The organism is Flavobacterium sp. UBA6135, assembly GCF_002428305.1.
Classification (GTDB): domain Bacteria; phylum Bacteroidota; class Bacteroidia; order Flavobacteriales; family Flavobacteriaceae; genus Flavobacterium.
In genome coordinates, this window is the sequence record NZ_DIVJ01000010.1 from 115,344 (window position 1) to 173,014 (window position 57,671).

Sequence of the window (57,671 nt, forward strand, 5' to 3'; positions counted from 1 at the left end):
GGGTTAAAATCCAATTTAATAGGTAGTTTTTCTAATTGTTCTTTGGCTTCTTTTTCTAAATAACCATTTTTCACCATCTGGCCTAAAACCGTATTCCTTCTATTAAAAACCAATTCTTTTCTTCGTTCTCTTGTAGGATTATAGAGCGAAGGATTTTTTAGCATTCCAACTAAAAGAGCACTTTCTTCAATAGTTAAATCACGAGGTTCTTTTCCAAAATATACTTTTGCAGCAGATCGAATTCCAACGGCTGTATTGACAAAATCGGCACGATTTAAATACATCGCAATAATTTCGTTTTTAGTATATTGACGTTCTAATTTGGTTGCAATAATCCATTCTTTTACTTTTTGAGTAACTGCTACAATAATATTTCTTGAACGTTCACCATGAAATAAAAGTTTGGCTAATTGTTGTGTAATAGTACTTGCTCCACCGCTTGAACCTAGTTTAAAAACGGCTCTCATGGTTCCTCTAGCGTCTATTCCGGAATGGTTGTAAAAGCGTTCATCTTCAGTGGCAACTAACGCATCAACTAAATGTTGAGGTAAATCTTCATAGGAAATAGGAGTTCTGTTTTCGCGATAAAATTTACCTATGGTAACTCCATCTGATGAAATTACTTCAGTAGCTAGATTGGAATCTGGATTTTCTAATTCATCAAATGATGGCATCGAACCAAAAACACCCAAAGAGGCTAAGAAGAAAAACAGAAAAATACCACCTAGTCCATAAGCAAAAAATTTCCAAAACTTTTTGGTGTATGTTGAAAAATCAGCAGTTCCTACATTCTTTTTTTGAGCCATAATTATTCAGTTAATTCAATTCTAAAGCCAACATCCAAAATTCCTTCTAAGGTTTCTACGCCATTTATTTTTCCGGAGTTTCTAACAGCGTGTTGTATTCTAACAGTATAGTTTCCTGGTTTTTTGAACTGGTACTTTTCTTTGTAATACAGTTTATTTTCTTTGGTATCAGAAAAACCGGAACCTAATAAAGTTCCGTCAGGATTTGCCATTATATATTCTAAAGTATCCACCACAGTTTTTTGATTCGGGTCTTCCAATTCAACAATTAAAAACAAATTGCTATACGGATAGTTTTTATTATTTCTTAAATTCAAAAAAAGATTATGCAACGCTACTGTGTCTTTTTGTTCAAAAGAAAATGTAATGATACTGTCTTTATGCCATTTCTTTCCAACGGAGTCATAGCGATCAAAAACACGTTTTTTATCACAAGATGCTACCAGAATAAATAGTAATATTAAAGCAAAACTACTTTTTAGATTCATTTGAATTTGGCTTTATTCTTCTGTTGTTGTTTCTGCTTTTCTTTTTCTTTGGTTGATCAAAACGAGTTAAACTCTCTTGTCCCATAGCATTGTTGAAATCTTGTTTAGGCTCCGCCACAATTTCCAAAGCAAAATCTTCTAAAGAAGAGATTCTTCTTCGTTGTTTGTTTTCAGCCACAATTTCCTTTACTTGATCAATGTGAATCACATGCCAGTTGGCAATATTATCAGCGTAAGCAAACCACATTAGCCCCTTAAAAATATCTTGTTTTTGACAATAAGCAACACCTCTTTCGGTCTCAATTTTAGTGTCAAAATCGGGAAAACCTTTTAAAGCATCCATATAAGTATCCAACTCATAATTTAAACAACATTTTAACTTTCCGCATTGTCCGGCAAGTTTTTGCGGATTTAATGAAAGCTGTTGGTATCGAGCAGCAGAGGTATTTACACTTCTAAAATCGGTCAACCAAGTGGAGCAACATAATTCTCTTCCACATGAACCGATTCCGCCTAAACGAGCCGCTTCCTGACGGAAACCTACTTGTTTCATCTCGATTCGGGTTTTGAAAGATTGGGCATATTCTTTAATCAATTGACGAAAATCTACGCGGTCTTCTGCGGTATAATAAAAAGTAGCTTTTGAACCATCTCCTTGAAATTCAATATCAGAAATTTTCATTTGCAATTGCAAACGAATCGCAATTTCTCGAGCGGTTACCTTCATAGGTTCTTCTTTTGCTCGGGCGTCTGACCAAATGTCAATATCTTTTTGAGACGCTTTTCGGTAGATTTTGGTAATTTCTGGACTAGTAGGATTCACGCCTTTTTTCTTCATTTGAACCTTAACCAATTCTCCGGTTAGGGTAACAATTCCGATATCATGTCCCGGTGAAGCTTCAGTTGCCACAATATCACCAATAGAAAGTGACAATTTTTCGGGATTGCGGTAAAATTCTTTTCTTCCGTTTTTAAAACGCACTTCAACACAATCAAACGGTTCTTGACCGCTTGGCAAACTCATATTGGAAAGCCAATCGAAAACCGTTAATTTGTTGCAGCTATCGGTGCCGCAAGTCCCTTTATTTTGACATCCTTTGGGAGCTCCTCCATCTTTACTCCCGGTAGAACAGTTTGTACAAGCCATAATTTATATATATATTGGTCATCTCGTTATTAATAACAAGACTACTGACATTAAACGTTAAGTGTGTAAAGATAGTATTTTTTTGGTTGATGTTTCAACACCATATTTATTTCAAATTAGAAATAATTTTATATTTCTTTTACCGAAATAATATGTACCGGACAAGCTTTTTGAGCCGCTTCACAAGCTTCTACAATCGTATGATTGGGCGACTTTAAAGTGTGAAAACCTTTGGTATTTACGGATTTCAACAAAACTGATTTTCCATCTTTTTTTGACATTTGAAATTGTGCCGGAGCCATTTCTACACAATAATTACACCCAATGCATTTGTCGCGTTGCAAAGTTATGACTACCATTATTGCTCCACAATTTTATATAATTTATCCGAATTTCTCACTCTAAAAGGTAATTTCAGGGTGCAGCTATCCCCTTTGGATGCTTTTTCTAAACGGTTATCGTTTACCAACATTTCATTGATTACGAGTTCCTGAACTCCGGTAGTTGGTCCGGTTATCATGATTTTATCACCAATTTTGATGTCGTAAGCTTCAATTTTAAATTCGGCGATATTCGTTTTCGGAAAAAAGTGAACGCCTTTACCCACATATACTTTTTTCTGTGTTGCATTTGAGCCCGGATTGGCACTCCATTCACCTAATTTTTGTCCCAAATAATAACCCGACCAAAAACCTCGATTATAAACGGTACTCAAATCTTCCATCCATTGATTGATTTTTTCTTTGGTAAAAGTTCCGTTGTAAAAGGAATCAATCGCTTCACGATAGGTTTTGGTAACCATTACCACATATTCGGGAGCTCTTCCTCTTCCTTCTAATTTCAAAACTTTAATTCCCGAATCAATAACTTGATCTAAAAAATCCAACGTACACAAATCTTTGGGAGACATCATATATTCGTTATCAATTTCAATTTCAAATCCGGATTCTTGATCAATTACGGTATATTTTTTTCGGCAATTTTGTTTGCAAGCTCCCCTGTTGGCAGATGAATTGTGTGAATGCAAACTCAAATAACATTTTCCAGAAACAGCCATGCACAAAGCCCCGTGTCCAAAGATTTCGATTTCTACTAAATTACCACTCGGGCCTTTGATTTGTTCTTTTTCAATTTGTTCTGTGATTTTTTTCACTTGACGCAAACTCAATTCACGCGACAGCACAATGGTATCTGCAAACAAGCTGTAAAATTTGACAGTTTCAACATTTGTCACATTCAGTTGGGTAGAAATATGCACTTCCATCCCAATAGCTCTAGCCGAAGCAATCACGGCTTGGTCTGAAGCAATCACAGCTGTAATTCCGGCATCTTTGGCTTTGCTAACCAATGTTTTTACAACGTATAAATCGTGGTCGTAAATAATGGTATTTAGCGTTAAATAAGTTCTAACCTTTTGGGCTTTACAACGTTTAGCAATTTCGGGTAAATCTTCCAAAGTAAAATTGATGGTTGCCCGAGCTCGCATATTCAATTGTTCTACGCCAAAATATACCGAATCGGCACCGTTATCTAATGCGGCTTGCAACGATTCAAAATTTCCGGCCGGAGCCATGAGTTCTATTTTTCCTGATGGAGTCATGACTAGCCAATAATCTTAAACAATTTATCTGATAATCGAATGCGAAAAGGAACCGCAAACGTTAATTTATCTCCCGTTTTGGCAACCGTTCCCTCTTGTCCATTGACAAACATTTTTTCTAAAACCAGTTCTTGATTTCCAGTGGTTGGTCCGAAAATTAAAATTTTATCCCCTGATTTTACCTCTTGGTTTTCAATTAAAAACAAACCAACACTAGCTTTGGTATAATAATGTTCGGCTTTGCCCACTAATATTTTTTTGCGTTTGATACGTTCACGAATAGGTTTCGGTTTTTCTGTTTCATCTGCAACGGCCAATGACACATCGCTCAATTCGCCGGAATGTTTGAATTTTAGAGCAGGTGATTTTCCTTTTTTGAAAATCATGTTTCCTTTTTGAATGCCTTTTCTCAATTTGACTTGCTCGGCTAATGGTAAATGAATGATTTCCTGACATTCAGAGGAACAACAATTATCCATTTTTTCTTTGCATTCATCACATTGAATGAATAACAAATGACAACCATCGTTCACACAATTGGTATGATTGTCACATGGTTTTCCGCATTGGTGACATTGCGAAATGATATCGTTTGTGATGCGTTCGCCCAAACGATGATCGAACACAAAGTTTTTACCAATGAATTTGCTTTCCAATCCTTCTTGCTCAATTTGACGGGCATATTCAATGATGCCGCCTTCTAATTGATAGACGTTTTTGAAACCTTTATGCTTGAAATAGGCACTTGCTTTTTCGCATCGAATTCCGCCTGTGCAATACATCAACAGATTTTTATCTTCTTTAAGGTCTTTTAATTGTTCTTCAATAATGGGAAGTGACTCTCTAAACGTGTCCACATCCGGGGTAATGGCTCCTTTAAAATGACCTATTTCACTTTCGTAGTGATTTCTAAAATCAACAACAATGGTGTTTGGGTCTTCTAAAAATTGGTTGAATTCCTTCGCTTTTAAGTGAATTCCTTTGTTGGTTACATCAAAAGAGGAATCATCTAAGCCATCGGCTACAATTTTATGACGTACTTTTATCGTCAATTTTAAAAAGGAATGATCGTCTTGTTCACGAGCCACATTCAATCGGATGCCACGCATAAAATCATAAACATCTAACGTGTCTTTGAATTGATAAAAGTAATCTGCCGGCAATGAAAGTTGGGCGTTAATTCCTTCGTGAGCCACATAAATTCTTCCCAAGACATCCAATGGATTCCAGGCTAAGAACAAATCATCTCTAAATTTTTTTGGGTCTTCAATTTTGGCATAGGCATAAAAAGACAACGTAAGTCGTTGTTTGCCGGCTTGATCAATAAGCTCGGCTCTTTCTTCTGCCCTCATCGTGTTATACAGTTGCATGCTATAAACGTTTTTGGGTTAATACAATAAGATGAATTCTAAATGGAAGAATTCGATGCAAAGATAGTATATGTTTAGAAATCTAAAATAAAAAACCCTTTCAAAATTATTTATCTGAAAGGGTTTGTATTGTAAAAAAGTTACTGTTTAACAAAACTCGTTATACGCATCTTTTAAATTCTCTGCAATCATTTCCGCAGGACGACCTTCAATGTGATGGCGTTCTAACATGTGGACTAATTCACCATCTTTAAATAAAGCCATACTTGGTGACGAAGGTGGAAAAGGAAACATATGTTGTCTCGCTGCATCAACAGCATCTTTGTCAACACCGGCAAAAACTGTTACTAATTGGTCTGGTTTTTTAGCTCCGTCTAAACTCATTTTTGCTCCCGGTCTTGCATTTCTGGCAGCACAACCGCAAACAGAATTCACAACTACCAACGTTGTTCCTTTTTGTGAAATTGCATTTTCTACTGCTTCTGCACTATATAATTCTTGAAAACCTACTTCCGATAATTCGGCTCTCATTGGTTTTACCATTTCTTCTGGATACATATTTTTTTTATTAGATTGTTAGACTTTTGGATTGTTCGATTCTCAGATTCTAAGACTTTGCAAAGTTACTAAGTTTTCATTTTCATTTGATGATTTCAATCATAAAGATTTGTTATGATTAAATAGAAAATCAAAGAACAAAATCAAGATAGTTTTCGGGTGTGATAACGTGTGTTTCAGCATCAGGATAGTTTGAAGTAAAAGTTTTGGTGGTTTTATGATTCTTTTTGCTGTTCCATTTGAACTCATAGGCAAAAAGGTTTCCGTTTTTTTCTTCTAAATAATCAATTTCCTGTTGTGCTTTCGTTCTCCAAAAATAAGTGTTACAATAATTTGTGTCGTAAACGTTTCTTTTCATTCTTTCAGCGATAAGATAATTTTCCCACAAAGCTCCAACATCTTGTCTTATTGCAATTGGAGAAAAATTAGTAATCATTGCATTTCTGATTCCGTTGTCATAAAAATAAATTTTTCTGGAAAATTTCAATTCATTTCTCAAATTTCTACTAAAACTGTTCAATTTAAAAATAACGAAAGATTGTTCCAATAAATCAATATAACGTTCAATTGTTTTGCTGTCTAAACCCACTAAACCTGCAATTTCATTATATGATACTTGAGAACCTACTTGCAAAGCTAATGCTTGAAGTAATTTTACTAATTTTTCGGGTTTTTTAATTCCGTCTAACATCAAAATATCTTTAAAAAGATAACTGTCTGCTAAGTTTTTCAACAAATCTATTTCGTCTCCTTGGTTGTTTACAATGTCTGGATAATAGCCATAAATTAGTCGATGTTGAAGCAGTCTGTTTTCATTTAAAACACCATGTTGATTTATGAGTTCCTTGGTAGAAAATGGAAATAGTTTATACTCCAGTTTTCTGCCTGTTAGGGGTTCGTTGGTTTTGTTTCTTAATTCAAAAGCAGAAGATCCTGTGGCAATAATTTTGATTTCAGGATAATTATCATGCACTAATTTAATGGTTAAACCAATATCATCGATGCGTTGTGCTTCATCGATAATTACTGTTTTATGATTTCCAATTAAGGCTTTTAAACTTATCGAAGATTGGTTTTGAAGCATTAATCGAACATCACTTTCGTCACCATTTAACCAAAGTACACTTTCTTCTGTTCCGATAAGTTTTTTCAGTAAAGTAGTTTTACCTGTTTGTCTAGCACCAAACAATAGGACAACTTTATCTTTAAATAAGCTTTTTCGGATGGTTTCAAACAATTCTCTTTCAATACCCATAAATTCCTTTTTAAAGGACAAATATAGAAAATTTTGTTTTTAAATCCAAAAAAGTTATGTTTTTTTAGGAATTAAATCCAAAAAAGTTATGTTTTTTTAGGAATATAATCCTCAAAAGTTATGAATTATAACAAATCCGTTCCAATTTTTAACCCAATAAAAATTGTTCTTGGTCGAGATGGACCGTAAATATAAGTAGCATCTCTATTCACACCTAAGTCAAAATCTTTTTGATATTGATTGAATACATTCTGAATTCCACCACTTAATTGAAGGTGCAACTTTTCTTTTACTACAAACGTATAGGATGATTTTAAATTGACTTCAAAAAAATCTCCGGTAGTTTCCAAACGGTCTTCGGCAATAAATCCGGCATAATGCTGAGCATACATTTTTCCGGTGTACACCACAGAAATATTGTTTTGAAATGCTTTTTTAGGCGAAAATGTTGCCATTAAATTTCCATAAACATTTGGTGAACGGAAGAAATTTCGATTTGTATTCGTTAAGTTTTCACTCCATTGAACCGCTTCGTCATACAACGCTTTTTGAATCGTTGCTCCTGCTTGAAATTGCCATTTTTGTCCCGGAGCATATTTTGCTTCCAAATTAATTCCGTAAACATCAGCTCCTTTTCCGTTGCGTTTTTCCCAGATGGTTTCTGATAGTTGTTCCAACACAAATGGGTCGTTTAATCGGGTGTAAAATGCTTCAAATGTCAATCCTGCTTCCGAATTCGGAGAAACTTTATTCCAATCTAACGACGTTAAGAATGAATGTGATGTTTCAGATTCTAATCCATCTGCTAATTCAACCAAAGCGACTTCTCCCGCTGCAATTCGAGCGTGAATGTCTTCCGAAAAGACTTGCGGAGCTCTAAAACCTTTGGCATAACTGTTTCGCCATTGCAAATTTTCTTTAAAATTATACAGAATATTGAGTCTCGGATTAAAAATCACATCTTCATCAGCAGCGTTGTGAAAATCGGCTCGCAAACCGCCTAAAACTTTCAGTTTTTCATTGACTTTCCATTCTTGTTGAGCATAAATTCCCAAAATATCTAATGTTTGATTGACGAATGCATTATAACCCGGTTTTTCATCAACCATCATTTCTTTTTTGTATTCGGCTCCGGTTGTTAAAGTGGCCGATCCACCTAAAAACGATTCTTGTTTTCTATTGTATTGTGCTCCTCCAATCCAAGTTACAACTTCCGTATTTCCGTAACCGCGAATACTTTCTTCATAATCAATATTTCCAAATTCATCATCGGCTCGACCACCATAAAAGTTGTCATTTTTAGATTGTTGCGTATTAAAATAAACAGCATATTTGTTTTTTTCATCTTCCGAATAATTCTCAAATGTGAGTCCGCCACCCACCATTTTGGATGTAATTTGTTCAGTCGTAAGAGCTTCAAACGGTTGTAAATCAAAACGGTTTTCGCCACCTCTTCTGAATTCGTTTACCGTATGAAATTCGGCCGTAATTTTGCTTCGTTTAAACGGACGATAAAACGATTTGAATCCGAATGTTCGGTTTTGCATCGTTGTAATTTCCGTAAAATTATCATTATTGGCATCAAAAGGTTCACGGTCACGAAGCATTGCAAAAATCTGAATTCCTAAATTCAAATCTTCTGATAAAACTGTTCCGTTTAACGTTAAGGCTTTGTCGGGCACATTTCCGTCAATTAAACCCAAATGAGAATTAATTTCAAACGAATTTTCAATCGGATCTTTTGTAATAATGTTGATGGTGCCCGCAATTGCATTCGATCCATATAAAGACGAACCGCCACCACGAACCACTTCAATGCGTTCAATCATATTGGTGGGAATTTGATCTAAACCATACACCCCATTTAAAGCAGAAAAAATTGGTCGACTATCCATTAAAATTTGAGAATAAGCTCCATCTAAACCATTCATCCGAACTTGCGAAAATCCGCAGTTTTGGCAATTCGTCTCCATCCGCAATCCGGGTTGAAAACTCAATCCTTCCGATAAACTGATGGCTTGTGCTTTTTGTAACACTTCTGAATTGGTAACCGTAACAATCACTGGAGCTTCGGTTCTTTTTTGCAATCCACGAGTAGCTGAAACCACGACTTGATTGAGTCCGAAAACACTTTCTTCTAAATTAAAATCCAAGTGAATTTTTCCTCCGGAAGGAACATTAATATTTTTTTCTTGATTTTTAAAACCGATGGCTTGCACGATGATGGTTTGCTTTCCTGCGGGAACTTCAATCGAATAATTTCCGTTTTCATCAGAAGAAGTCCCTGTTGAGGTGTTCTTTAAAAAAATACCTGCAAACGGAACCGCTTGACCTTCAGATAAAATATGACCCACAACCGTTCCTTTTTCTTGAGCTTGTGAAATTAATGTAAATGATAAAACAATTACAATCAGAATTTTTTTCATACCAAAAAAATAAATTTAGACAAAACTAAAAATTATTTTACTCATATCAAATTATCTTACTATATTTGTTTTCAATTAATTGAATTTATGACCTATTCGGAAGAAAACTATATCAAAGTAATTTATCATTTATCATTGGTTTCGCCCAAAGGAGTCAATACGAATGCTATTGCCGGAATGATTGAAAGCAAAGCTTCTTCAGTAACGGATATGGTGAAGAAATTAGCCGAAAAAGAATTGGTTGATTACCAGAAATACCAAGGCGTGACACTCACTCAAAAAGGATTACACGCTGCCAAAATGATTGTAAGAAAACATCGTTTATGGGAAGTTTTTTTGGTTGAAAAATTAGACTTTACGTGGGATGAAGTGCATGATTTGGCGGAAGAATTGGAGCATATTAAATCGGAGAAATTGATTAATCGATTGGATGAATTTTTAGGCTTCCCTAAAGAAGATCCGCACGGTGATCCTATTCCTGATCGATATGGACAAATGATAAAAGTGGAAAAACAATTACTTTCTGAAGTGGGTTTGAATAAAAGAGTGATGTGTTTGGGCGTTAAAGATAGTTCGCCGAGTTTTTTGCAGTATTTAGATAAGCATCAAATTTCGTTAGGTGCTGAAATTGAAATTATCAATAAAGAAGCCTTTGATATGTCGCTGACTATTTTAATGAATGGAAAAGAGATTTTAATTTCGAATAAAATTGCAGGTAATTTATTTGTAAAAGCGATATAATATGTTTGATAGCATTGTTGCCTATTTATCGAGTATTGACCCTATTTTAGCGGCGTTATATGCCACGTTATTTACCTGGTTTTTAACAGCTTTAGGATCATCAGTTGTGTTCTTTTTTAAGACGATGAATCGAGCTGCTTTAGACGGAATGCTTGGTTTTACGGGCGGAGTGATGGTTGCTGCCAGTTATTGGAGTTTGTTGGCACCTGCCATCGAAATGTCCGAAGGAGAAGGATTTGTAAAAGTAATGCCGGCAGCGGTTGGTTTTCTTATGGGTGCCTTTTTCTTATTTGGTTTGGATAAAGTTTTACCACATTTACATATCAATTTCAAAGAAACGGAAGGTGTAAAATCACCTTGGCAAAAAACGACACTTTTGGTTTTGGCCATAACGTTGCATAACATTCCGGAAGGGTTAGCTGTTGGAGTTTTGTTTGGTGGTGTTGCTGCCGGAATTCCTGAAGCATCCATTGCCGGAGCTACGATTTTAGCGATTGGAATCGGAATTCAAAATTTTCCGGAAGGAATTGCCGTTTCGATGCCGTTACGACGAATGGGAATGAGTAGAAAAAAGAGTTTTTTATATGGTCAATCTTCTGCTTTAGTTGAACCCATTGCCGGAGTTTTGGGAGCAGTTGCGGTTACGTTTTTTACGCCAATTTTACCTTATGCTTTAGCATTTGCTGCCGGAGCCATGATTTTTGTGGTGGTGGAAGAAGTAATTCCTGAAACACAACAAGACAAACATACGGATATTGCAACCCTCGGATTTATTGGTGGATTTGTGGTAATGATGAGTTTGGATGTAGCTTTGGGAGGTTAATGACAACCACAATCATCGCTGCCGCAGTTTTTCTTCGATTTCTTTTTTCCAAAAAAATGAAAATAGAGCACTACAATTGCAATGGCTAAAATGATGAACGCAATTATTTCCTGAAAATCAATCATACTACAAAGATAAAAGGTTCTCCATCAAAAACAGAGAACCTTTAACAAACAAATAAAAAACACTTTTTAAAATTGTGCTGTAACTCCAAAATGGATTCCAAAAGGCATTCCCGGACGTAATCCAGCAGGAACTCTTGAAACAGCGTATTCTTTGTCTAATAAATTGACAATATTACTCATCAAACTTACTTTTTGGGTTAAATGATATTTGGCAGAAGCATCCACAATAAAGTTGCTTTTTACCAATTCGTTGTCCGGAATTGCACCTTGTCCGGCTAATGTTCTGAATTGATCATTATATTTTCCGCTGATGGCAAAATTGAATTTTTTGTGTTCCAAATTTGCAGTAATTGAAAATTGATTTTTTGCAATGTATGGAATCTCATCACCGGGTTGAATTTGTCCCCAAGCTTCTGTACCACTGTTGAATTCATTTTTTAATTCAGTATCTGTATACGTATAACTGAATGTAATTGGTAATTTAAATTTTGAATTTTCATTGTTCAACACATCATAGGTAACTAATAATTCTAAACCTTGAACTCTTGCTTGTCCTGCATTAAATAAGTCGCCGGTTCCTGTTCCGCCTGATGCGTTGGTGTCAGCTCCTTCCAGACGTGCAAAATCATTATAAAAAGCAATGATTTCACCCGATAATGCTTTTTTGTTAAAACGGAAACCCGCTTCATAGTTCATACTACTTTCGCCTTTGTCACCTTCATTTGATCCCGGAGGTGAAAAACCTTTGTGAACACTTGTAAAGGCTGAATAATCCTCGCTAATTTTATAAAGTGCTCCAAAACCGGGGATGTATTTTTCAACTCGGTTTTGTTTTCTGTTCAAATTGATTCCGGTTCTGTCTAAATCACTAGTGCCGTAATTTAAACTTCTACGAATGATGTTTTCATATCGCATACCCGGTGAAAACGTTAATTTTTTATACGTTAAATTATATAACACATGAACTGAAACGGCTTCTGCATTTTCAACCCGATTGTCTTGTGTTCCTGGAGTTCCGGCTACAGTTCTGAATAAAGAATTGTTTTGAATTTTATAACGGTCATCCCACTGAAAACGGTCTTCGCTATCTAAATGATAACGAACACCAAAATCAATATCGTGTGTTAAAATCTCGCTGTTTAATTTAAAATTAAATGCAGTCTGAATGCCTTCTGCCAAATAACCACGATTGTTATTTCGCATTCTCAATGCATTATCGGCAGTGTTTGTTGCTCCTGTTAGAATGTCATAACCAGCCTGATTTGCTTCAGGATTTTCTAGAATCGAAGCTAAAGAAACATTTGAACCGCCAACATTTACATCATGTAATTTATACCAATTTCTTCTAAAATTATTGCGATAAGCTTTTGTTGTAATCGTTAAGTAATCAGTTGGTATTGCCAAGTGAGTCAGCATTAATTGATCGTGTTTCGTGTCTATTTTATCAACTTCTGAGGATAGATAACGACGGTATGGGTTGTTGTTAAAGTCATTTTGCGTTAATCCCAAATAGGTTTCATCTGAATATTCATCTGATAATTGAGCTTTCAAAGTCAACGATTGAAAAACTTTAGCTTCAGGATTTGTGTTTACCCTAAACTTTGCTACATAGTCGTTTCCATTATAGCCGGTTGTTCTATCGCTAAAATCGATGGTTTTAAAACCTTCAGAATTACGATTATTGTATTCTACTAAATAACCGAAGTTTTTAAAGTTGTCTCCAAGATTCACATAGGTGTTTTTAGTATCGAAACTTCCCATAGATGCTACTATTTTTCCTGAAAATTGAGATGGAATTTGGTTAGAAACCATGTTAATTGCTCCACCGGTTGTGTAAGGACCGTATTGAATTTGACTTCCGCCTTTTAAAATTTCAAAACTTTGAATTCTATTTACCGTAGGAAAATAATACGCCGCCGGAGCAGAATAGGGAGCCGGAGCGATTAATATCCCATCTTCCATTAATGTGATTTTTGATGCTCGTGACGGACTTGTTCCTCTCAGTCCGATACTTGGACGAAGTCCGAAACCTTCTTCTTCCACCACGTTGATTCCCGGAACGGTTCTAAGAATTCTATTGATATCAGTATAGTTGAAAGTTTTTAATTCTTCGGGAGAAATAAAATAGGTAGAACCTGCTCTGTTTTTTGCTTTGAACTTACTGCCAATTAAGGCATCTCCATGTACGGTTACGCCGTTTAATTTTCTAACAGAGTCATTTAAAGCAATATCATCAAAGGATTCATTTGTGTTTTGAGAGTAAGCAAAACCTGTCAATGCCACTAGACAGAGGGAAACTATATTTTTCATTTTTGTTATTTAGAATTAATCTACGGTGCAAAAGTAAAAATAGTTTTTATTTAGACAAATTATAAATAAGGTTATTTTATGTTAAATTTTTAACTTGCTGAAAGTGATGAAATTAAATTTTGACCCGACTGGAATAAAAATAAAAAACTTCCAAAAAGGGGTACTTTTTGGAAGTCTAAATAGTGTTTTGATAGTAGTGTTTTGTCTTATTTCTTAAGATTCATCTTTTGTGGTTTTAACTAAACCAATACCTGCAATGAAAAAGACTAAACCTAGGATTCCATAAACCAAAAGTGTTTTGATTGTTTGATTGCTTTCCCCAAGATTAACAGCTAAATAGGCTGTATAAATTAATCCACCTATCCCTAAAACGGTAAGTATGGCACCAAAAATTCTTTTTAAGTTCATAATGTGTTATTTAAATTGTAATATTTTTAACTGAGTCTAATAAACCGAAAACTTTCAGTAACCAAATGACAACTCCTATAACAACAATAATATTGAATATACCTTTGATTTTTCTATCCATTGGAATGTAAGTATTTACAACCCAAAGCAAAAAGCCAACAACAATTAATACAAGTAAAATATTTAAAATAGGCATAGTTGAAAATTTAAAAGTTAGTGAAGTAAAGGTAGTAGTCCTTTAAAAACTTTTGTTACATAACTTAAGGAACCTATTACATAATTAACACATTATAAAACAATAAGATGAGAATAATATCCGATTATTTTAAAAGCTGATAAGCGATTAAAGCTACAATATAAGCAAAGCCACTCATAACAAAAAGTTGTATCATGGGCCACTTCCATGAGTTGGTTTCTTTTTTAACTACTGCAAGCGTACTCATACATTGCATTGCAAAAGCGTAAAAGAGCAGTAAAGAAATTCCCGAGGCAAAGTTATAAATCGGTTTTCCGGTAACGGGATGAATTTCAGATTTCATTCGTTGTTTGATGGTGTTTACTTCATCTTCGTGACTTCCAACGCTGTAAATTGTGGCCATAGTTCCCACAAAAACTTCGCGAGCGGCAAACGAGGCTACGATTCCGATTCCAATTTTCCAATCATAACCTAAAGGTTGAATTAAAGGTTCAATTGATTTTCCCAATATTCCGATATAGGAATTTTCTAATTTAAAAGAAGCTATTTTATCATTTATTTCATCTTCCGAAAGGCTACTATTGGTTTCAGATATTGTTGTTTCGGCAGTATAAAATGCATCTTTTGGACTATACGATGCCATAAACCAAAGAATAATAGATAAAGAAATGATAATTTTTCCGGCTCCAAAAACAAAAGCTTTCGTTTTTTCTATCACATTTAAACCCACATTTTTATAGTATGGAATTTTATAGTTGGGCATTTCAATTACAAAAAAGCTTTTGGATTGGAATTTTAAAATACTATTCAAAATTTTAGCAGATAAAATGGCCATGAAAAACCCAAGAGCATACAAAAACATTAACGTTAATCCTTGAAGATTTAAAAAACCTAAAACACGTGTGTCAGGAATAATCAGAGCAATTAAAATGGTATAAACCGGTATTCTTGCCGAACATGTTGTGAAAGGAGTAATTAAAATAGTAATTAATCGTTCTTTCCAGTTTTCAATATTTCGAGTGGCCATTACTGCCGGAATCGCACAAGCTGTTCCTGAAATTAAAGGCACCAAACTTTTGCCGCTTAAACCAAAACGTCGCATGCCTTTGTCCATCAAAAACACAACACGACTCATATAACCACTTTCTTCAAGAATTGAAATAAATAAGAATAGAAAAGCAATTTGTGGAATAAAAATCACAACACCTCCAATGCCAGGAATCATTCCTTGAGCAATTAAATCTGTTAATTTTCCCGGAGGTAAATGCTCACTTACCCACGAACTTAACGAGGCAAATTGTTCGTCAATAAAATCCATTGGAACGCTTGACCAATCAAAAATAGATTGAAAAATCAAAAATAAAATCCCGAAGAAAATTACATAACCAAAGATTTTATGGGTTAGAATCCGATCTAACTTGCTCTGAAAATCTGTTGCAATAGTGGGATCTGTTTTTTTGGTAACTTTTAAAATATCATTTATAAATTGATATCGTTTGATGGTTTCTTTGTGCTGTAATCGTTTTAATTCGGCATCTGATTTTGAAAAAGAATTATTCTGTAAAATGGTTTTATTTAAAGAACCAAAATTCACATCCTGCGATATCACTAACCACAATTTATAATTTTGTTGATTGGGATAAATGCGTTTTAAATTTTCAAAATAGTCGCTATCAATTTCAGAAGCATTCAAACAGGCTTCTGTTGAAAGTTCTTGGTAATTGCTTATTATTTTTTTTAAGTCATTAATGCCGGTTGCTTTTCTCGAACTAATCAGGGCAATTTTGGTTTTTAAAGCAATTTCCATTTTAGGAATATCCAGACTAATTCCTTTTTTTTCCATTTGATCGGCCATATTGATTACCAATACAGTTGGAATTTCTAAATCTTTAATCTGAGTAAAAAGGAGTAGGTTACGCTTTAAGTTTTCAACTTCAGTAACAACCACAACCACATCCGGATAATCTTTATCATTTTTGTTTAACAGCAATTCAATAACTAAATTTTCATCAAGTGAATTGGTGTTTAAACTATAAGTTCCCGGCAAATCTAAGATGGTTGCATTTTTAGAATCGCCTAACGAACACGACCCCACTTTTCGCTCAACAGTAATTCCGGGATAATTTCCCACCTGTTGTTTTAATCCGGTAAGTTGATTAAACAGCGATGTTTTTCCGGTATTAGGATTCCCAATAAGGGCAACTTTTATGGGGTTTGATTTCATAAGGTGTTTTAATTTTCAATAATTTCAACACTGATTTCTTTCGCCATTTCTTTTCGAATGGCTAAGTGAGTACCATTCATATCAAGAAAAATGGGATCACCAAACGGAGCGGTTTGAATTAACTCAACCATGTGACCTTCCATACAACCCATTTCAATTAATTTTAAGGGAATTGTATCAAGATTGAAGGCAACAATTATTGCTTTTTCTCCTTTTTTTAGTTGGTCAACTGTGGTTTGCAAATTATTTAGAATTAGTATAAATACAAAAATACATTTTTTCAATCATCAAATCGGTTAGCTTTCAAAAAAATAAATTTCTAATTTTCTTGAGCTAAAAGATGGTTTATATCTTCAATTAATCTGTTGATTTCCTCTTTGTTAGTGCCATCATAAAAACCTCTAACTCGTTTTTTTGTATCAACAAGAATGAAGTTTTCAGTATGAACCATGTCATACAACTCCCCTTCAGTTTCGGTTTTAACCGCTAAATATGATTTTCTGGCAATGTAAAAAATGTCTTTTTTATCACCGGTGACCAAATTCCATTTGGAATCAATTACGCCTTTTTCTAAAGCATATTTTTTTAAAACAGCAACCGAGTCAATATCCGGCATTACCGTATGTGAAAGTAAAAGCACATTTGGGTTATCTTTAAAATGGTTTTGAATTTCAACCATATTATCTTGCATAATTGGGCAAATGGTAGGACAAGTGGTAAAGAAAAAATCAGCTACATAAATTTTTCCTTCGTAATCTTTTTGACTGATGTTTTTACCGTTTTGATTGGTAAATTCAAAATTGGCAATAGTGTGGTATTTGCTGATGTGTTGCACCGTGCTGTCAACCATCTCAGGATTCACCATGGAAGGTGAATAAATAGGAAGTTTTTTTTGAGGTTTTAATAAACTATAGGAAAAGGTCAGAAACACTATTGCAAAAACAATAAAAACACCAATAAAAATCTTGTTTCTTTTAATAAATTCTAACATGTTTTAAATTTTCACAAAAGTACAAAACCCAAAATGATTTGAATTCATAAAAGCATTCTTCCCACTGTTAAGAGATTGATTTTAACACATTTTAACGATTGTATGCGTTTAAACTCAATATATTTGTGTTTCAACTTTTTTTTAAAAAATTAAATTTTCCAAAATGATAAAAAAGAATAATCAAAAAATGATGCTTGCACTTCTTTCAGTTGGTTTTTTTGCAACTGCAACGGCTCAAGAATCAAAAAAAGTAAATCCGGGAATTAATCTCGAATTTATGGACACAAAAGTTAAGCCCGGCGATGACTTTTTTAGATACGTAAACGGAACTTGGTTTGATAAAACCGAAATACCTGCCGACAGAACCCGTTGGGGAAGTTTTGATGAACTTCGTGAGAAAACAGACAAAGACATGGTTTCGATACTTAACGAAGCCTTAAAGAATCCAAAATATACTGATGATACTGACCAAGGAAAAGCTTTGAATTTGTATCGTTCTATTATGGATACGGTTACCAGAGACAAACAAGGAATAAAACCTTTAAAACCTTTTCTTGACAAAATTAATGCTGTAAAATCTGTAGCCGATTTGCAAAAACTTATGATTGAAATGGACAATCAAGGTGGAATTGGCTTCTTTGGTGTTAGTGTAGGAACAGATGCCAAAAACAGTAACCGAAATTTAGTAAATGTTGGATTAGGAAGTTTGGGTTTACCCGATAGAGATTATTATTTATCTGATGAAGCCGATAGTAAAGAAAAAAGAGAAAAATATGTGGCTCACGTAGCAAGAATGCTTCAATATCTTGGCGAAAGTCCGGCTCAAGCCAAAGCTTCTGCGGATAGAGTTTTAGCACTAGAAAAAGCATTAGCAGCACCACGATTAGACCGAGTAGAACGTCGCGATCGCAGAAAAACCTACAACCCTATGACGGTTGCCGATTTGCAGGCATTAACGCCAAGTATTAATTGGAATGAATATATTACTAAAATTGGATTGCCAAAAATTGACACGCTTATTGTTTCACAACCTAGATATATGACGGCTCTGGAAACCATCTTTAAAGAAAACAAAGTAGAAGATTGGAAAGCCTATATGCGATGGACCTTATTAAACAGAAGTGCCGGAACGCTATCAACCGAAATTGAATATGCCAATTGGGAATTTTATGGAAAAACATTAACTGGAGCTTTAAAACCAAGACCTCGAAACGAAAGAGCTCTTCAATCTGTAAACGGTCCTTTTGGTGAAGCTTTGGGTAAAATTTATGTAGAAAAAATGTTTCCACCTGAAGCGAAAGAAAAAGCACAAAAAATGATAAAAAATGTGTTTTTGGCTTTTGAAAATAGAATAAACAATTTGCCTTGGATGGCACCATCAACCAAAGTTAATGCTATCGAGAAATTAAGAAAGTCAAATGTAAAAATTGGATATCCTGACAAATGGAAAGATTATTCACAGGTAACAATTGTGGCTCCAAAAAAAGGAGGAACTTATTTTGATAATGGAAAAGCTATTTCAAAATGGCGAACTGCCGAAAATTATGCCAAATTAAACAAACCGGTTGATAAAACAGAATGGTTTATGTCACCTCAAACAGTAAATGCCTACTACAATGCGTCGTTTAACGAAATTGTATTCCCGGCCGCAATTCTTCAACCACCATTTTATGATTTTAAAGCGGATGAAGCGGTAAATTATGGTGGAATTGGAGCGGTGATTGGTCACGAAATTTCACATGGTTTTGACGACAGTGGTTCAAGATATAATGCAGATGGAAATTTAGTCAACTGGTGGAGTGACGAAGATTTGAAGATGTTTACTGAATTAGGAGGAGCATTGGCAGAACAATACAGTCAGTTGGAACCAATTCCGGGAATTTTTGTAGACGGGAAATTTACGCTTGGCGAAAACATCGGTGATTTAGGAGGTGTAAATGCCGCTTATGACGGATTGAAAATTCACTTAAAAGAATCAGGAAACCCCGGTTTGATTGACGGATTTACTCCGGAACAACGTTTCTTTATTTCATGGGCCACAATCTGGAGAAGTAAAGCCCGTGATGAAGCGATTAAAAACTTAGTGAAAACAGATACACATTCACCGGGAATGTACAGAGCCTATGTTCCGCTTCAAAATGTGGATTCTTTTTATGAAGCTTTTGATATCAAAGAAGATCAAAAATTATATTTAAAACCGGAAGATCGGGTGAGGATATGGTAAAAATCATAAAATTATGAAAATCAAAGCAATAAATTAAAAATTACTACGTTCAAACCCAATACTTAAGTTTTGTATTAGGTTAGAGTTAGTTAAATTTTGTTTTGGTGTTTTGAAAAAGGCGTTCCTGAATTTGTTTCGGGAACGCCTTTTGAATTTTTCTATCTCTGTCATGCTGAACTTGTTTCAGCATCTCAAATCCCTAATAACTCATCTCCACAATTTCTCTCACTTTTTCCAACGTGATGTTCTGCTTTTCACCCATTGCTTTCCAACCTCTTTCTTCAAAACGATTTACAATAAAATCTGCTGATTTCTCATAATCAGAGGTGTAATTAGAAAGCTTCGTATCCATTCCCATTACGTGAAGAAAATCAACGGTTTTTCGTATTGCTTTTTCTGCTTTTTCTTCAATTGAATTGCCTTCAACATTCCAAACGCGTTCGCCATATTGGGCCAATTTTTCTTTCTTGGTTTCAAATAAAACGCGGTATAGATTCGGACCAATGATTGCCAATGTTCTGGCGTGATCGATTTCATATAAAGCGGTTAATTCGTGACCAATCATGTGGGTTGCCCAATCACTCGGAACACCTTTTTGAATCAATCCGTTTAACGCCATTGTGGCACACCACATAAAGTTGGAAGCCAGTTTATAATCGGATGGATTTTTGACCACATCGGGACCAATTTCAATCAGCGTTTGCAAAATACTTTCGGCAAAACGGTCTTGCAAAAGGGCATCGTGCGGATACGTGAGGTATTGTTCCATCACGTGTGTAAAAGCATCTACAACACCATTTTCCAACTGTCTTTTTGGTAAAGAAGCCACCACAGTTGGATCACAAATGGAAAATTTAGGAAACAACGCACTTCCACCCAACGTTAATTTTTCCTGAGTAGCTTCGATGGTCACTACCGCACCGGAATTCATTTCGCTTCCTGTGGCAGGTAAGGTTAAAACTGTTCCAAAAGGAATGACTTTGGAAACATCTTTGAACAAAACCCGTTTTTTCAAAATTTCAACCGCATCGCCTTCAAAATTCACGGCTCCGGAAATAAATTTTACACCATCAATCACACTTCCGCCACCAACGGCTAAGATAAAAGTGATTTTTTCGTTGCGAATGATTTCTACCGCTTTCATTAATGTTTCAAAACGAGGATTGGGTTCAATTCCACCAAATTCAACGATTTCAAAACCGGATAGTGCTGATTTTACTTGGTTGTAAATGCCATTTTTAAAAATACTTCCGCCTCCATAAGCCAATAAAATTTTACTGTTTTTCGGAATTAACTCGGATAATTTGGCTATTTGATCTTTACCAAAAATGTAATTGGTTGGATTGTATAAATCGAAGTTTGTCATTGTAAATTGTTTAAAAGTTTAAAATTGTTTAAGGGTTTAAATGGTTTAAAACTTAAACGTATACAAAGTTACAAAAGGATATGTGGAACAAGTGATAAAGGAGTGTTAAGAGAAATAATTACTTCCTATAAAACAAATTATGATCTAAAAAAGCCCACACGTTTTCGGGTAAAACGGCTCTTACATTTTTGCCGTGTTTGATGCTTTCGCGAATAAAGGTAGAAGACAGCTCAATCACAGGAGCACCCACGCGATGAATTTTTGGATGATTGATAAACTGTTCATCAATCACACCGGAATTTAATCTTGGATAAACAAAAATATCGTGGTTTTGCAGAATTACTTCATAATTTTTCCATTTATGAAGTGAATTCAGATTGTCTTCACCCATAATCAAAGCAAACTCGTAAGTTGGAAATTTTTCCTGAAGATGAGCTAGTGTATTAACGGTATAATTTGGTTGAGGTAATTTGAATTCGATATCGGTTGGTTTGATTTTCGGATAATCTTTGGTCGCCAAATGAACCATTTCTAGTCGATGGTAATCATCCAACAACGTACTTTTTTGTTTATGCGGATTGTGAGGCGTAACCACCATCCAAATTTGATCTAAATCAGAATATTCAGCCATGTGGTTGGCAATGATTAAATGCCCCACATGAATAGGATTGAAGGTGCCGAAATAGAGACCGATTTTCATAGTTTAGTCCTTAGTGAATAGTCCTTAGTCCTTAATTTTTGAGTGTTTTTGAAAATGAATAAATCATTTTTGATTCTTCCTGAATCATAAACATTAGCTCATCAAATAAAGATGCATCTTTTATAAAATCTAGTTCTTTAGATATAATGAGTTGTGTTTCAATTTCGTTTAATGAACCTTTAGCGATATCAAGAAAATAGCTGAATGATTTATCGGTATTTCTTCCAAAACCTTCAGCGATATTTGAAGGGATTGAAACAGCAGCTCTTTTTAATTGACTTGTTAAAGCAAATCGTTCGTCATCAGGAAATTTTTTAACCAGTTTATAGATTAAAAGGACAATTTTTATGCCTTTTTGCCAAATTAGTAAATCTTTATATGAATTTACAGCTGCCATAAATATGTTTTTTATTAAGTACTATAAACTAAGGACTAAGGACTAAGTACTAAGGACTATCGACTAACAAACTTCTTCACCAATTCATACGCTTCAGCTTTCGCCACATCCAAATCATAATTTTTAATCACTTTGTCAAATTGCGGTGCTGTTGCCAATTCTACAGATGCTTTAGCAATTCTCATATTGATTTTATCCTCACTTTCAGTGGAACGCTTTTTCAATCGAATTTTCAATTCATCAATGCTGGGAGGTTTTACAAAAACGGCTAAGGTTTCGGTTTTGAATTTCGATTTTATTCGCAATCCGCCGGCAACATCAATATCAAAAATCACATTTTTTCCTTTTGCCCAAATGCGTTCTACTTCACTTTTTAAGGTACCGTAGAAATTATCGCGATACACTTCTTCCCATTCTACAAAATCTTCGGCTTTGATGTGGTTTTTAAATTCTTTGAGCGATATAAAATAATAATCTTTTCCGTGTACTTCTTCGCCTCGAGGTTCTCTTGTTGTACAGGAAACCGAAAATTCCAAATTCAAATCGGGTTGAGCCAACAAATGCCTAACAATTGTGGTTTTTCCTGAGCCGGACGGTGCAGAGAAGACAAGTAGTTTTCCTTTAGTCATTGTATTGTTTCTTTAATGGCAATTTACCAAAAGTCATATCAATGGATTTCCCTTCTTTTCTAAATTTTACGGGTAATTCTCCATTTTTTTCCAAACCCCATTCTTCTAATAAATCGGTGTTGACCAATATAATTTCGATTGGAATTGTAGAATTTTTCTTCAAATCATATAACCAATTAATGTCATCTTTCAATCTTTTTGATGACGATGAATATTTGTTCCAACTTTGAAAAATGTAATATTCTGCAGATGGTAAATCTGTACTCTTTAACGCTTTTCCGTTTTTATCAACTAATTTATTTACTAAAGATGGAAGCGTTGTAGTTGAATCATTTGTGCAAGGAGCGTAATTTTCTTCAAAATTTTTAAAAGCACTTGTCATTTGAACTCCCGAGCATTCTTCAGTTCCCTGATAACAATATTTTTCACCGTTTTTACTAAACATAAATAAATCCGAATTAAATCCGAAAAAGAAATTTCTGTAAACCGTGGCACTATCTCCAATTTTATCAGCTTTCAAAAAATAAGTAGTTTCATCTTCCTTTATTTCTGATAAATAACTCAAAAGAGCTTCTTTTGTTTCTACTTTTGGATTTTTAAAACCCACCAAGGTTTTTATTGCACTTCCACACGAAAACAATGTCAATAAAAATAAAATAAAGGCGTAACTTTTAAAATCTTTAGCAAATTTAAATATCGGCATCGAGGTGATTATTTTATAAAACGTTCAAAACTTGTTCTTTAATTTTCTCCAATTCATCCTTCATCATCACCACCAATTTTTGCATTTCTGAATGATTCGATTTGGAACCCATGGTATTGATCTCGCGACCAATTTCTTGCGTAATAAATCCTAATTTTCTTCCATTCGCTTCCGTTCCGGCAATGGTTTCGATGAAATAATTCAGATGGTTTTCTAAACGAACACGTTCTTCAGTAATGTCATATTTTTCAAGATAAAAAATCAATTCTTGTTCAAAACGGTTTTCATCTACGTTGGCTTCCAATTCTTCTAAAGCGGTTCGAAGGCGATTTTTTACTGTTTCAATTCGTTCCGCATCCATGCTTACGGCTTGATTCATATACTTTTGAATGTTTTCGATTCGGGTAACAAATTCGTTTTCTAATGATTTTCCTTCGTCTAAACGAAAAGAAGCTATGTTTTTCATGGCATCATCAACTACTTTTAAAATCTCATTCCATTCGTTCTCATCAATTTCGTCGCGTTCTGTTTTCAACGCATCCGGCATTCGAACGGCCATTTTCATCAATTCGGTTTCATCAGCATTAGGAATCACTGCTTTCATTTGATTGATGTAGCCTCTCACAATAGGTACATTGATTTTGGAAGAAGTTTCCTCACCGGTTACTTCAATATAGATAGAAAAATCTACTTTGCCACGTTCTAATTTTTGAGAAATCACATTGCGTAAACCCAACTCCATTTCACGATAAACAGAAGGCATTCGGACATTTAAATCCAAACCTTTGCTGTTTAACGACTTAACTTCTACGGTGATTTTTTTGGTTGAAAGTTGCTTAGACGCTTTTCCAAAACCGGTCATTGATTGTATCATAAATTATAAAAAATGTTTTCAAAGATAATAAAAAGTGGTCAGTGTTCAGTTGAAAAGTATTCAGTGTCTCAGTTACTGCTAACTAACTTCTGATTATTGAACATTCTTCTTTTGTGTTACTAAATATACTCCCGTGAATATTAAAATTGCCGAACCTATTTTCACCCAACTCAAATCGTCTTTTCCTAAACTGATGGCAAAGATGGTGGCAAATAACGGTTGAAGGTAGATAAAAACTGCCACTGTAGTAGGTTTTAATTCTCGCATGGAAACCAAGTTCAATAAATAGGTTAAGAAGGTTGAAAAAACAACTACAAAACCTATTTTCCAATAAATACCTGTTGGAATGAGGTTCCAATTTACAGCATCAAATTCGTTCCATCCAAATGGTAAAACCATTATGAATCCAAATGTATAAATCCATTTTACAAATGTAAAAGCATTGTATTTATCCATTAATTTTTTAACGATGATGAGGTAAAAACCGTATGATATTGCATTGATAAATACTAGTAAGTTCCCCAACATTTCGTTAGGAGCATTGATCATTGATTTGCCGTAAAGAATAAGCGAAACGGTTCCTGCTAAACCTAAAAAGATACCGAATACTTTTCTTTTTAACATCCGTTCTTTCATGATTATGGCTGAAAGAATTAAAACAATAATGGGGGTAGTAACCATTAGAACTGCCCCCATGATGGGTGAAGTATAACTCAAACCTTTGAAAAAGGTGAGCATATTTAAGGCCACACCAAAAAAAGCGGCAGCAATAATTCTGGGAAAATCAGATGTTGCTATTTTTTCTTTCGGACCAAAAAAAGAAACCATCCAAAATAGTAAAACCGAACCACCAACACGAAGAACTATGAAGCCAAAAGGTTCAATAAATTCTGGCATCACGTCTTTAGCAATGGTAAAAGTAACCCCATAAATAATGGAGACCAATGTGGCCGCCATTAACGCCCAATGTCTTTTACTCATTTGCTAAAAAATCAATAGCGGCTTGAACGGTTTTGGGACTGTTTCCAACGAAAATAGATTTATCAATCACAATTACCGGGCGATTTAAAAAGGTGTAGTGTTCTAAAATGTATCTTTTGAAATCGGATTCGTTGAGTTTTTCATCTTTCAAACCCATTTCTTTATACAATTTAGCTCTTTTACTGAAAAGGACTTCGTAATTTCCGGTTAGTTGATGAAGTTCGTCTAACTGTTTAACGGTTATTGATTCTTCCTTAATATCTTGAAAAATAAAATCATTCGTATTTGGAAGTGATTTGATGATTCTTTTGCACGTATCACAGGTTTTGAGGTAGTATATTTTTTTCATTGTTATTCAATTTAAATGCAAAGAAAAATCATTTAAACTATACTATTTCAATTTAAAATAGAAAATGTTTCGTTAATCTTTAGCATTCCAATTTAATTAGAAATTTCAACTTACTATCTTTGCATAAAATAGTAAGCAAATGAAATTCAATACAAAAGTTATCCATGGTGGTCAACATCATGATCCTTCAACAGGAGCCGTAATGCCTCCGGTTTACAATACATCAACTTTTGCTCAAAAAAGTCCAGGTGTGCCAATCAATCACTATGAATACAGTAGAGCAGCAAATCCAACACGTCAAGCACTTGAAGATGCTTTGGCAAGTATTGAAAATGGAGTAAGAGGGTTAGCCTTTGCTTCTGGTTTAGCGGCAACAGATTCCGTTTTAAAATTACTGAAGCCAGGTGATGAGGTTATTGCGATGGATGATTTATACGGAGGAACCTACAGAATGTTTACCCGAATTTATCAGGATTTTGGCATCAAATTCCATTTTGTAGATATGAATGATTTGGTAGCTTTTCAAGCATTAATCAATGAAAACACAAAGTTGGTTTGGGTTGAAACACCAACCAATCCTTTGATGAAATTAGCAGATATTGCAGCAATTGCAAAAATTACTAACGAGAGAAAAATTTTATTTGCAGTTGATAACACGTTTGCAACACCTTATCTTCAAAAACCTTTGGACTTAGGAGCGGATATTGTAATGCACTCTGCTACAAAATATTTAGGGGGTCATTCGGATGTGATTGCCGGAGCTTTAATTGTAAAAGATGTTGAATTGGGTGAAAAATTACATTTCGCACAATTTGCAACAGGAGGAACTTTAGGTCCACAAGACAGTTATATGGTTTTGCGTGGCATTAAAACACTTCATTTGAGAGTGCAAAGACATTGTGAAAACGGAATGAAAGTAGCCGAATTTTTAAGTAATCACCCTGAAGTAGAAAAGGTTTTTTATCCTGGTTTACCGGACCATCCGTTTCATGAAATTGCTAAGAAACAAATGTTAGGTGGTTTTGGAGGAATGGTTTCTTTTACATTTAAATCGGGTAAAAAAGAAGATTCCATTTCGTTTTTAGAAAAGTTGAAAGTATTTACTCTTGCTGAATCATTAGGAGGAGTAGAATCTTTGGCGAATCATCCGGCTTTAATGACACATGCTTCAATTCCGGCAGAAAAACGAAAAGAAATTGGCATTACAGACGATTTAGTTCGCTTGAGCGTAGGTGTAGAAGATATTGATGATTTGCTTGCAGATATCGAACAAGCGTTCAGATAATTTTAGTTGAAGTAATAAACATATCCAAAGGTCAATGCAAAAGAATAGTCATTGGCCTTATTTTCTTTATATTTACTTTTATCTGGATTTAATCCGTCAACCCAATCAGACATATAGTATTGCCATCTGGTTTCCGCAATTATGGCGTGATAATCAGATAGCTTATATCGAGCCCCCATGCTTGCCGAAAAGGAAACAACAGAGCCTGTGTCATTTCTGAACCCATCTATATATTTTTCAGGAGTTGTAAGAGGTGTTCCTAATGGCCCTAAAGTAGACCATGCTTTTGAAGTGAAATTATTATATTGTGATCCTAGACTTATGTAAGGGGAAAAATCAGCACGAGTATAATCGTCTGTTTTGAAAGGATAATATTCAATTTGAAACCCTAAGCTAGCTGTTTGAGTTGATCCCCTCATGGCTCTTAATTGCTGTGCAAATAAAGAAGTTTTATTTGGGTCAACATATTTTCCATAGTGTTGTAATTCGCTTTTCATATATGAAGCCTCTAAACGTAATTTTAAATTTTCACGAATATTTGGATAATTTTCTATGAATGATAAATAATAGAAAAGACCAACTGTAACACCGTTGTTCTTGATTAAATTGTCCAAATCACCTCTTTCACCATAATCCGATTGAAAAAGAACAGGACCTGCCATGACACCAATCTCTTGATAGGTTCTATTGAACTGAGCAATACCATTGCTAATTACCAGTAAAAAAGGCAATAATAAAGTAAGTCTTTTTGACATGAAAGTAAATTCTACAGCTAAAACTGTGACAAATATAGAAAAACAAAATACATATTTTAAAAATATTATAAATTAAACAAATAGTAATAAGATTTTAATTTAAAATACTAAAAGATTAAAAAGAACTTCTTATTTCTATAATTATTCCGAAATAATTAAAAAAACAATAATTCGATTGAAGAATAAAAAAAAACCAATTCTATATTTTAGATAAAATGTATATTTGTGTCATCAAACGAAAACGTTTTCATAAACGTTAATAATCTAAAAATCATGGCAGAAAGTATTCACTCTTTTGTTGAAGCAGTAGCTAAAAAGAATCCTAATGAGCCTGAATTTATGCAGGCTGTAAAAGAAGTTGCAGAAACTGTAATTCCTTTTATTGAAAAAAATACAAAATATCAGAACAAAATGCTTCTGGAAAGAATGGTAGAGCCTGAACGCGTAATCATCTTCAGAGTAACATGGTTAGATGATGCTGGAAAAACTCAGGTAAATCGTGGTTATAGAATCCAAATGAATTCTGCAATTGGACCTTACAAAGGAGGAATTCGTTTTCACCCTTCTGTTAACTTAAGTATTTTGAAATTCTTAGCTTTTGAACAAACTTTCAAAAACAGCTTAACCACTTTGCCAATGGGCGGTGGAAAAGGAGGTTCAGATTTTGATCCAAAAGGAAAATCAGATAATGAAATCATGAAATTCTGTCAAAGTTTTATGACAGAGCTTTCTAAACATATTGGTGCAGATACCGATGTCCCAGCAGGTGATATTGGTGTTGGAGGAAGAGAAGTTGGTTATATGTTTGGACAATACAAAAGATTAAGAAATGAATTTACGGGAGTTTTAACCGGTAAAGGCATATCTTTTGGAGGTTCGTTAATTCGTCCTGAAGCAACAGGATACGGCAATGTTTACTTTGCTCAAAGTATGTTAAAAACTAAAGGCGAAAGTTTTTCAGGTAAAATTGTAACCGTTTCAGGTTCTGGAAATGTGGCTCAATATGCTTGTGAAAAAGCGACTGAACTTGGTGGTAAAGTAGTGACTCTTTCAGATTCTTCAGGGTATATTTATGATGCTGACGGAATTGATGCAGAAAGATTGGCTCACGTTATGCACATTAAAAATGAGTTGCGTGCTAGAATTAGCGAGTATGTAAAAAAATATCCAAACGCAAAATTTGTGGAAGGAAAACGTCCTTGGGAAGTAAAATGTGATATCGCTCTTCCGTGTGCAACTCAAAATGAGTTAAATGAAGAAGAAGCAAAAGCATTGGTTGCTAATGGTTGTATGTGTGTTTCTGAAGGAGCAAATATGCCTTCTACACCAGAAGCGATTGAAGTATTTCAACATGCTAAAATTCTTTTTGCACCAGGAAAAGCTTCCAATGCGGGTGGTGTTGCAACTTCTGGACTTGAAATGTCGCAAAACTCTTTGCGTTTAAGCTGGACTTCAGAAGAAGTGGATGAACGTTTGAAAAGAATTATGTTAGATATTCATGCGTCATGCGTTAAATTCGGTTCAGATCAATCAGGTTATGTTGATTATGTAAAAGGAGCAAATATTGCAGGTTTCGTTAAAGTTGCCGATGCTATGTTAGCTCAAGGGGTTGTATAAAATTTATTCCGAATAATAGAATAGCCGTCCAATTTGGGCGGCTTTTTTTTATTAAATCATATTAAATTCAATATAATTTCGTTTTGTTCTATATTTGCTTTTGTTAATTCGATTTATGAAAAAGACAGTATTCGTATTCTTAGTTATTCTTTTTTCGATTTCATTTTATTCCCAAAATAATTCACTTTGGAAAGGGTATTTTTCTTTTTCAGAAGTTACTCAGTTGTCTCAATCGCCAACCAAATTTTTTGCAGCCAATGAGAATTCTCTGTTTTCAAAAAACATGAGCACAAATGAATTGAAAACCTACACCACAGTTGATGGTTTATCTGGCTTAACAATAACAGCACAATTTTATAGTGCTTCTTCCAATAGCATTTTTTTAGGTTATGAAAATGGTTTAATCAATATTATTGACGAATCAGACAAAAGCGTAAGACAAGTTGTTGACATTATTAACAAAGGCGGAATTGCTCCAAATTTGAAACGAATCAATAGTTTTTATGAATTTGACAACAAATTATACATTTCATGTCAATTTGGAATTGTTGTCTATAATACGATTACAAAATTATTTGGAGACACTTATATTATTGGTCCTAGCGGTCAACAATTAAATGTTTTACAAACTACAGTCGTTGGAAATACAATTTACGCAAATACTCAGTTTAATGGAATTTTTAGAGCTGACTTGGCCAACCCCAACCTTATCGATTTTAATAATTGGCAAGTTTTTGATGCTGGATTTTGGAGAATTATTTCAACACTCAATAATGAATTAGTAGCTTTAAATTCAAATGCCAGAATTTATCAATATAATGGGTCTACATTTATTGAAAGACTTAATTTAAATGTGACCGGATTGGATTTTAAAGTGATAAACAATCAAATTGCTACTTGCACTGCAACAACAGCCTTTGTTTTAAATGAAAATTTTGGACTAGATTTTCAGCTTTCAACAACTCAAATTCCTGATTTTGATGATGAGTTTACATCAGTAACCATTGTTAGCGGGAATTTAATTATTGGCACAAAAGAATCAGGGGTATTAACTGTAAATCTTACTAACCCTATAGATGTAAATTTTGTACTACCTAGCGGTCCGGCTAGAAATAATATTTTTTCAATACAAACCGCACCTTCCGGTAATTTTCTTTGGGCTGTTTACGGAGATTATTCCGAAGCCTATAATCCTTACCCATTAGATTCCTATGGTGTTAGTAAATTTGATGAATCCGGATGGCTAAATATTCCTTATGAAGATTTGCAAGAAGCAAAATCTATAGTAAGAGTTGCGATTAATCCGAGTAATGAAAATCAAGTTTTTTTCAGTTCCTATTTTTCAGGTGTTCTGAAATTTGAAAATGACCAACTTACCGAGTTATATAATAATACAACTCCAAACGGCCCTGAATCGCTTGTCGTGGCCGGAAGTCCAAATTATGTTGATATCCGCATGAATGGTTCCGGATTTGACAGAACCGGAAATTTGTGGGTTACCAATTCCTTTGTCAATAACGCCATGAAAGTTTTAAGACCCAACAATCAATGGCAATCTTATTCGATTGAAAATACGGCCAATACCGCACTAACATTAAGTTATGGAAGATTGACAATTGATAAAAATGGCACCAAATGGTTTGTTTCAAACAGAGAAGGTGTTTTTGCTTTTAATGAAACTTCAACCCCACAATTTAAAAAAGTGACTACCGAAAATAATTTAGGTTATCCTTATACAGACACAAGAGCTATTGCTATTGACAACCGAAATCAAGTCTGGATTGGGTCTGTTGGTGGCTTGCGAATTTTGTCTAGCGTAGATCGTTTTTTTAGTAATGACGAATTAATATCACGACCAATCATTTTTGTAGAAGATGGTTTAGCACAAGAACTTTTAGCCGATACATTTATTACAGATATTGTTGTGGATGGATCAAATAATAAATGGATTGGAACTGCTGATGCCGGTGTTTTTCTTTTATCACCAAACGGTCAACAAACGCTTCAACGTTTTACCTCTTCAAATTCTCCTTTGCCAAGCAATTTCATTAATGATATAGACATTAACGGAAAAACCGGAGAAGTTTTTTTTGCAACAAATAAAGGAATGGTTTCATTTAGAGGTACAGCTACAAAAGCAAATGATAATTTAAATAATGTTGTGGTTTATCCCAATCCGGTAAGACCCGGTTTTGCAGGAACAGTCAAAATAACCGGATTAGTGGATAAAGCCAATGTGAAAATTACCGATATTTCAGGAAATTTGGTTTTTGAAAAAATTGCAGAAGGCGGAACCATGGAGTGGGATACCACCGCATTTGGAAAATATAAAGTAGCCTCAGGTGTTTATATGATTTTTATTTCTGCAGATCAAGGATTAGAAACCAAAGTAAAAAAAGTAATGATAATTCGATAATTACAATTCAAAGAAAGCTATTTTAAAATGCAAGTTAAAACCAAAGCAATTGTAATTTCGGCTCTAAAATACCAAGAGCGAAGTTTAATTGTAAAATGTTTTACCGCATCTGATGGCTTGAAAAGTTATTTTGTAGCCAATGCTTTTTCCAACAAAAAAAACCAACAAAAAGCGGGTTATTTCCAGCCATTAACTTTGCTTGAAATTGAAGCTACTCACAAAAACAAAGGCACATTAGAATATTTTAAAGAAATTCGAATGAGCCATGTTTATCAAACCATCTCTTCAGATGTTGTAAAAAGTACTATCGTCATGTTTCTCTCCGAAGTGTTGCACCACAGTATTCACGAAGAAGAAAAAAACGAAAATTTATTTCAGTTTTTAGAAGCGGCCCTACTTTGGCTTGACACTCATGATCATATCGCAAATTTTCATTTGTATATTTTGATAGAAATGACAAAATATTTTGGCTTCTATCCCGATAATGTTGATGATGATTTGGATTTTTTTGATAGCAGAGAAGGTGTTTTTTCCACTTTTCAAGGGATTAATTGTCTTTCAAAACAGGAAACCGATCTGTTTAAAAAAGCCATTGCCTTAAAATTAGAAACCACTCAAAATGTTTTTTCGGTTAATGAACGTCAATTGCTTTTAAAAATTTTGGTTGATTATTATGCTTTGCATCTTGATGGTTTTAAAAAACCCAAATCAATTGAAGTTTTCAAAGCAATTTTTTCAAATTAAAGCGAGTAGATTCTTTTCTAACTTTTTGCTAATCCTTTTGCCTTTTTACTTATAATCACTACTTTCGCAAATTGATTTTTTTATCTGCACTATCATGAGTACAAAATTTACTGAATATAAGAGTCTTGACCTGCCAACAGTTGCTTCAGAAATCCTTGATTTTTGGAAAAAAGAAGGCGTTTTTACCAAAAGTGTAACCACTCGAGAAAATCAACCGCCGTATGTGTTTTTCGAAGGACCGCCATCTGCAAATGGATTGCCGGGAATTCACCACGTAATGGCAAGAACCATTAAAGATATTTTTTGTAGATATAAAACCCAAAAGGGATTTCAAGTGAAACGAAAAGCCGGATGGGATACGCACGGATTGCCGGTTGAATTGGGTACTGAAAAAGAATTAGGCATTACAAAAGAAGATATTGGCGTAAAAATTACCGTTGAAGAATACAACGAAGCCTGTAAACGAACAGTGATGCGTTATACAGACGTTTGGAATGATCTTACTGAAAAAATGGGTTATTGGGTAGATATGGAAGATCCGTATGTAACCTATAAATCCAAATACATGGAGTCGGTTTGGTGGTTGTTAAAACAGATTTATGACAAAAACTTGTTGTATAAAGGCTACACAATTCAGCCGTATTCACCAAAAGCCGGAACGGGATTGTCTTCTCATGAAGTTAACCAACCGGGGAGTTACCGCGATGTAACCGATACAACTGTAGTTGCACAATTTAAAACCAAACCCGAAACCTTACCCAATTTTTTACAAGGATTTGGCGATGTTCATATTTTGGCTTGGACAACAACTCCTTGGACGTTGCCAAGTAATACCGCTTTAACCGTTGGGTCAAAGATTGATTATGTTTTAATCAAAACTTTTAATCAATATACATTTGAACCAATACAAGTTGTTTTAGCTAAAAATTTGGTCGGAAAGCAGTTTGCCGGAAAATATTTTATTACAGAAAACGATACGGATTTTACAAATTATAAAGCTGACGATAAAAAAATACCCTATCAAATTATAACGGAATGTAAAGGTGCAGATTTAGTAGGTATTCGCTACGAGCAATTATTGCCTTTAGCTTTGCCTTACCTAAATCCTGAAAATGCTTTTAGAGTAATAACCGGTGATTTCGTAACAACAGAAGACGGAACAGGTGTGGTTCACACAGCTCCAACTTTTGGTGCAGATGATGCTAAAGTGGCCAAAGAAGCAATTCCCGAAGTACCACCCATGTTAGTTTTAGATGAGAATGGAACTCCTGTACCTTTAGTTGATTTACAAGGTAGATTCATCAACGGATTGGGTGAAATGTCAGGGAAATATGTGAAGAACGAATATTATAACGATGGCGAAGCTCCCGAACGCTCGGTTGATGTTGACATTGCCATTCGTTTGAAAGAAGAAAACAAAGCATTTAAAGTTGAAAAATACGTTCACAGTTATCCGCATTGTTGGCGAACAGACAAACCGATTTTATATTATCCTTTGGATTCTTGGTTTATCAAAGTTACTGACGTTAAAGAACGAATGTTCGACTTAAACGATACCATCAACTGGAAACCAAAAGCAACCGGAGAAGGGCGTTTTGGAAACTGGTTAAAAAATGCCAATGATTGGAATTTGTCCCGTTCAAGATATTGGGGAATTCCATTGCCAATTTGGCGAACAGAAGATAAAACAGAAGAAATTTGCATAGGTTCTGTTGAAGAACTTTACAGTGAAATAGAAAAATCAATTACTGCGGGAATTCAAAAAGAGCATCCTTTCAAGGCTTTTGAAGTTGGAAATATGGAAGAAACCAATTATGATTTGGTTGATTTACATAAAAATGTTGTTGACGCAATCGTACTGGTTTCACCATCGGGCCAACCCATGAAACGAGAAACCGATTTGATTGATGTTTGGTTTGACAGTGGAGCGATGCCTTATGCTCAATGGCATTATCCATTTGAAAATAAAAATTTAATTGACAACAACGAAGCTTTCCCGGCTGATTTTATTGCGGAAGGTGTTGATCAAACCAGAGGTTGGTTTTATACGCTTCACGCCATTGGAACGTTAGTTTTTGATAAAATTGCTTATAAAAATGTGGTTTCCAACGGATTGGTGTTAGACAAAAACGGACAAAAAATGTCAAAACGATTGGGCAACGCCATCGATCCATTTAAGGCATTAGAAGAATATGGTCCGGATGCTACACGTTGGTATATGATTGCAAACGCAAATCCGTGGGACAATTTAAAATTTGACATTGAAGGAGTAGCAGAAGTACGACGCAAATTCTTTGGAACACTTTATAATACCTACTCGTTCTTTGCGTTGTATGCCAATATAGATGAGTTCAACTATTCTGAAGCTGATATTCCTCTGGAAGAGAGACCGGAAATTGACCGATGGATTTTATCAGAATTACATACGTTGATAAAAAATGTAGAAAGTTATTATGAAGATTATGAGCCAACCAAAGCCGCTCGTGATATTTCTGAGTTTGTACAAGAGAATTTAAGTAACTGGTATGTGCGTCTTTGCAGAAGACGTTTTTGGAAAGGTGACTATGGGACAGATAAAATTGCAGCCTATCAAACACTTTACACCTGTTTGGTTACCGTTTCAAAATTAGCGGCTCCAATCGCTCCTTTCTTTATGGACAGGCTTTACAAAGATTTAACACAAGCAACACGTTCAGAAAATTTTGACAGCATACATTTGGCTGATTTTCCAAAGTATGTTGAAAAATATGTTGATAAATCATTGGAGAGCAAAATGATGAAAGCTCAAACGGTTTCTTCGTTGGTTTTATCGTTGCGAAAGAAAGAAATGATTAAGGTACGTCAACCGTTGCAAAAGGTTATGATTCCTATACTTGACGCAAAACAACGTGTTGAAATTGAAGCCATTTCAGACCTGATAAAAGCCGAAGTAAACGTTAAAGAAATTGAATTATTAGACGATGCTTCCGGGGTTTTAGTCAAACAAATTAAGCCTAATTTTAAGGCTTTAGGCCCACGTTTTGGAAAAGATATGGGGCTGGTTTCCAAAGCGATACAAGAATTTAATCAAGAGCAGATTAATGAATTAGACCGCAACGGAAGTTTGGATATTGAAATTAGCGGAAAAAGTATAACTTTAGCATTGGATGATGTAGAGATTTCCTCTCAAGATATTCCCGGATTATTAGTTGCAAATGCTAACGGAATTACAGTTGCTTTAGACATTACAATTACCGATGAATTAAGAAAAGAAGGAATAGCAAGAGAATTGGTAAATAGAATCCAAAACCTTCGTAAAGACAGCGGATTTGAAGTAACCGATAAAATAAAAGTACAATTGCAAAATAATGAAACATTAGAAGCAGCAATTGAGGCGAATATAGAATATGTTAAATCAGAAACACTAACATCAGATTTAGTTTTTGAAAGCGAAATCAAAAACGGTACAGAAATTGAGTTTGATGCTATTATAACAAAAATATTAATTTCAAAATAATAAGAATATGACAGATGAAGTAGTACGATACTCTGACACCGACTTGGCTGAGTTCAAAGAAATTATCTTAAAAAAAATTGAGAAAGCTCAAAATGATTTAGAATTAATCAAAAGTGCCTATATGAACGATTTGAATAATGGAACTGATGATACATCACCCACATTCAAAGCTTTTGAAGAAGGCAGCGAAACCATGTCTAAAGAAGCCAACTCTCAATTAGCAATTCGTCAGGAAAAATTTATCCGCGACTTAAAAAATGCCCTTTTCAGAGTAGAAAACAAAACTTATGGAGTTTGCAAAGTTACAGGCAAATTAATTTCTAAGGAACGCTTAAAATTAGTGCCGCATGCTACTATGAGTATTGAAGCAAAAAATTTACAGCGGTAACAACTTTACATAACTAAAAAAGCTCCAATTTGGAGCTTTTTTTATGTTTGATATGTAATTACATTAAAAATTCACAACGCTCAATTGTTGCAATGTGAAGTTTGGACCATAGTTGTATTGAATTATTTTATTCATTCCCACAGCAATTAAATGCGAATCCAAAGGAATAACATCGGTTACTATATCGGCATACGTGTTCTCTAAACTTAGAGCATTACCATTTGTAGCATTAAAAACTTTTAAACCACCATTTTTACAACACACATATAAGGTGTTGTTTCTGTGGCCTAAGCCATAAGGTTGTGCAATTAAATAGGTAGAAAGTAATGTTGGATTAGCAATGTTAGAAATATCAATTACATTGATTTGATCTTCAATGGCTCCACAAGTAGTACCACCTCTAACAGTAATATAAGCTGTATTTTCATGAACTACCACCGGGTCACAAGCCGTAGCATGCGAAAAACCGGAAACATAATAGGGGTTAAATTCATCAGTAGCGTTAAATACAAACATTCCGTTTGTGGCTCCAACAAACAAATAGTTTTTTTGTTTGAACAAGGTTTCAAATTGGCCACCACCAAACCATTCCGTCATGTAAATAGGACTCACATAAACCGGTTGTAATGGGTTTGAAATATTGATTACATTCAAATGAAACGGTTCAATCACATACAACGCATTGTTGTTTATTTGAAACCGAGCATACGATCCACCAACACCAACAATACCTCCGGCACCTTGTGCTCCTTCAAAAGCGTCATTCGCAAAATTCAAATGCATGCCGGTTGGTCTTTTTTTGGTTTCTAAATGATAGCCCACAATGATTTCATTAGCATTTGGCATTACTGTATAATCGTAAAACTCTGCTTCGTCAGGGAAAATGGGATAAAAAGAAAATACATTTTGCAAGGTGTTAATTACTGTAATGTTTTGTATGGAAGAAATGTCAAAAGTCACCAAATCAACAAAATTATCAGCATATAAATGGTTTCCTTTAACGGCAATGTCATGAACTCCTTCTAAAGCAATAAATGCAATATTTTGCGGACTTGCCGGATTTTGATTGTCAAAAATATGAATACCCTCCTCTTGAGCGATGTAAAAAAGGTAATTTTGACTCACATATATTTTACCGTCAGAATTGGTTTCTCGTGCTCCAGTTACTGATATTCCGGACCGAATGGCATCCAAACTTTTTACAATTGGAACAGCAAAAACAGCTGTTTCGTTGGAACCATCATCTGAAGTACAGCCTAAAAAAGGCAAAATCAGCATAAAACAGAAAAAAAAGCGAATAGTTTTCATAGCAAAAAAACGTTTATTTAATGGCTATTCAAATGTAAATACTTTTTTTTACATAATTAACTACAATTGAAACTATTAAAAGTTTCATAACATTAGAATTTTACGCTTTTTTTGTTTGATAATATTGCTATTTTTGCAGGATAAATTTTCATCAATGTCATTAAAGAAAGCAACCCTTCTCATCGTAATCATTTTATTGGTTGATCAAATCTCTAAAATTTATATAAAAACCAATTTTATTTATGGCGAGGCAGGCGAAATTAAAGTAGCCGAATGGTTTCGAATTATGTTGATTGAAAATGAAGGAATGGCTTGGGGAACGGTTATTCCAGGTGAATATGGAAAATTATTTCTGACGGTTTTCAGAATCTTTGCTGTTTTTGGTATTGCTTATTGGTTGTGGAGTTCGGTTAAAACAAAAGCATCCAACTATCTAATTGTTGCTATTTCATTAATTTTTGCCGGAGCTTTTGGAAACATCATTGACAGTGTTTTTTATGGCGTAATTTTTAACGATAGTTTTCACGCACCGGCTACGCTATTTTCTGAAAATCCTTATGGAACGCTGTTTCATGGAAAAGTGGTGGATATGTTATATTTCCCTTTTTGGTCAGGAATTCTGCCGGAATGGTTGCCAATTTGGGGCGGAAAGTATTTCACTTTTTTTAATGCCATTTTCAACATTGCAGATATGGCCATTTCAACAGGTGTTGGAATTTTGATTGTATTCAATAAAAAAGCATTTGCACCTACAAAAGAGGTTGAAAATCAAACATCTGAAGCTTAAAAGCTATAAATTTCTTCAGGAGTAACACAATAATTTAATTGGATATCTCTCTCATCAAAATCAGCAATTGCTGTTTCAGGAGCAAAAAAAGACAGCCCAACTTTTATCGTTTCAGGCTTGCATTCCGATAAAAAGCGATCATAAAATCCTTTTCCGTATCCCACCCGATGACCGTTTTTATCAAAAGCTAAAAGCGGTACAAAAACCACGTCAATCTTACTAGTAGGCACTTCCAAACCGTCAATAGGTTCAGGAATTCCGTAATCGTTTAGTTTTATTTTTGTGTTGTCAGTCAACAAAAAATGATTCATTTTTCCGGTTTCAAAATCACTTTTCGAGATTACAATTTCTTTATCTTTTCCGCCTAAAATTTGAAGGATGTACTCCGTATTTATCTCTTTTTGTTTTTCAATAGAAAGAAATAAATGATAATAGGTTTTTTGCCAAATGGCTAATTTCAGAAGTTGATTGGCAATTGCCAAACTTTTCTCCTCCAATTCTTCGGGAGAAAGCAGACTTCTTAAATCTTTGTATTTTTTGCGTATTTCTTTTTTATTCATTTGGTAAATGTAAAAAAGTTAAAAGAAACCAATGTTTGTTTGGTGTCTTTTTTAAAGTTAAATTTGTTTTGAAAATGCAGCAGAGTAACTTTTTTAATTGCTGCGAAACTGTAAAATGAATAGCCCAACTTTAGAACTTCAACTTCAAACGCTACCTGACAATCCGGGAGTTTATCAGTATTATGATAAAGAAGGCAAAATTTTATATGTTGGAAAAGCCAAGAATTTAAAAAAACGGGTTTTGTCCTATTTTACCAAATCTCATGATAATTATAAAACCGCTGTTTTAGTAAAAAAGATTGTAGAAATCAGACATATTGTTGTGGTTAGCGAACAAGATGCATTGTTGCTGGAGAACAATCTGATAAAAAAATTACAACCTCGATACAACATCAACCTTAAAGATGACAAAACCTATCCGTGGATTTGCATCAAAAAAGAACCGTTTTCACGCATTTTTCCCACTCGAAAAATGATTAAAGACGGCTCAGAATATTTTGGCCCTTATACCAATTTTAAAACGGTAAACACATTACTGGATTTAATTAAGGAATTGTATCCGCTGCGAACTTGTAATTATGATTTGAATGAAAACAACATCAAAAATCATAAATATAAAGTTTGTTTAGAATATCACATTGGCAATTGCAAAGGACCTTGTGAAGGTTTGGAAACGTTAGAAAATTATCAAACTCAAGTGGACGCCATCAGAGAAATTTTGAAAGGAAATTTTAAAGAAAGCTTACGAACGTTCAAACAAAAAATGAATGCTTTTGCTCAAAATATGGAATTTGAAGAAGCTCAAAAAATAAAAGAAAAAATAGATATCTTAGAAAATTATCAAGCCAAATCAACCATTTTAAATCCTAAAATATCCAATATTGATGTGTTTTCTATTGTTTCAGATGAAACAATGGCCTATGTTAATTTTCTTCAAATTTCACACGGGGCAATTATTCGTTCGCATACGTTGGAAATGAAAAAGAAATTAGACGAAAGCGATGAGGAATTATTAGAATTGGCTGTTGTTGAACTTCGCGAAAGGTTTCATCTTACTTCCAAAGAACTAATTTTGCCTTTTGAATTGGATTTTGGCGATAAAATAAAAATTACGGTGCCGCAGTTGGGCGATAAAAAGCACATACTTGAATTGTCACAACGAAACGCCAAATACCATCGATTGGAGCAATTGAAACAAATTCAGATTGTAGATCCGGAGAGACATACCAATCGAATTATGGCACAAATGCAAAAAGACTTACGCCTTTCTGTTGAGCCGCGTCACATCGAATGTTTTGATAATTCTAACATTCAAGGCACGAATCCTGTAGCGGCTTGCGTTGTTTTTAAAGATGGAAAACCCAGCAAAAAAGACTACCGGCATTTTAATATAAAAACCGTTGTGGGTCCTGATGATTTTGCTTCTATGGAAGAAGTGGTTTATCGCCGCTACAAACGCTTGGTGGAAGAAAACCAACCTTTGCCGCAACTCATCATAATTGATGGGGGAAAAGGCCAACTTTCGTCAGCTTTAAAAAGTTTGGACGAATTAAACTTGAGAGGTAAAATTGCAATAATAGGAATAGCAAAACGTTTGGAAGAATTGTTCTATCCCGGAGATTCTGTGCCGTTATATTTGGATAAAAAATCAGAAACACTCAAAATTATTCAACAATTGCGAAATGAAGCCCACCGATTTGGAATTTCGCACCACCGGGATAAAAGAAGTAAAGCTGCACTGCAAACCACGCTTGAAACTATTCCTGGAATTGGCGAGAAAACCATGATTATGTTATTAAAACATTTCAAGAGTGTTAAAAGATTAGCTCAAGCAACAGAAAATGAAATTTCTTCGGTTGTAGGTATGTCAAAAGCCAAAAAAATTTACGAATTTTACAACTCAACAAATAAATAAACTATTTTGAGAAGAATTGAAACTGCCTTTTTGAATTTTATTGTGGCAATTTTGTTTCAATTGAAATGGATGAAAAAGACGCTATTTCAATCGGCTTTTATTACTTCTTTTCGTCCATTAAACTTTGCCTTTTACCTTTTACCATTAACCTTTTACCTTTTACCAATTTCCTCCTTTTCTCAAGATACCTTACAAAAACCAAAAATTGGATTGGTGTTGAGTGGTGGTGGAGCAAAAGGATTGGCACATATTGGCGTTTTAAAGGTTATCGAAGAAGCCGGAATTAAAATTGATTATATTGGAGGTACAAGCATGGGTGCAATTGTTGGCGGCTTGTACGCTTCGGGCTATACGGCTCGTCAATTGGATAGTATTTTTAAGAGTTCAGATTATGACGCTATAATTCAAGATTTTATCTCAAGAAGATCAAAGAATTTTTATGAAAAAGGAAATGATGAACGTTATGCTGTTATGTTGCCTTTTTCACATTTCAAGTTGGGAGTTCCTGTGGCTCTTTCAAAAGGATTGTATAATTATAATATGATAACGCGTCTTACCAATCATGTTTATACTATTAGAGATTTTAATAAACTCCCAATTCCTTTCTTTTGTATTGCAACGGATATAGAAACAGGTGAAGAAGTACTATTAAACAAAGGGTTTCTGGCACAAGCTGTTCTTGCTAGTGGAGCTTTTCCTACGTTGTATTCACCAATTGAAATTGACGGGAAATATTTAATTGATGGAGGTGTTGTAAATAATTATCCCATCGAAGATTTAAAAAAAATGGGTGCTGATATTATTATTGGAGTTGATGTTCAAGATGATTTAAAAGACCGAGAACAATTACAAGATGCTTCAAGAATTTTGGTGCAAATATCAAACCTTCAAATGATTCAAAGAATGAACAAAAATCGAGAGATGACCGATATTTATATAAAGCCGGAGGTGAGTGATTTCTCTGTTATTTCATTTGATCAAAGTGATAAAATTATAAAAAAAGGAGAGGAAGCAGGGTTTTCTGTTTATGAAAAATTAAAAGCATTAGGAACCAATTCAAAAAAACTGCCTTCTGTTGTAATGGTTCAAGAAACGGATAGTTTGTATATCAGCTCAATTAATACAGAAAAACTCGAAAACTACACACGTTCCTATTTAATTGGGAAATTAAGGTTTAAACCAAACACAAAGATTTCTTATGCTGATTTAAAACAAGGAATTGAGAATTTGAATGCAACTCAAAATTTCAACTCAATCTCCTATACAATTGATCAAAGTGAAGAAGGTAATAAAATAAATATAAGCTTAAATGAAAACAAACAAAAAACGTTTTTGAAGTTTGGAATTCATTATGACCAACTCTATAAAAGTGGCGTTTTAATAAATTATACACACAAAAAATTGTTGTTAAAAAACGATGTTTTTTCAGCAGATGTTGTGTTAGGGGATAACATACGATATTATTTAGATTATTATATTGATAATGGTTTTTACCTGAGTTACGGTTTTAAATCAAGGTTCAATCAGTTTAACAGAAATATTAAGTCCGATTTCAGTAGAGGCTTGTTGTTAGATGAATTAGGGATCAATTCTTTTAATGTAGATTTCTCAGATTTTACACACCAGTTTTATGTGCAAACTGTTTTTGTTCAAAAATTTTTAGCCATAGGCGGAGTTGAATTTAAATCATTACGAATCGAATCTGAAACGTTGCAAAACACAACACCATTACTTGAAAAAAGTAATTATTTTAGTGTTTTTGGAAATATGAAGTATGATTCATTTGACAATAAATTTTTTCCAAAAAGAGGGTGGTATTTTAGTGGCGATATTCAATCCTTTTTATATTCATCAGATTATACAAATCAATTTAACAAATTTTCAATTGTAAAGGCAGACGGTGCCATTGCAAAAACATTTTATGAAGATTTTACACTTCGCATTCAAACCGAAGGGGGTTTTGCTGTTGGAGAAAGTTCTGTGCCTTTTTTTAATTTTGTCTTAGGAGGTTATGGTTTTCATAGAATTAATAATTTCAGACATTTTTATGGTTATGATTTTTTAAGCCTAGAAGGGAATAGCTATGTAAAATCTGCATTTACTTTAAATTATAATATTTACAAAAAAAACCATCTGGATTTTACGGCAAACTTTGCTAATTTGGGTACAAATATTTTTGAAACTGATGTTTGGTACAAAAAACCCAGATATTCAGGCTATGCTTTTGGTTATGGTTTAGAAACTATTTTTGGCCCAATAGAATTAAAACACAGTTGGTCTCCCGAAACCAAGAACCATTACACATGGGTAAGTCTAGGTTTTTGGTTTTAATTTTACAATCAAGTCAATATTTTTTCCGATATTTGTATGGATTTAAAAAAAAATCTAATGGTAGTTATCTTGGGTTTATTACTAGCTTTCGGAATAGGAATTATCGTTGGCAAAAACCTCAATAATAAATAATAATTGCAGTTATGACTGTTTTTTGGCAAGGCTTGTTAGAACATCTTCATTTCCTCATCAAGAGAAATCCGGAATGAGTAAATAAACTTTATATTGCTGTATGCGTTTGTTTTAAATAACGCATTTAATAATTGTTTAATTAATTCATTTAAAATTATGCCTTTTTATCATAAATTAGGAAATATACCTCCAAAACGTCACATACAATTCAGAAAACCAAACGGAGAATTATATTATGAACAACTGTTCGGAACCGTTGGGTTTGACGGAATGTACTCAAACATGTATCATGTTCATCGTCCAACGCAAGTAAAAGAAATCAGAAAACAATATAGTGTTGCACCAAAAGTGGTGAAACCAAATAATATGCAATCTTATCGATTATATGGTTTTGATGTGGCTCCTGAAAAAGATTATTTAGAGAGTCGAAAAATTGTTTTAACCAATTCAGATTGTCACATCACATTAGCTTCCCCTCAAAATAAAACACAAGATTATTTTTATAAAAATACCGATTCCGATGAAATGATTTTCATTCATAAAGGATCAGGTACTTTGAGAACTTTATTGGGGAATTTAGATTTCAAATACGGTGATTATTTATTAGTTCCAAGAGGAATTATTTATAAAATAGATTTTGATACTGAAGACAATAGGTTGTTTATTGTGGAATCAAGAAGGCCAATTTATACCCCAAAAAGATATCGAAACTGGTTCGGACAGTTGTTAGAACATTCTCCTTTTTGCGAACGCGATTTAAGACGCCCCGAAAAATTAGAAACTCATGATGAAATTGGTGAATTTGTCATTAAAGTAAAAAAACGCGACGAAATTATTGAAATGGTATATGCTTCACATCCTTTTGATGTTGTGGGATATGATGGTTATAATTATCCGTATGCTTTTTCCATTCATGATTTTGAACCCATTACGGGACGAATTCATCAGCCGCCACCGGTACATCAAACTTTTGAAACAGATGCATTTGTAGTTTGTTCATTCGTTCCACGATTATATGATTATCATCCGCTTTCAATTCCTGCACCATACAATCATAGTAATATTGATAGTGATGAGGTGTTGTATTATGTTGATGGAGATTTTATGAGTAGAAATGACGTTAAACCGGGACAAATTTCATTACATCCTGCCGGAATTCCTCACGGACCGCACCCGGGAGCCTATGAAAGAAGTATTGGGAAAACAGAAACCAAAGAACTGGCTGTTATGGTTGATACTTTCAAACCATTGATGGTGACAGAAGAAGCAATGAAAATTGCTGATGAAAAATATTATCAATCTTGGTTATAATTAATAACTATTTAAAAAATTAAAATTATGTCACAAGAAATAAAATCAGTAGAATACGGATTGGAAAAAATATTTGAAGGAGCTCAGGATTTTCTTCCTTTGCTAGGCACAGATTATGTTGAGTTTTATGTAGGTAATGCCAAACAAGCCGCTCATTTTTATAAAACTGCTTTCGGTTTTCAATCGTTGGCTTATGCCGGATTAGAAACCGGAGTAAAAGACAGAGCTTCTTATGTTTTAAAACAAGACAAAATCCGTTTGGTATTAACAACTGCATTAAAAAGCGACTCACCTATTGGAGAGCATGTAAAAAAACATGGCGATGGTGTGAAAGTTGTTGCTCTGTGGGTGGAAGACGCCCGAAAATCGTTTGAAGAAACTACCAAAAGAGGAGCCAAGGTTTTTATGGAACCCACAGTAGAAACCGATGAATTTGGCGAAGTGATTAGAGCAGGAATTTATACATATGGCGAAACCGTTCATATGTTTGTAGAACGCAAAAATTATAAAGGTACTTTTCTTCCCGGATACAAAGAATGGAAATCAGATTACAATCCCACACCTGTTGGGTTAAAATATGTTGACCACATGGTGGGAAATGTAGGATGGAACGAAATGAACGTTTGGGTAAAATGGTATGAAGATGTCATGGGATTTGTAAATTTCCTCTCATTTGATGACAAACAAATTACTACTGAATATTCTGCTTTAATGAGTAAGGTGATGAGTAACGGAAATGGGAGAATTAAATTCCCAATAAACGAGCCGGCAGAAGGAAAGAAAAAATCACAAATTGAAGAATATTTAGATTTTTATGAAGGTCCGGGTGTGCAACATATTGCCGTAGCTACCGATGATATTTTAACAACGGTAGCTGAAATGCGAAAAAGGGGAATTGAGTTTTTAAGCACACCGCCACAAGCTTATTATGATGCAATTCCTGAGCGTTTAAAAGATCACATGTCTAAATTTAAAGAAGATATTAACGAACTTCAAAAATTAGGAATTATGATTGATGCCGACGAAGAAGGCTATTTGTTACAGATTTTTACCAAACCAATTGAAGACAGACCAACACTTTTCTTTGAAATTATTCAGCGAATGGGTGCTAGAGGCTTTGGTGCGGGTAACTTTAAAGCCTTATTTGAGTCGATCGAAAGAGAACAAGCATTGAGAGGAACGTTATAAAAACTCATTTTCTTTGAGTTATGTGTAATTTTCAATCTTATAAATAGTCATAAAATGCAAATAATTAGTTAAAGTTGATTTTTTATTGAAAACTTGTCAATTTAATAACTACTTTTGCACTCGCTAAACAAAGGGGTGGTTTCCTTATTTAGCTATGAAAATATTTTTCATAATTTATAGTTTTTTGGTTAGTTAATAGCACAAACCCCAGTCAAATTGATTGGGGTTTGTGTTTTTTTTGACATATAGCCTATTTTAATGTTATAAATGTGTAGATTTAATCAATATTTAAAGCTTACTTTTTGTCTTCCCTTTAACTTTTATTACTTTTGGAACAGAAATTGTATTTACAGTTTAAAAATAAATTAAAATGAAAAAAGGTATTCTCATTATTTTGTTTTTAGTAACTGTAAGTTTTACTAAACAAGAGGCCCCGATTGCAACTCAAGAAGCGTTTCAATCAGGTGAGTGGTTTCAATTTCGAATACATTACGGTTTAATCAATGCCGGTTATGCTGAGTTGGAAGTGAATGAAGTTGTGAAAAACAATAAAAAAGTATTTCATGCAAAAGGCTATGGATATACCACCGGAATGACAAAATTGTTTTTTAAAGTGGAAGACGATTACCAAAGTTTTTTTGATAAAAGCACGGGTGTGCCTTTTCATTTCGTAAGAAAAATAAATGAAGGCGGTTACACAAAAAACCAAGAAGGATTTTTTAATCACAGTGATAAGACCGTGTTAGTAAAAGATTACAAGAGAAATACTGAAAAAACATTTTCAGTGCCGGATAAAACACAAGATATATTGTCTTCGTTTTATTATTTAAGAAACCATCCCAACATTAATAAATTAAAAGTGGGAGAGTCAATTAATATAGACATGTTTTTTGACGATGAAACAACAAAGTTTAAGTTAAAATTTATAGGCAGAGAAGATTTAAAAACTAAATTTGGAATTGTTCCAACTATGGTTTTTAAACCATATGTTCAAGCGGGCCGTGTTTTTAAAGAACAAGAAAGCTTAACTGTTTGGATTTCTGATGATGACAACAAATTGCCGGTTAGGATAAAAGCCAGTTTGGCTGTCGGATCATTAAAAGCAGATTTAGAAAAGTTTAAAGGACTGAAACACTCCTTTACCATTAAACCAAAATAATGATGAATACAACAAGCACTGATGAACTACTTGATAAAATTGAAAAAAAATATCAAGCCATAAACCAAAAAACAGAAACTCATTTAGAAGGGCTTTTGTGGTCAAAACCAATAACATATTGGGATTATATTCAAACAGATGCTTTGTTAAATCTTCAAATTCAAAGAACTACATTGCCTGATGAAATGGTATTTATCATGTATCATCAGGTAAATGAATTGATTTTTAAAATGATTTTATGGGAAATTGACCAAGTTTCAAAAGCTTCCCAAATTACAACCCCTATTTTTACAGAAAAACTAATGCGTATCAGTCGTTATTTTGATATGCTAACTACATCTTTCGATATTATGAAAGAAGGAATGGATGTAGAACAATACATGAAATTCAGAAACACATTAACTCCCGCAAGTGGTTTTCAAAGTGCTCAATATCGATTAATTGAATTTGCTTCAACAGATTTGATAAACCTTATTGACGCTCGTTATAGAGGTTCTATTGATAGAAATACCCCATATGAAAATGCATTTGAACATTTATATTGGCAAGCCGCCGGTAAAGATTATCAAACTGGGGGAAAAACTTTTTTAATTCAAGAATTTGAGCGAAAATATAAAAAGGAATTTCTTTCTTTTATGGAAGAATACAATACCATAAACCTTTGGCGAAAATTCAAACAATTACCTATTGAAGATCAAAAGAACACAGAATTAAGAAATGCCATGCGTCATTATGATTACACGGTAAACATTACTTGGGTCATGGGTCATTTTAATGCAGCAAAAAAATACATTGACAGCGGTTATGGCTCAGGTGAAGCAACAGGAGGAAGTGATTGGAAAAAATACATGTTGCCCAAATACCAAAAAAGAATTTTCTTCCCTGAATTGTGGAGTGAAGAAGAGTTGAAAAACTGGGGAGAGAAAGAAAGTGTTTAATGTTGTAAACCAATCAAATTGAAGTATTTTTTAAGTAGTTTAGTAGTTGTATTTTTATTGATTTCATGTAATAAAAAAGAAGAATCAAAAATAATTGAACCTGAAATGAAGGAGAAAATTATAGTTGAATTCGGATTCACATATAATGATTTTCTTGTAGAACAAGACACAATCAGAACAGGAGATTTATTTGGCAAAATATTAGAAAGACATCACCTTGGCAATATTAATCCGTTTGAAGTTGTCGAAAAAATTAAGGATTCCTTTAACCTTAAAAATATCCGCGTTGGTAGGCCAATCACGCTTTTAAAATCAAAAACACCGCCACATCAATTACAAGTGTTCATTTATCAACAAGATAATATTAATTATCAAGTGGTTGATTTCAGAAAAGACATTAAAACGTATAAAGATAAAAAACCGGTTAAAATTATCAAAAGAACTTTTGCTTCTGAAATTATTGGTTCGCTATCAGAAACGTTGAACAGAGAAGGAGTTGATCCGTCATTAGCACATAATTTAGCTGAAGTTTATGCCTATACTGTTGATTTCTTTAAAATTCAAAAAGGCGATAAATTTGCAGTTACTTTTTATGAAAAATTCATCAACGACACCATATATGCTGGTGTAGAGAAAATGGAAGCCTCTTTTTTTGAACACAAAGGCAAACAGATTTATGCCTTCCCTTTTAAAATAGACACCTTAGCCAAAAAAGTAGATTATTATGACCATGAAGCAAAAGCACTAAAAACGATGTTTTTAAAAGCTCCATTGGATTATTTTAGAATATCGTCAAAGTTCTCTCCAAAACGATTTCACCCGGTTCAAATGACTTGGAAAGCTCACAAAGGAACAGACTATGCGGCTCCTCACGGTACGCCAATAAAAACAACCGCTTCCGGAGTTGTAGAACGAACCGGATTCACGGCCGGAAACGGAAATTATGTTAAGGTAAAGCATAACAGCACTTATTCTACACAATATTTACACATGTCAAAAATTCTTGTAAGACAAGGACAACGTGTTAATCAAGGGGAAGTAATAGGAAAAGTTGGTAGCACTGGTTTAGCAACCGGCCCACATGTTTGTTATCGTTTTTGGAAAAATGGTGAACAAGTGGATCCGCTTTCACAAAAATTACCAAACACAGAACCGATGCCTGACAAACACAAACCCAGATTTATGAGTATAATGGCTCCAATGAAAAAAGAACTGGATAGCGTGGCTTATGTGGCATTTAGAAATATTAGAATTACAACTAACTCAACTTCAGAATAATTATGGCACTAGAAAGTTTGAATCCATCAGGAACAGTTGCTTGGCAAAATTTAAGAACTCATTTTGAAGAAATGCACTATGCTTCCATGCAAGATATGTTTGCAGAAGATGCGTCAAGAGCAGAAAAATTTCATATCAAATGGAATGATTTTTTAGTGGATTATTCAAAAAACATCATCACAAAAGAAACCATAAATCATTTAATTTCTCTTGCAGAAGAAGTAAATTTAAAAGATGCTATTGAAAAATATTTTGCAGGAGACGCCATAAATAAAACAGAAAACAGAGCTGTTTTGCATACCGCATTGAGAGCAAATGAATCAGATAGTTTTTCTATTGATGGAAAAAATGTAATGCCTGAAATTTTTGCGGTTAAGTCTAAAATAAAATTGTTTACAGATGAAGTTATTACCGGAGTCAGAAAAGGATTTACCGGAAAACAGTTTACAGATGTGGTTAACATTGGAATCGGAGGTTCAGACTTGGGTCCGGCAATGGTTGTTGAAGCATTACAGTTTTATAAAAACCATTTAAACGTGCATTTTGTTTCCAATGTTGATGGAGATCATGTTAGTGAAATTATTAAAAAATTAAACCCGGAAACCACACTTTTTGTAATTGTATCAAAAACGTTTACCACAAAAGAAACCTTGTCAAATTCTGAAACTATTCGGAATTGGTTTTTAAAAGTTGCCAAACAAGAAGATGTTGCCAAACACTTTGTGGCTGTTTCAACCAACATTCAAAGAGTGACAGAATTTGGAATTCACCCCGATAATGTTTTCCCAATGTGGGATTGGGTTGGAGGTCGTTTCTCGTTATGGAGTGCAGTAGGTTTAACGATAAGTTTAGCCGTTGGTTTTGAAAATTTCGATAAATTATTGAAAGGAGCAAATGAAATGGATGTTCACTTTAAAACCACTTCTTTTGATAAAAATATTCCGGTGGTTTTAGCATTGCTTACGGTTTGGTATAACAATTTTTTTGGAGCAGAAAGTGAAGCATTAATTCCTTACACACAATACCTTGAAAAGTTTGCGTCATATTTGCAACAAGGGATAATGGAAAGCAATGGGAAAAGCATTGACAGAGACGGAAATCCCGTAAATTATCAAACCGGAACTATTATTTGGGGCGAACCGGGAACCAATTCACAACACGCTTTTTTTCAATTAATTCATCAAGGAACAAAATTAATTCCAACAGATTTTATTGGTTTTGTTCATCCATTACACGGCAATCAAGACCATCATGATAAGTTAATGTCAAACTTTTTTGCACAAACAGAAGCGTTGTTAAACGGAAAATCTGCCGAACAAGTTTCAACCGAATTTACAAAACAAGGCGTTTCCGAAGAAAAAGCTGCCTTTTTATTGCCTTTCAAAGTGTTTTCAGGAAACAGGCCAACCAATACCATTTTAATTCAAAAACTCACTCCTGAAAGTTTAGGAGCATTAATAGCTCTTTATGAACACAAAATATTTGTTCAAGGTGTCATTTGGAATATATTCAGTTATGACCAATGGGGCGTTGAATTAGGAAAGCAATTGGCTAATTCTATCTTGGATGAGATTAATTCAGGAATTATCAATGAGCATGATTCTTCAACAAATCTTCTATTGAGTCATTATCTCAAGAAGTAATTATACTTCTTAATGTTAATTTAAAGTCAACTTTTTGGTTGACTTTTTTATTGTCTTTTTGTTAATGATTACATAATTCAGATTCTAGATTAGTAACTGAAATTTGCCAAAATTTAAAACAACAAGACATGAAAGCAATTTTACAAGTTCTAATCGTAGTATTTGTTTTATTTTCTTCGCAAATGATTTTTGCACAGGGAAACACAACATCTTCGATTAACGGAAAGGTTCGTGAAAGCAACACTGAATCTTTATCAGGGGCAACAATTATTGCCACGCACACTCCCTCAGGCACAAGGTATGCCGGAACATCAGATGTCAACGGGAGTTATAGAATATCAAACATGAGAGTTGGTGGGCCGTACACAATTGAAATTTCTTATGTTGGATTTAAAACAGTAAGAGAAGAAAATGTTTATTTACAATTGGGAGATTCTCAAACAATCAACGCAAATTTAGAAGATGAAATTAGTGCTTTGGATGAAGTAGTATTAGTGGGTTCAAAAGACAATCTATTTAATTCAAAGAAAACGGGAGCTCAAACCATAATCGATTCCAAGAAAATTGAAGCATTACCTTCTCTTTCAAGAAACATTGCAGATTTTGCGAGACTAACTCCACAAGCACAACTAAGAGGCGACGATATTCTATCTATTAGCGGACAGAATAATAGATATAACGCAATTTATATTGACGGAGCCGTAAACAATGACGTTTTTGGATTAGCTGCAAACGGTACAAATGGCGGACAAACAGGTGTGAGTCCAATATCAATTGATGCTATAGAACAGTTTCAAGTTCAAGTTGCTCCTTTTGATGTTAAGATTTCCGGTTTTGCTGGAGGAGCAATCAGTGCCATAACCCGATCAGGAACGAACAATTTTGAAGGATCAGCATATTTTTTAAATAGAAATCAAAACTTAGCAGGTCTTACTCCTTATGCAATAAGTCAAGACAATAGAAGTAAATTAGCAGAATTTGATGCAACAACAATTGGTGTTCGTGCAGGAGGAGCTATTACAAAAGATAAATTGTTTTATTTTATTAATTATGAAAGACAAGACAACGAAACGCCGCAACCCTTTGATATAAATAATTATGTAGGAAATATTTCTTTAGCTAATGGAGTTGCAACACCAGGATTGGCGGCTCAAAACTTAGCTTCGTTTAGAGATTTTTTGGTAAACACATACGGTTACGACCCAGGTGCATATAGTAATACAAAAACCACTTTAAAAAGCGATAAGTTAATTGCAAAAGTGGATTGGAATATTAATGATAATCATAAATTGGCAGTTAGACATAGTTTAGTAAAAGCAGAAAACATATCTCCAAACAGATCATCAAATAATGCTATTAATTTTTACAACGGATCACAAATTTTTAATTCAACAACAAATTCATCTTCAATTGAACTTACTTCACGCTTTAGTGACAAAGTTTCAAATAGTTTAGTTGTTGGATATACTTCTGTTGTTGATGATAGAAATGCTATTGGAAATCCGTTTCCAAATGTTGAGATTAGAGATGGATTAGGTACAATTTTTATTGGTTCAGAACCTTTTTCAACAGCTAATTTGTTAGAACAAAAAATACTGACTATTACTGATAACGTAGAAATTCATACAGGAATGCACACAGTAACCATTGGAACTCACAATGAGTTTAGTTCCTCTAAAAACGTTTTCTTTGGAAGAAATTATGGGTATTACAGATATGATAATCTTGAAGATTTTCTTTTAAATAATAAACCTAATAGATACAGAATTGGGTATTCGTTGGTTGGTGGAGAAGGAGATAATTCAGAAGGAGCTGCAGAATTTGATGTGATGCAGTTTGGGGTTTATGTTCAAGATGAAATGCGATTGTCTGATAATTTTAGATTTTCCTACGGAATGCGATTTGATATTCCGGTTTGGGATAATTATATTAAAAACGAGGATTTTAACACCAGAACTGTTGCTCTTTTAGAAGCTGAAGGCAAAGACTTGCAAGGGGCACGTGTTGGAAATCGAATAGCAACACGCCCTCATGTATCTCCAAGATTAGGTTTTAATTATGATGTAAACGGTAAAAAGCAAACACAAATTAGAGGAGGATTAGGTGTCTTTACTTCAAGGTTGCCGTTAGTTTGGCCAGGTGGAGCTTATAATAATAATGGGGTTACTCAAGGAGCTGTTGACATTAATGGAGTTACAAACCCTAATATGCCGAGTTTTAATCCAAATCCTAGTGTTTCATCACAAATAGGGGGCTTGCCTTCAAATATTGCTCCTCCTCAAGGAAATCCTGGTGCACCGGGTCAATTTTCCGGAAATGTAGATTTATTTGCTAAAGACTTTAAATTACCTCAACTATTTAAAGCTAATATAGCAATTGATCAGAGATTACCTTTAGGGTTAACATTAACTGCTGATTTAACTTACAATGATAATATTTCAGCGATTACTTATGAAAACCTAAACATTAGAGAACCTTTTACAAATCTAACAGGAGCTGATAATAGACCACGCTATAATGCTAATAATAGAGTAGATAACACCTATCAAGGGATTTATTTAGCATCTAACACAAGTGAAGGAAAAGCTTGGAATGCAGCTTTTACGCTAACAAGAAACTTTATTTCTGATAAATTTGAAGCAAATGTTCAAGCTACATATTCTTATGGAGAATCTACTGTTTTATTTGATGCAACTTCTTCTCAAAACAGTTCACAGTGGAATAATATTGAAACCGTTAGAGGATCAAACGCAATTGGAGGAGTTTCCAGATCTGATTTTGATCAAGGTCATAGAGTTTTAAGTAATGCCTTTTTTACTTATAAATGGAACCAAAACTTAAAAACACGAATTGGTTTATTTTATGAAGGAGCTCAGGGTACCCCAATAAGTTATGTTTATAATGACAACGGAAGAATTTTAGGTGATACTTTTTCAAATTCTGCTTTGATTTTTGTTCCGGCTGAACAATCACAAATTGTATTAGTAAATGATCCTTCAACAGGGTTAAATCCTCAACAACAATGGGAAGCTTTAGATGCTTTTATTGAAGGGAATGATTACTTAAGAAAAAGAAGAGGAAAATATGCAGAAAGAAACGGTGATCGATTGGACTGGAGTCATGTTATTGATTTGAAATTTGCTCAAGAATTTAAATTGAATATAAAAAATAAAAGTCATGCTTTCGAATTTACTGCTGATATTTTCAACTTTACTAATTTGTTGAATAAAGAATGGGGGAAACGTTATTTTGCAACGTTTGATCAGGTTCAATTGTTGAATCAAGTTGGATTTTTACCTGATGGAACTACCCCAACGTTCAGATACAACCCCGCAGTTGAAGGAACTTTAAACCAGATTGATGATCAAGGATTGAATTCTTCAAGATGGCAAATGCAAGTTGGAATTCGTTATACATTCAACTAAATTATTTTTTATAATTTTAAACCTCTCAATCAAAAATGTTGAGAGGTTTTTTTATTTGATTATATTTGTTATTCAAATAAATTTAAAACATGTACGAACTTTTACAAAAATTACATTCTTGGTGGGCTTATTTGGCTATTGCAGTATTAGTTTTAGCCGTTATCAATGCTTTTATTGGATATAGTAGCAAAAAACACTTTGAAGCAAAAGATTTGCGAATCTCTTTGTTTGCATTAATTTTTACGCACATTCAATTGATATTAGGGTTGGCCGTTTTTTTTGTTTCACAAAAAGGGTTCAGTGCCTTTGGAACAGAAGGAGCCATGAAAAATGCAGAATTGCGTCTTACAATGTTAGAGCACCCGCTGATTAACATTATTGCAATTGCGTTAATCACAATCGGATGGTCAAAACACAAAAAAGCCGAAGGAACTGCCAAATTCAGAAAAATATTATTTTTTTACGGAGTAGGGCTTTTACTTATTTTAAGCAGAATTCCTTGGAGCTCCTGGTTAGGATAACAAGCTTGGAAACCACGTTTTACGTGGTTTTTTTGTTTTTGGAACAACTTTTGCAAGTCAATCAAATCGTTAAATGACCCTTATGAAAAAAGTGTATCAAATAGTAGGTTTCGGATTGATGCTGATTTTAATAATGAGCAGTTTTGCTCCAAAAAGCTATTTTAAAGCCGTTACATCTTATAAATATGGCGTGTATAAGGATACTGTCAAAAGGGATTCCATTTTAAACGATAGTATCATCATATTGGATAATGTTGTTTTTAAACTTTATAAAAAGAATGTTCACGCCTCGTATTATGCAGATAAATTTACAGGAAGAAAAACAGCTAGCGGTGAAATTTTTGACAACAAAAAGCAAACTGCAGCACACAGAAACCTCCCCTTCGGAACAATTGTTCGCATAACTAACGAAGCAAACGGGAAATCAACAATTGTGACGATTAATGACCGAGGCCCTTTTCTTAAAAGCCGTGAGATTGATTTAAGTAAAGCTGCATTTCGGGAAATTGCACGACATCATGGTTATGGTTCCATGAAAGTAACCATCGAAATTATTCAGGAAGTAGAAACTATAACAGAAGACTAATTATTTCAGTTTACTGCCTTTTGCGGCCCACCACGGAAGGGTTTCAACCTCTAATCGGCCTGCTTTTACCGCTGGGTCCAAATAGGCTAAACTATCGGCTTCTTTCATAGTTTCAGTATTAAACAGTAAAAAGCCTGATATTGTTTCGTGATTTTCAGATGGTCCGGTTATACTGATTTTTCCGGTTTTTTCCTTTTTTCAATAAAACCAAGAAATATTTTTACATCATATAAGTTGAATCTCCTTCTTGATAAGAAAAAGTTTGGTGATTCCTTTTTACAATTTCTTTGTCAATTTTGGTGTTTTGTATTTTTACGTTAACGCAAGAAACAAGTAAAAAAGATAAAAGAATAAATAGAATTTTATTCATTTTTAAAAATTATTATTAAAAAATTTCCTTTAAGCTCAATCCAATACTAATCACATTTGGAAGATACTCACCTTGAAATTGATGAGAAATGCTAATAGTATAATCTCCTTTTATTAATTCTTTTTCCCTAAAAATAACTTGTCTTAAATCGCAAATATCACCCATACATTCACCTCTGTCTTTACCTTTTTCATTTTTTATAGAAAGCATGATTTTTTCTACACTTACTTTTCCGTTTGGGTCTTCTATTATAAATTGAATCGGAATTTCAGAAAATTGAAAATCATGAACATGTCTAAAATCAAATAATAGATCATAGGTTGATACTTCTTTTTTAACTTCAAGTTTGAGTGTTCTTTTTGATGATTTAAACCAACGATTATCTTTAAAATTGTTGTCAATTGTAGCATATATAGACGTTTTTTCACAAGATACCAGCAGTAGTATAGCTATAATCAGAATGGGTTTTATTCGTTTCATCATTTCCAATTTTTATAAGGGTTTTTACTTAAATATGCGTTGTAATAACGTTCATCATTGGTTACTTCTTTACCTAGCCAATCAGGTTTTTCAAAAGATTCAGTTTCAGATTTTAATTCAACTTCTGCAAGGATTAATCCTTCGTTTTCACCTGAAAAAACATCAACTTCAAACACGTGATTACCTTTTTTTATTTCATAACGCACCTTGTCAATTACTCCTTTTTCACAAAGTTGTAATAGTGTTTCTGCTTCTGCAAGTGAGATTTCTTTTTCCCATTCCAATCGAGTCATGCCGGATTCGTTTCCTTTTCCTTTAATGGTTAAAAAACCTTCTTCTCCTTTTATTCTAACGCGAACTGTTCGCTCAGGAATAGAGCTTAAATAGCCTTGCACAATTCTATTTTGCCGAAAAGCTTCTGTTTTAAATTGTTCAGAAGTGACCAAAAATTTTCTTTCTATTTCTAACATGTGGTTTGAAAATCTAAGCGAAAGATACTATAAATTTGTGAAATGGAAACGCCAATGCTCAATCGGAAAATCATACATATTGACATGGATGCCTTTTATGCTTCTGTGGAACAAAAAGATTTTCCTGAATTAAAAGGGAAACCACTTGCTGTTGGTGGAAGTGAGATTAGAGGTGTGATTTCTGCGGCTAGTTATGAAGCCCGAAAATATGGCGTTAGAAGTGCCATGAGTGGCGTTCAGGCAAAGAAATTGTGTCCCGAATTGGTTTTTGTACGACCTCGATTTGAGCGTTACACCGAACTATCAAAACAAATCAGAAAGATATTTTATGAATATACTGATTTGGTGGAGCCTCTTTCGTTAGACGAAGCTTATCTTGACGTAACTCAAAATAAAAAAGGAAATCCGAGTGCTACTTTATTGGCTCAAGAAATTAGAAAACGCATTTTTGATGAAACAGGTCTTACTGCTTCTGCGGGTATTTCTGTAAATAAATTTGTAGCTAAAATTGCTTCAGATTACAACAAACCAAACGGACAAAAAACCTTTAATCCCGATGAGGTAACAACATTTTTGGAAGCTTTAGACATTCGAAAATTTTATGGTATCGGAAAGGTTACAGCAGAACGAATGTATCAATTTGGTATTTACACCGGAATGGATTTGAAACTCCGAAGTTTGGATTTTTTGGAACAACACTTTGGTAAAAGCGGCGTGCATTATTACTACATTGTTCGCGGTATTCACAATAGCCCGGTGAAACCCAATCGGATATCAAAATCAGTTGGAGCGGAACGTACTTTCAACGAAAATTTGTCTTCTGAAGTATTTATGGAAGAGCGGTTGGAAAATATTGCGAAAGAATTAGACAGACGTT

Annotated in this window: 52 protein-coding genes (2 of these 52 cut by a window edge); 22 read left to right on the forward strand and 30 right to left on the reverse strand. The window is 34.0% G+C overall.

Annotated elements, in window-relative coordinates; all coding sequences use genetic code 11:
• From B3L86_RS02885 to B3L86_RS02925, 9 genes are all read right to left on the reverse strand, one after another.
• Positions 1–806 carry the beginning of a penicillin-binding protein 1A gene (locus B3L86_RS02885; RefSeq protein ID WP_291114853.1) on the reverse strand. It extends 1,474 nt beyond the left edge of the window, so the window shows 806 of its 2,280 coding nt (coding positions 1–806); the start codon lies at positions 804–806; the stop codon falls past the left edge of the window.
• A 2-nt stretch (positions 807–808) separates the two neighbouring features.
• A complete protein-coding gene (locus tag B3L86_RS02890; RefSeq protein ID WP_291114855.1) occupies positions 809–1,294 on the reverse strand; it encodes a gliding motility lipoprotein GldH in 486 nt (161 codons plus the stop codon).
• Entirely contained in the window at positions 1,278–2,441 is a 1,164-nt protein-coding gene (locus B3L86_RS02895; RefSeq protein ID WP_291114857.1) for a PSP1 domain-containing protein, read from the reverse strand. The genes B3L86_RS02890 and B3L86_RS02895 overlap by 17 nt, the downstream gene beginning before the upstream one ends.
• 128 nt (positions 2,442–2,569) lie before the next feature.
• Positions 2,570–2,800: a ferredoxin gene (locus B3L86_RS02900; RefSeq protein WP_291114859.1), complete on the reverse strand. Its 231-nt coding sequence runs from the start codon at positions 2,798–2,800 to the stop codon at positions 2,570–2,572.
• Positions 2,800–4,041 (reverse strand): peptidase U32 family protein, encoded by a 1,242-nt coding sequence (locus tag B3L86_RS02905; protein WP_291114861.1) that lies wholly within the window; start codon positions 4,039–4,041, stop codon positions 2,800–2,802. Before B3L86_RS02905 ends, B3L86_RS02900 begins: the two co-directional genes overlap by 1 nt.
• Positions 4,042–4,043: 2 nt before the next feature.
• Positions 4,044–5,411 (reverse strand): rhodanese-related sulfurtransferase, encoded by a 1,368-nt coding sequence (locus B3L86_RS02910; protein ID WP_291114863.1) that lies wholly within the window; start codon positions 5,409–5,411, stop codon positions 4,044–4,046.
• 147 nt (positions 5,412–5,558) lie between these two features.
• Entirely contained in the window at positions 5,559–5,969 is a 411-nt protein-coding gene (locus tag B3L86_RS02915; RefSeq protein WP_188361462.1) for a BrxA/BrxB family bacilliredoxin, read from the reverse strand.
• 130 nt (positions 5,970–6,099) lie between these two features.
• A complete protein-coding gene (locus tag B3L86_RS02920; RefSeq protein WP_291114865.1) occupies positions 6,100–7,224 on the reverse strand; it encodes an ATP-binding protein in 1,125 nt (374 codons plus the stop codon).
• A gap of 125 nt (positions 7,225–7,349) precedes the next feature.
• Complete coding sequence (locus B3L86_RS02925; protein ID WP_291114867.1) at positions 7,350–9,650, reverse strand: TonB-dependent receptor; 2,301 nt, start codon at positions 9,648–9,650, stop codon at positions 7,350–7,352.
• An 87-nt stretch (positions 9,651–9,737) separates the two neighbouring features.
• Here B3L86_RS02925 and B3L86_RS02930 point away from each other — a divergent pair, with 87 nt between their 5' ends.
• Positions 9,738–10,391, forward strand: a complete 654-nt coding sequence (locus tag B3L86_RS02930) for a metal-dependent transcriptional regulator (protein WP_291114869.1) — start codon at positions 9,738–9,740, stop codon at positions 10,389–10,391.
• A gap of 1 nt (position 10,392) precedes the next feature.
• Positions 10,393–11,214, forward strand: a complete 822-nt coding sequence (locus B3L86_RS02935) for a ZIP family metal transporter (protein ID WP_291114871.1) — start codon at positions 10,393–10,395, stop codon at positions 11,212–11,214.
• Here B3L86_RS02935 and B3L86_RS02940 read toward each other — a convergent pair.
• The 7 genes from B3L86_RS02940 to B3L86_RS02970 all read right to left on the reverse strand — a co-directional run bounded on the left by B3L86_RS02940 (position 11,211) and on the right by B3L86_RS02970 (position 17,468).
• Entirely contained in the window at positions 11,211–11,339 is a 129-nt protein-coding gene (locus tag B3L86_RS02940) for a FeoB-associated Cys-rich membrane protein (RefSeq protein WP_291114873.1), read from the reverse strand. The genes B3L86_RS02935 and B3L86_RS02940 overlap by 4 nt on opposite strands.
• Before the next feature lie 66 nt (positions 11,340–11,405).
• Complete coding sequence (locus tag B3L86_RS02945) at positions 11,406–13,649, reverse strand: TonB-dependent receptor family protein (protein ID WP_291114874.1); 2,244 nt, start codon at positions 13,647–13,649, stop codon at positions 11,406–11,408.
• 213 nt (positions 13,650–13,862) lie between these two features.
• Entirely contained in the window at positions 13,863–14,057 is a 195-nt protein-coding gene (locus B3L86_RS02950; RefSeq protein WP_188361457.1) for a hypothetical protein, read from the reverse strand.
• A 10-nt stretch (positions 14,058–14,067) separates the two neighbouring features.
• Positions 14,068–14,253, reverse strand: a complete 186-nt coding sequence (locus B3L86_RS02955) for a Thivi_2564 family membrane protein (RefSeq protein WP_188361456.1) — start codon at positions 14,251–14,253, stop codon at positions 14,068–14,070.
• A gap of 124 nt (positions 14,254–14,377) precedes the next feature.
• Positions 14,378–16,477: a ferrous iron transport protein B gene (gene feoB, locus B3L86_RS02960; protein WP_291114877.1), complete on the reverse strand. Its 2,100-nt coding sequence runs from the start codon at positions 16,475–16,477 to the stop codon at positions 14,378–14,380.
• Positions 16,478–16,485: 8 nt separating this feature from the next.
• Positions 16,486–16,761 (reverse strand): FeoA family protein, encoded by a 276-nt coding sequence (locus B3L86_RS02965; RefSeq protein WP_414655119.1) that lies wholly within the window; start codon positions 16,759–16,761, stop codon positions 16,486–16,488.
• A gap of 35 nt (positions 16,762–16,796) precedes the next feature.
• Complete coding sequence (locus B3L86_RS02970) at positions 16,797–17,468, reverse strand: SCO family protein (protein WP_291114879.1); 672 nt, start codon at positions 17,466–17,468, stop codon at positions 16,797–16,799.
• Positions 17,469–17,631: 163 nt separating this feature from the next.
• On the opposite strand from B3L86_RS02970, the gene B3L86_RS02975 reads away from it, so the two are divergent.
• Positions 17,632–19,692 carry a M13 family metallopeptidase gene (locus B3L86_RS02975; protein WP_291114881.1) on the forward strand — a complete coding sequence of 687 codons (2,061 nt, stop codon included), beginning with the start codon at positions 17,632–17,634 and terminating at the stop codon, positions 19,690–19,692.
• 199 nt (positions 19,693–19,891) lie between these two features.
• Here the strand turns inward: B3L86_RS02975 and B3L86_RS02980 are convergent, their stop codons facing one another.
• The 8 genes from B3L86_RS02980 to B3L86_RS03015 all read right to left on the reverse strand — a co-directional run bounded on the left by B3L86_RS02980 (position 19,892) and on the right by B3L86_RS03015 (position 25,691).
• The gene (locus tag B3L86_RS02980) at positions 19,892–21,058 is read right to left on the reverse strand and encodes an iron-containing alcohol dehydrogenase (RefSeq protein WP_291114882.1); all 1,167 of its coding nucleotides are present in this window, start codon (positions 21,056–21,058) and stop codon (positions 19,892–19,894) included.
• A gap of 118 nt (positions 21,059–21,176) precedes the next feature.
• Entirely contained in the window at positions 21,177–21,758 is a 582-nt protein-coding gene (nadD, locus tag B3L86_RS02985) for a nicotinate (nicotinamide) nucleotide adenylyltransferase (RefSeq protein ID WP_291114883.1), read from the reverse strand.
• A 31-nt stretch (positions 21,759–21,789) separates the two neighbouring features.
• Positions 21,790–22,155, reverse strand: coding sequence for a four helix bundle protein (locus B3L86_RS02990; RefSeq protein ID WP_291114884.1), 366 nt, complete (start codon positions 22,153–22,155; stop codon positions 21,790–21,792).
• Between the two features lie 56 nt (positions 22,156–22,211).
• Positions 22,212–22,784 (reverse strand): guanylate kinase, encoded by a 573-nt coding sequence (gene gmk / locus B3L86_RS02995; RefSeq protein WP_291114886.1) that lies wholly within the window; start codon positions 22,782–22,784, stop codon positions 22,212–22,214.
• The gene (locus tag B3L86_RS03000; protein ID WP_291114888.1) at positions 22,777–23,487 is read right to left on the reverse strand and encodes a hypothetical protein; all 711 of its coding nucleotides are present in this window, start codon (positions 23,485–23,487) and stop codon (positions 22,777–22,779) included. The genes gmk and B3L86_RS03000 overlap by 8 nt, the downstream gene beginning before the upstream one ends.
• A gap of 13 nt (positions 23,488–23,500) precedes the next feature.
• Positions 23,501–24,361 (reverse strand): YicC/YloC family endoribonuclease, encoded by an 861-nt coding sequence (locus B3L86_RS03005; protein WP_291114890.1) that lies wholly within the window; start codon positions 24,359–24,361, stop codon positions 23,501–23,503.
• 93 nt (positions 24,362–24,454) lie between these two features.
• A complete protein-coding gene (locus tag B3L86_RS03010; protein WP_291114892.1) occupies positions 24,455–25,342 on the reverse strand; it encodes a DMT family transporter in 888 nt (295 codons plus the stop codon).
• Positions 25,335–25,691 (reverse strand): arsenate reductase family protein, encoded by a 357-nt coding sequence (locus B3L86_RS03015; protein WP_291114894.1) that lies wholly within the window; start codon positions 25,689–25,691, stop codon positions 25,335–25,337. The genes B3L86_RS03010 and B3L86_RS03015 overlap by 8 nt, the downstream gene beginning before the upstream one ends.
• Positions 25,692–25,830: 139 nt before the next feature.
• On the opposite strand from B3L86_RS03015, the gene B3L86_RS03020 reads away from it, so the two are divergent.
• Complete coding sequence (locus B3L86_RS03020; RefSeq protein WP_291114896.1) at positions 25,831–26,976, forward strand: cystathionine gamma-synthase; 1,146 nt, start codon at positions 25,831–25,833, stop codon at positions 26,974–26,976.
• 2 nt (positions 26,977–26,978) lie between these two features.
• On the opposite strand, the gene B3L86_RS03025 is transcribed toward B3L86_RS03020, so the two are convergent.
• The gene (locus B3L86_RS03025) at positions 26,979–27,731 is read right to left on the reverse strand and encodes a THC0290_0291 family protein (RefSeq protein WP_291114898.1); all 753 of its coding nucleotides are present in this window, start codon (positions 27,729–27,731) and stop codon (positions 26,979–26,981) included.
• 273 nt (positions 27,732–28,004) lie between these two features.
• Here B3L86_RS03025 and gdhA point away from each other — a divergent pair, with 273 nt between their 5' ends.
• From gdhA to B3L86_RS03050, 5 genes are all read left to right on the forward strand, one after another.
• Positions 28,005–29,348 (forward strand): NADP-specific glutamate dehydrogenase, encoded by a 1,344-nt coding sequence (gene gdhA, locus B3L86_RS03030; RefSeq protein WP_291115091.1) that lies wholly within the window; start codon positions 28,005–28,007, stop codon positions 29,346–29,348.
• Positions 29,349–29,463: 115 nt separating this feature from the next.
• The gene (locus tag B3L86_RS03035; RefSeq protein WP_291114899.1) at positions 29,464–31,764 is read left to right on the forward strand and encodes a T9SS type A sorting domain-containing protein; all 2,301 of its coding nucleotides are present in this window, start codon (positions 29,464–29,466) and stop codon (positions 31,762–31,764) included.
• A gap of 27 nt (positions 31,765–31,791) precedes the next feature.
• Positions 31,792–32,508 carry a DNA repair protein RecO gene (gene recO / locus B3L86_RS03040; protein WP_291114901.1) on the forward strand — a complete coding sequence of 239 codons (717 nt, stop codon included), beginning with the start codon at positions 31,792–31,794 and terminating at the stop codon, positions 32,506–32,508.
• Positions 32,509–32,602: 94 nt separating this feature from the next.
• A complete protein-coding gene (gene ileS, locus B3L86_RS03045; protein ID WP_291114903.1) occupies positions 32,603–36,004 on the forward strand; it encodes an isoleucine--tRNA ligase in 3,402 nt (1,133 codons plus the stop codon).
• Positions 36,005–36,011: 7 nt separating this feature from the next.
• Positions 36,012–36,392, forward strand: coding sequence for a TraR/DksA family transcriptional regulator (locus B3L86_RS03050; RefSeq protein ID WP_188361441.1), 381 nt, complete (start codon positions 36,012–36,014; stop codon positions 36,390–36,392).
• Positions 36,393–36,455: 63 nt separating this feature from the next.
• Here the strand turns inward: B3L86_RS03050 and B3L86_RS03055 are convergent, their stop codons facing one another.
• A complete protein-coding gene (locus B3L86_RS03055; protein WP_291114905.1) occupies positions 36,456–37,700 on the reverse strand; it encodes an LVIVD repeat-containing protein in 1,245 nt (414 codons plus the stop codon).
• A 154-nt stretch (positions 37,701–37,854) separates the two neighbouring features.
• Here B3L86_RS03055 and B3L86_RS03060 point away from each other — a divergent pair, with 154 nt between their 5' ends.
• Positions 37,855–38,487, forward strand: a complete 633-nt coding sequence (locus B3L86_RS03060; RefSeq protein WP_291114907.1) for a lipoprotein signal peptidase — start codon at positions 37,855–37,857, stop codon at positions 38,485–38,487.
• On the opposite strand, the gene B3L86_RS03065 is transcribed toward B3L86_RS03060, so the two are convergent.
• A complete protein-coding gene (locus tag B3L86_RS03065; RefSeq protein WP_291114909.1) occupies positions 38,484–39,047 on the reverse strand; it encodes a 5-formyltetrahydrofolate cyclo-ligase in 564 nt (187 codons plus the stop codon). The two genes, B3L86_RS03060 and B3L86_RS03065, sit on opposite strands and share 4 nt — an antisense overlap.
• A gap of 115 nt (positions 39,048–39,162) precedes the next feature.
• Between B3L86_RS03065 and uvrC the strand changes: the two genes are divergently transcribed.
• The 11 genes from uvrC (at position 39,163) to B3L86_RS03120 (ending at position 55,474) form a co-directional block, all read left to right on the forward strand.
• Positions 39,163–40,962, forward strand: a complete 1,800-nt coding sequence (gene uvrC, locus B3L86_RS03070) for an excinuclease ABC subunit UvrC (RefSeq protein ID WP_291114911.1) — start codon at positions 39,163–39,165, stop codon at positions 40,960–40,962.
• A gap of 6 nt (positions 40,963–40,968) precedes the next feature.
• Positions 40,969–43,293: a patatin-like phospholipase family protein gene (locus tag B3L86_RS03075; RefSeq protein ID WP_291114913.1), complete on the forward strand. Its 2,325-nt coding sequence runs from the start codon at positions 40,969–40,971 to the stop codon at positions 43,291–43,293.
• A 288-nt stretch (positions 43,294–43,581) separates the two neighbouring features.
• Complete coding sequence (locus B3L86_RS03080) at positions 43,582–44,736, forward strand: homogentisate 1,2-dioxygenase (RefSeq protein WP_291114915.1); 1,155 nt, start codon at positions 43,582–43,584, stop codon at positions 44,734–44,736.
• 27 nt (positions 44,737–44,763) lie between these two features.
• A complete protein-coding gene (hppD, locus tag B3L86_RS03085; protein WP_291114917.1) occupies positions 44,764–45,924 on the forward strand; it encodes a 4-hydroxyphenylpyruvate dioxygenase in 1,161 nt (386 codons plus the stop codon).
• Between the two features lie 370 nt (positions 45,925–46,294).
• Complete coding sequence (locus B3L86_RS03090; protein ID WP_291114919.1) at positions 46,295–47,083, forward strand: DUF3108 domain-containing protein; 789 nt, start codon at positions 46,295–46,297, stop codon at positions 47,081–47,083.
• Positions 47,084–47,085: 2 nt separating this feature from the next.
• Positions 47,086–48,021, forward strand: a complete 936-nt coding sequence (locus B3L86_RS03095) for a tryptophan 2,3-dioxygenase family protein (RefSeq protein WP_291114921.1) — start codon at positions 47,086–47,088, stop codon at positions 48,019–48,021.
• Between the two features lie 18 nt (positions 48,022–48,039).
• Positions 48,040–49,299 (forward strand): M23 family metallopeptidase, encoded by a 1,260-nt coding sequence (locus B3L86_RS03100; protein WP_291114923.1) that lies wholly within the window; start codon positions 48,040–48,042, stop codon positions 49,297–49,299.
• A 2-nt stretch (positions 49,300–49,301) separates the two neighbouring features.
• A complete protein-coding gene (pgi, locus tag B3L86_RS03105; protein WP_291114925.1) occupies positions 49,302–50,942 on the forward strand; it encodes a glucose-6-phosphate isomerase in 1,641 nt (546 codons plus the stop codon).
• 128 nt (positions 50,943–51,070) lie between these two features.
• On the forward strand, positions 51,071–54,367 hold the full coding sequence (locus B3L86_RS03110) for a TonB-dependent receptor (protein WP_291114927.1): 3,297 nt from the start codon (positions 51,071–51,073) through the stop codon (positions 54,365–54,367).
• Positions 54,368–54,456: 89 nt separating this feature from the next.
• The gene (locus B3L86_RS03115) at positions 54,457–54,888 is read left to right on the forward strand and encodes a hypothetical protein (protein WP_291114929.1); all 432 of its coding nucleotides are present in this window, start codon (positions 54,457–54,459) and stop codon (positions 54,886–54,888) included.
• Between the two features lie 82 nt (positions 54,889–54,970).
• Positions 54,971–55,474: a septal ring lytic transglycosylase RlpA family protein gene (locus B3L86_RS03120; RefSeq protein ID WP_291114931.1), complete on the forward strand. Its 504-nt coding sequence runs from the start codon at positions 54,971–54,973 to the stop codon at positions 55,472–55,474.
• A 220-nt stretch (positions 55,475–55,694) separates the two neighbouring features.
• Here the strand turns inward: B3L86_RS03120 and B3L86_RS03125 are convergent, their stop codons facing one another.
• The 3 genes from B3L86_RS03125 to B3L86_RS03135 are packed head-to-tail and all read right to left on the reverse strand — an operon-like array spanning position 55,695 to position 56,794.
• Positions 55,695–55,844, reverse strand: coding sequence for a hypothetical protein (locus B3L86_RS03125; RefSeq protein WP_291114933.1), 150 nt, complete (start codon positions 55,842–55,844; stop codon positions 55,695–55,697).
• A gap of 15 nt (positions 55,845–55,859) precedes the next feature.
• Positions 55,860–56,324, reverse strand: coding sequence for a hypothetical protein (locus tag B3L86_RS03130; RefSeq protein ID WP_291114935.1), 465 nt, complete (start codon positions 56,322–56,324; stop codon positions 55,860–55,862).
• Entirely contained in the window at positions 56,324–56,794 is a 471-nt protein-coding gene (locus B3L86_RS03135) for a CYTH domain-containing protein (RefSeq protein WP_291114937.1), read from the reverse strand. The genes B3L86_RS03130 and B3L86_RS03135 overlap by 1 nt, the downstream gene beginning before the upstream one ends.
• Before the next feature lie 42 nt (positions 56,795–56,836).
• On the opposite strand from B3L86_RS03135, the gene dinB reads away from it, so the two are divergent.
• A protein-coding gene (gene dinB / locus B3L86_RS03140; RefSeq protein WP_291114939.1) for a DNA polymerase IV crosses the window boundary here: on the forward strand, positions 56,837–57,671 show its 5' portion. The gene runs 248 nt beyond the window's last position; 835 of the gene's 1,083 nt are visible here — the first part of the coding sequence; its start codon is at positions 56,837–56,839; its stop codon lies off the right edge, out of view.

Bases quoted from the DNA above. Each gene is read 5' to 3' on its own strand.
- B3L86_RS02945 (WP_291114874.1), bottom strand. From the start codon at position 13,649: ATGAAAAATATAGTTTCCCTCTGTCTAGTGGCATTGACAGGTTTTGCT.
- B3L86_RS02975 (WP_291114881.1), top strand. From the start codon at position 17,632: ATGATAAAAAAGAATAATCAAAAAATGATGCTTGCACTTCTTTCAGTT.
- B3L86_RS02890 (WP_291114855.1), bottom strand. From the start codon at position 1,294: ATGAATCTAAAAAGTAGTTTTGCTTTAATATTACTATTTATTCTGGTA.
- uvrC (WP_291114911.1), top strand. From the start codon at position 39,163: ATGAATAGCCCAACTTTAGAACTTCAACTTCAAACGCTACCTGACAAT.
- B3L86_RS03065 (WP_291114909.1), bottom strand. From the start codon at position 39,047: ATGAATAAAAAAGAAATACGCAAAAAATACAAAGATTTAAGAAGTCTG.
- B3L86_RS03095 (WP_291114921.1), top strand. From the start codon at position 47,086: ATGAATACAACAAGCACTGATGAACTACTTGATAAAATTGAAAAAAAA.
- B3L86_RS03020 (WP_291114896.1), top strand. From the start codon at position 25,831: ATGAAATTCAATACAAAAGTTATCCATGGTGGTCAACATCATGATCCT.
- B3L86_RS02980 (WP_291114882.1), bottom strand. From the start codon at position 21,058: ATGACAAACTTCGATTTATACAATCCAACCAATTACATTTTTGGTAAA.
- B3L86_RS02970 (WP_291114879.1), bottom strand. From the start codon at position 17,468: ATGTTAGAATTTATTAAAAGAAACAAGATTTTTATTGGTGTTTTTATT.
- B3L86_RS03025 (WP_291114898.1), bottom strand. From the start codon at position 27,731: ATGTCAAAAAGACTTACTTTATTATTGCCTTTTTTACTGGTAATTAGC.
- B3L86_RS03035 (WP_291114899.1), top strand. From the start codon at position 29,464: ATGAAAAAGACAGTATTCGTATTCTTAGTTATTCTTTTTTCGATTTCA.
- B3L86_RS02900 (WP_291114859.1), bottom strand. From the start codon at position 2,800: ATGGTAGTCATAACTTTGCAACGCGACAAATGCATTGGGTGTAATTAT.
- recO (WP_291114901.1), top strand. From the start codon at position 31,792: ATGCAAGTTAAAACCAAAGCAATTGTAATTTCGGCTCTAAAATACCAA.
- B3L86_RS02895 (WP_291114857.1), bottom strand. From the start codon at position 2,441: ATGGCTTGTACAAACTGTTCTACCGGGAGTAAAGATGGAGGAGCTCCC.
- hppD (WP_291114917.1), top strand. From the start codon at position 44,764: ATGTCACAAGAAATAAAATCAGTAGAATACGGATTGGAAAAAATATTT.
- B3L86_RS03125 (WP_291114933.1), bottom strand. From the start codon at position 55,844: ATGAATAAAATTCTATTTATTCTTTTATCTTTTTTACTTGTTTCTTGC.
- B3L86_RS03010 (WP_291114892.1), bottom strand. From the start codon at position 25,342: ATGAGTAAAAGACATTGGGCGTTAATGGCGGCCACATTGGTCTCCATT.
- pgi (WP_291114925.1), top strand. From the start codon at position 49,302: ATGGCACTAGAAAGTTTGAATCCATCAGGAACAGTTGCTTGGCAAAAT.
- B3L86_RS03005 (WP_291114890.1), bottom strand. From the start codon at position 24,361: ATGATACAATCAATGACCGGTTTTGGAAAAGCGTCTAAGCAACTTTCA.
- B3L86_RS02920 (WP_291114865.1), bottom strand. From the start codon at position 7,224: ATGGGTATTGAAAGAGAATTGTTTGAAACCATCCGAAAAAGCTTATTT.
- B3L86_RS03110 (WP_291114927.1), top strand. From the start codon at position 51,071: ATGAAAGCAATTTTACAAGTTCTAATCGTAGTATTTGTTTTATTTTCT.
- B3L86_RS03115 (WP_291114929.1), top strand. From the start codon at position 54,457: ATGTACGAACTTTTACAAAAATTACATTCTTGGTGGGCTTATTTGGCT.
- B3L86_RS02940 (WP_291114873.1), bottom strand. From the start codon at position 11,339: ATGATTGATTTTCAGGAAATAATTGCGTTCATCATTTTAGCCATTGCA.
- feoB (WP_291114877.1), bottom strand. From the start codon at position 16,477: ATGAAATCAAACCCCATAAAAGTTGCCCTTATTGGGAATCCTAATACC.
- B3L86_RS02950 (WP_188361457.1), bottom strand. From the start codon at position 14,057: ATGAACTTAAAAAGAATTTTTGGTGCCATACTTACCGTTTTAGGGATA.
- B3L86_RS02905 (WP_291114861.1), bottom strand. From the start codon at position 4,041: ATGACTCCATCAGGAAAAATAGAACTCATGGCTCCGGCCGGAAATTTT.
- nadD (WP_291114883.1), bottom strand. From the start codon at position 21,758: ATGAAAATCGGTCTCTATTTCGGCACCTTCAATCCTATTCATGTGGGG.
- B3L86_RS03050 (WP_188361441.1), top strand. From the start codon at position 36,012: ATGACAGATGAAGTAGTACGATACTCTGACACCGACTTGGCTGAGTTC.
- B3L86_RS03055 (WP_291114905.1), bottom strand. From the start codon at position 37,700: ATGAAAACTATTCGCTTTTTTTTCTGTTTTATGCTGATTTTGCCTTTT.
- B3L86_RS02990 (WP_291114884.1), bottom strand. From the start codon at position 22,155: ATGGCAGCTGTAAATTCATATAAAGATTTACTAATTTGGCAAAAAGGC.
- B3L86_RS03000 (WP_291114888.1), bottom strand. From the start codon at position 23,487: ATGCCGATATTTAAATTTGCTAAAGATTTTAAAAGTTACGCCTTTATT.
- B3L86_RS03090 (WP_291114919.1), top strand. From the start codon at position 46,295: ATGAAAAAAGGTATTCTCATTATTTTGTTTTTAGTAACTGTAAGTTTT.
- B3L86_RS03060 (WP_291114907.1), top strand. From the start codon at position 37,855: ATGTCATTAAAGAAAGCAACCCTTCTCATCGTAATCATTTTATTGGTT.
- ileS (WP_291114903.1), top strand. From the start codon at position 32,603: ATGAGTACAAAATTTACTGAATATAAGAGTCTTGACCTGCCAACAGTT.
- gmk (WP_291114886.1), bottom strand. From the start codon at position 22,784: ATGACTAAAGGAAAACTACTTGTCTTCTCTGCACCGTCCGGCTCAGGA.
- B3L86_RS03080 (WP_291114915.1), top strand. From the start codon at position 43,582: ATGCCTTTTTATCATAAATTAGGAAATATACCTCCAAAACGTCACATA.
- B3L86_RS02955 (WP_188361456.1), bottom strand. From the start codon at position 14,253: ATGCCTATTTTAAATATTTTACTTGTATTAATTGTTGTTGGCTTTTTG.
- B3L86_RS02915 (WP_188361462.1), bottom strand. From the start codon at position 5,969: ATGTATCCAGAAGAAATGGTAAAACCAATGAGAGCCGAATTATCGGAA.
- B3L86_RS03130 (WP_291114935.1), bottom strand. From the start codon at position 56,324: ATGAAACGAATAAAACCCATTCTGATTATAGCTATACTACTGCTGGTA.
- B3L86_RS02930 (WP_291114869.1), top strand. From the start codon at position 9,738: ATGACCTATTCGGAAGAAAACTATATCAAAGTAATTTATCATTTATCA.
- B3L86_RS02910 (WP_291114863.1), bottom strand. From the start codon at position 5,411: ATGCAACTGTATAACACGATGAGGGCAGAAGAAAGAGCCGAGCTTATT.
- B3L86_RS03135 (WP_291114937.1), bottom strand. From the start codon at position 56,794: ATGTTAGAAATAGAAAGAAAATTTTTGGTCACTTCTGAACAATTTAAA.
- gdhA (WP_291115091.1), top strand. From the start codon at position 28,005: ATGGCAGAAAGTATTCACTCTTTTGTTGAAGCAGTAGCTAAAAAGAAT.
- B3L86_RS03015 (WP_291114894.1), bottom strand. From the start codon at position 25,691: ATGAAAAAAATATACTACCTCAAAACCTGTGATACGTGCAAAAGAATC.
- B3L86_RS02925 (WP_291114867.1), bottom strand. From the start codon at position 9,650: ATGAAAAAAATTCTGATTGTAATTGTTTTATCATTTACATTAATTTCA.
- B3L86_RS02935 (WP_291114871.1), top strand. From the start codon at position 10,393: ATGTTTGATAGCATTGTTGCCTATTTATCGAGTATTGACCCTATTTTA.
- B3L86_RS03120 (WP_291114931.1), top strand. From the start codon at position 54,971: ATGAAAAAAGTGTATCAAATAGTAGGTTTCGGATTGATGCTGATTTTA.